This is a genomic window from Tenacibaculum sp. 190130A14a (assembly GCF_964048965.1).
GTDB classification, from domain to species: domain Bacteria; phylum Bacteroidota; class Bacteroidia; order Flavobacteriales; family Flavobacteriaceae; genus Polaribacter; species Polaribacter polynesiense.
The window spans coordinates 2,018,502-2,076,172 of the sequence record NZ_OZ040189.1; the positions used below are offsets into that span (position 1 = coordinate 2,018,502).

General features: G+C 30.9%; 58 protein-coding genes (2 of these 58 cut by a window edge). 30 read left to right on the plus strand and 28 right to left on the minus strand.

What is annotated here, in order from left to right; all coding sequences use genetic code 11:
* The 9 genes from ABNT22_RS09645 to ABNT22_RS09685 all read right to left on the minus strand — a co-directional run.
* Positions 1 to 891, minus strand: partial view of an FdhF/YdeP family oxidoreductase gene (locus ABNT22_RS09645; RefSeq protein WP_348717176.1) — the 5' end (the start) only. It extends 1,404 nt beyond the left edge of the window; only the first 891 of its 2,295 coding nucleotides appear in the window; its start codon is at positions 889 to 891; its stop codon lies beyond the left edge, outside the window.
* Complete coding sequence (fdhD, locus tag ABNT22_RS09650) at positions 881 to 1,681, minus strand: formate dehydrogenase accessory sulfurtransferase FdhD (protein ID WP_348717174.1); 801 nt, start codon at positions 1,679 to 1,681, stop codon at positions 881 to 883. Before fdhD ends, ABNT22_RS09645 begins: the two co-directional genes overlap by 11 nt.
* A 174-nt stretch (positions 1,682 to 1,855) precedes the next feature.
* Positions 1,856 to 3,034 carry a THUMP-like domain-containing protein gene (locus tag ABNT22_RS09655; protein ID WP_348717172.1) on the minus strand — a complete coding sequence of 393 codons (1,179 nt, stop codon included), beginning with the start codon at positions 3,032 to 3,034 and terminating at the stop codon, positions 1,856 to 1,858.
* 3 nt (positions 3,035 to 3,037) lie between these two features.
* Positions 3,038 to 4,324 (minus strand): hypothetical protein, encoded by a 1,287-nt coding sequence (locus ABNT22_RS09660; protein WP_348717170.1) that lies wholly within the window; start codon positions 4,322 to 4,324, stop codon positions 3,038 to 3,040.
* A complete protein-coding gene (locus ABNT22_RS09665) occupies positions 4,325 to 5,227 on the minus strand; it encodes a hypothetical protein (RefSeq protein WP_348717168.1) in 903 nt (300 codons plus the stop codon). It abuts the gene before it with no gap.
* A gap of 28 nt (positions 5,228 to 5,255) precedes the next feature.
* Positions 5,256 to 5,915, minus strand: coding sequence for a pyridoxamine 5'-phosphate oxidase family protein (locus ABNT22_RS09670; protein WP_348717164.1), 660 nt, complete (start codon positions 5,913 to 5,915; stop codon positions 5,256 to 5,258).
* 16 nt (positions 5,916 to 5,931) lie between these two features.
* The gene (locus ABNT22_RS09675) at positions 5,932 to 6,447 is read right to left on the minus strand and encodes a GNAT family N-acetyltransferase (protein ID WP_348717162.1); all 516 of its coding nucleotides are present in this window, start codon (positions 6,445 to 6,447) and stop codon (positions 5,932 to 5,934) included.
* Positions 6,448 to 6,451: 4 nt separating this feature from the next.
* Complete coding sequence (locus tag ABNT22_RS09680) at positions 6,452 to 6,742, minus strand: DUF1272 domain-containing protein (protein WP_348717160.1); 291 nt, start codon at positions 6,740 to 6,742, stop codon at positions 6,452 to 6,454.
* Entirely contained in the window at positions 6,742 to 7,260 is a 519-nt protein-coding gene (locus ABNT22_RS09685) for a DinB family protein (protein WP_348717159.1), read from the minus strand. Before ABNT22_RS09685 ends, ABNT22_RS09680 begins: the two co-directional genes overlap by 1 nt.
* Positions 7,261 to 7,340: 80 nt before the next feature.
* On the opposite strand from ABNT22_RS09685, the gene ABNT22_RS09690 reads away from it, so the two are divergent.
* Complete coding sequence (locus ABNT22_RS09690; RefSeq protein WP_348717157.1) at positions 7,341 to 8,819, plus strand: PLP-dependent aminotransferase family protein; 1,479 nt, start codon at positions 7,341 to 7,343, stop codon at positions 8,817 to 8,819.
* Here ABNT22_RS09690 and prmC read toward each other — a convergent pair.
* From prmC to ABNT22_RS09705, 3 genes are read right to left on the minus strand one after another with little or no spacing between them, the layout of a single operon-like run.
* Positions 8,806 to 9,657 carry a peptide chain release factor N(5)-glutamine methyltransferase gene (gene prmC, locus ABNT22_RS09695; protein ID WP_348717155.1) on the minus strand — a complete coding sequence of 284 codons (852 nt, stop codon included), beginning with the start codon at positions 9,655 to 9,657 and terminating at the stop codon, positions 8,806 to 8,808. The genes ABNT22_RS09690 and prmC overlap by 14 nt on opposite strands.
* A gap of 11 nt (positions 9,658 to 9,668) precedes the next feature.
* Positions 9,669 to 10,241 carry a Yip1 family protein gene (locus tag ABNT22_RS09700; RefSeq protein WP_348717153.1) on the minus strand — a complete coding sequence of 191 codons (573 nt, stop codon included), beginning with the start codon at positions 10,239 to 10,241 and terminating at the stop codon, positions 9,669 to 9,671.
* A gap of 12 nt (positions 10,242 to 10,253) precedes the next feature.
* Positions 10,254 to 10,748, minus strand: coding sequence for a GNAT family N-acetyltransferase (locus ABNT22_RS09705; RefSeq protein ID WP_348717151.1), 495 nt, complete (start codon positions 10,746 to 10,748; stop codon positions 10,254 to 10,256).
* Between the two features lie 50 nt (positions 10,749 to 10,798).
* On the opposite strand from ABNT22_RS09705, the gene ABNT22_RS09710 reads away from it, so the two are divergent.
* From ABNT22_RS09710 to ABNT22_RS09745, 8 genes are all read left to right on the plus strand, one after another.
* Positions 10,799 to 11,260: an LEA type 2 family protein gene (locus ABNT22_RS09710; RefSeq protein WP_348717149.1), complete on the plus strand. Its 462-nt coding sequence runs from the start codon at positions 10,799 to 10,801 to the stop codon at positions 11,258 to 11,260.
* A 3-nt stretch (positions 11,261 to 11,263) separates the two neighbouring features.
* A complete protein-coding gene (gene ribD / locus ABNT22_RS09715) occupies positions 11,264 to 12,298 on the plus strand; it encodes a bifunctional diaminohydroxyphosphoribosylaminopyrimidine deaminase/5-amino-6-(5-phosphoribosylamino)uracil reductase RibD (protein WP_348717147.1) in 1,035 nt (344 codons plus the stop codon).
* Positions 12,291 to 12,902 (plus strand): HAD family phosphatase, encoded by a 612-nt coding sequence (locus ABNT22_RS09720; protein WP_348717145.1) that lies wholly within the window; start codon positions 12,291 to 12,293, stop codon positions 12,900 to 12,902. Before ribD ends, ABNT22_RS09720 begins: the two co-directional genes overlap by 8 nt.
* 53 nt (positions 12,903 to 12,955) lie before the next feature.
* Positions 12,956 to 13,762: an EamA/RhaT family transporter gene (locus ABNT22_RS09725; protein ID WP_348717143.1), complete on the plus strand. Its 807-nt coding sequence runs from the start codon at positions 12,956 to 12,958 to the stop codon at positions 13,760 to 13,762.
* Positions 13,762 to 14,373 (plus strand): YigZ family protein, encoded by a 612-nt coding sequence (locus tag ABNT22_RS09730; protein ID WP_348717141.1) that lies wholly within the window; start codon positions 13,762 to 13,764, stop codon positions 14,371 to 14,373. Before ABNT22_RS09725 ends, ABNT22_RS09730 begins: the two co-directional genes overlap by 1 nt.
* Positions 14,374 to 14,450: 77 nt before the next feature.
* Positions 14,451 to 16,034 (plus strand): sensor histidine kinase, encoded by a 1,584-nt coding sequence (locus ABNT22_RS09735; protein WP_348717139.1) that lies wholly within the window; start codon positions 14,451 to 14,453, stop codon positions 16,032 to 16,034.
* 197 nt (positions 16,035 to 16,231) lie between these two features.
* Positions 16,232 to 18,001: a 30S ribosomal protein S1 gene (gene rpsA / locus ABNT22_RS09740; RefSeq protein WP_299104595.1), complete on the plus strand. Its 1,770-nt coding sequence runs from the start codon at positions 16,232 to 16,234 to the stop codon at positions 17,999 to 18,001.
* A 273-nt stretch (positions 18,002 to 18,274) separates the two neighbouring features.
* Positions 18,275 to 19,684, plus strand: coding sequence for a M43 family zinc metalloprotease (locus ABNT22_RS09745; RefSeq protein ID WP_348717137.1), 1,410 nt, complete (start codon positions 18,275 to 18,277; stop codon positions 19,682 to 19,684).
* Positions 19,685 to 19,750: 66 nt separating this feature from the next.
* On the opposite strand, the gene ABNT22_RS09750 is transcribed toward ABNT22_RS09745, so the two are convergent.
* Positions 19,751 to 20,488: a type II CAAX prenyl endopeptidase Rce1 family protein gene (locus ABNT22_RS09750; protein ID WP_348717135.1), complete on the minus strand. Its 738-nt coding sequence runs from the start codon at positions 20,486 to 20,488 to the stop codon at positions 19,751 to 19,753.
* Between the two features lie 11 nt (positions 20,489 to 20,499).
* Entirely contained in the window at positions 20,500 to 21,003 is a 504-nt protein-coding gene (locus ABNT22_RS09755; RefSeq protein ID WP_348717133.1) for a hypothetical protein, read from the minus strand.
* Positions 21,004 to 21,087: 84 nt separating this feature from the next.
* Between ABNT22_RS09755 and glmM the strand changes: the two genes are divergently transcribed.
* From glmM to ABNT22_RS09775, 4 genes are all read left to right on the plus strand, one after another.
* Positions 21,088 to 22,479, plus strand: coding sequence for a phosphoglucosamine mutase (gene glmM, locus ABNT22_RS09760; RefSeq protein ID WP_348717131.1), 1,392 nt, complete (start codon positions 21,088 to 21,090; stop codon positions 22,477 to 22,479).
* A gap of 128 nt (positions 22,480 to 22,607) precedes the next feature.
* On the plus strand, positions 22,608 to 24,074 hold the full coding sequence (locus ABNT22_RS09765; RefSeq protein ID WP_348717129.1) for an aminotransferase class V-fold PLP-dependent enzyme: 1,467 nt from the start codon (positions 22,608 to 22,610) through the stop codon (positions 24,072 to 24,074).
* A gap of 2 nt (positions 24,075 to 24,076) precedes the next feature.
* Entirely contained in the window at positions 24,077 to 25,126 is a 1,050-nt protein-coding gene (locus ABNT22_RS09770; protein WP_348717127.1) for a M14 family zinc carboxypeptidase, read from the plus strand.
* 81 nt (positions 25,127 to 25,207) lie between these two features.
* The gene (locus tag ABNT22_RS09775; RefSeq protein ID WP_299104588.1) at positions 25,208 to 25,687 is read left to right on the plus strand and encodes an Lrp/AsnC family transcriptional regulator; all 480 of its coding nucleotides are present in this window, start codon (positions 25,208 to 25,210) and stop codon (positions 25,685 to 25,687) included.
* 75 nt (positions 25,688 to 25,762) lie between these two features.
* Here ABNT22_RS09775 and ABNT22_RS09780 read toward each other — a convergent pair whose 3' ends face one another.
* The 3 genes from ABNT22_RS09780 to ABNT22_RS09790 all read right to left on the minus strand — a co-directional run bounded on the left by ABNT22_RS09780 (position 25,763) and on the right by ABNT22_RS09790 (position 28,059).
* Positions 25,763 to 26,461 (minus strand): RluA family pseudouridine synthase, encoded by a 699-nt coding sequence (locus ABNT22_RS09780; RefSeq protein WP_348717125.1) that lies wholly within the window; start codon positions 26,459 to 26,461, stop codon positions 25,763 to 25,765.
* A gap of 88 nt (positions 26,462 to 26,549) precedes the next feature.
* On the minus strand, positions 26,550 to 26,945 hold the full coding sequence (locus tag ABNT22_RS09785; RefSeq protein ID WP_348717124.1) for a DUF6438 domain-containing protein: 396 nt from the start codon (positions 26,943 to 26,945) through the stop codon (positions 26,550 to 26,552).
* A 100-nt stretch (positions 26,946 to 27,045) separates the two neighbouring features.
* A complete protein-coding gene (locus tag ABNT22_RS09790; protein ID WP_348717122.1) occupies positions 27,046 to 28,059 on the minus strand; it encodes a putative zinc-binding metallopeptidase in 1,014 nt (337 codons plus the stop codon).
* A gap of 112 nt (positions 28,060 to 28,171) precedes the next feature.
* On the opposite strand from ABNT22_RS09790, the gene ABNT22_RS09795 reads away from it, so the two are divergent.
* From ABNT22_RS09795 to ABNT22_RS09805, 3 genes are read left to right on the plus strand one after another with little or no spacing between them, the layout of a single operon-like run.
* The gene (locus ABNT22_RS09795; protein ID WP_348717120.1) at positions 28,172 to 28,681 is read left to right on the plus strand and encodes an RNA polymerase sigma factor; all 510 of its coding nucleotides are present in this window, start codon (positions 28,172 to 28,174) and stop codon (positions 28,679 to 28,681) included.
* Positions 28,682 to 28,729: 48 nt separating this feature from the next.
* Positions 28,730 to 29,653, plus strand: a complete 924-nt coding sequence (locus tag ABNT22_RS09800; RefSeq protein ID WP_348717119.1) for a FecR family protein — start codon at positions 28,730 to 28,732, stop codon at positions 29,651 to 29,653.
* Between the two features lie 3 nt (positions 29,654 to 29,656).
* Positions 29,657 to 32,230 carry a TonB-dependent receptor domain-containing protein gene (locus ABNT22_RS09805; RefSeq protein WP_348717117.1) on the plus strand — a complete coding sequence of 858 codons (2,574 nt, stop codon included), beginning with the start codon at positions 29,657 to 29,659 and terminating at the stop codon, positions 32,228 to 32,230.
* A gap of 52 nt (positions 32,231 to 32,282) precedes the next feature.
* On the opposite strand, the gene ABNT22_RS09810 is transcribed toward ABNT22_RS09805, so the two are convergent.
* Positions 32,283 to 33,611, minus strand: a complete 1,329-nt coding sequence (locus ABNT22_RS09810; protein WP_348717115.1) for a peptidoglycan DD-metalloendopeptidase family protein — start codon at positions 33,609 to 33,611, stop codon at positions 32,283 to 32,285.
* Positions 33,604 to 33,987, minus strand: a complete 384-nt coding sequence (locus ABNT22_RS09815; RefSeq protein WP_348717113.1) for a BlaI/MecI/CopY family transcriptional regulator — start codon at positions 33,985 to 33,987, stop codon at positions 33,604 to 33,606. The genes ABNT22_RS09810 and ABNT22_RS09815 overlap by 8 nt, the downstream gene beginning before the upstream one ends.
* Positions 33,988 to 34,162: 175 nt before the next feature.
* On the opposite strand from ABNT22_RS09815, the gene ABNT22_RS09820 reads away from it, so the two are divergent.
* From ABNT22_RS09820 to ABNT22_RS09870, 11 genes are all read left to right on the plus strand, one after another.
* Entirely contained in the window at positions 34,163 to 34,315 is a 153-nt protein-coding gene (locus ABNT22_RS09820; protein WP_348717112.1) for a hypothetical protein, read from the plus strand.
* A 179-nt stretch (positions 34,316 to 34,494) separates the two neighbouring features.
* The gene (locus ABNT22_RS09825; RefSeq protein ID WP_348717110.1) at positions 34,495 to 35,601 is read left to right on the plus strand and encodes a type 1 glutamine amidotransferase domain-containing protein; all 1,107 of its coding nucleotides are present in this window, start codon (positions 34,495 to 34,497) and stop codon (positions 35,599 to 35,601) included.
* A 161-nt stretch (positions 35,602 to 35,762) separates the two neighbouring features.
* Positions 35,763 to 36,680 (plus strand): helix-turn-helix domain-containing protein, encoded by a 918-nt coding sequence (locus ABNT22_RS09830; RefSeq protein WP_348717109.1) that lies wholly within the window; start codon positions 35,763 to 35,765, stop codon positions 36,678 to 36,680.
* A 144-nt stretch (positions 36,681 to 36,824) separates the two neighbouring features.
* Positions 36,825 to 37,331, plus strand: a complete 507-nt coding sequence (locus ABNT22_RS09835; RefSeq protein ID WP_348717107.1) for a sigma-70 family RNA polymerase sigma factor — start codon at positions 36,825 to 36,827, stop codon at positions 37,329 to 37,331.
* Between the two features lies 1 nt (position 37,332).
* Positions 37,333 to 37,677 carry a hypothetical protein gene (locus tag ABNT22_RS09840; RefSeq protein WP_348717105.1) on the plus strand — a complete coding sequence of 115 codons (345 nt, stop codon included), beginning with the start codon at positions 37,333 to 37,335 and terminating at the stop codon, positions 37,675 to 37,677.
* A 12-nt stretch (positions 37,678 to 37,689) separates the two neighbouring features.
* Positions 37,690 to 39,438, plus strand: coding sequence for a serine hydrolase (locus ABNT22_RS09845; protein WP_348717103.1), 1,749 nt, complete (start codon positions 37,690 to 37,692; stop codon positions 39,436 to 39,438).
* A gap of 38 nt (positions 39,439 to 39,476) precedes the next feature.
* Positions 39,477 to 40,478, plus strand: a complete 1,002-nt coding sequence (locus ABNT22_RS09850; RefSeq protein ID WP_348717101.1) for a metal-dependent hydrolase — start codon at positions 39,477 to 39,479, stop codon at positions 40,476 to 40,478.
* A gap of 49 nt (positions 40,479 to 40,527) precedes the next feature.
* Positions 40,528 to 41,655 (plus strand): methionine aminotransferase, encoded by a 1,128-nt coding sequence (locus tag ABNT22_RS09855; RefSeq protein ID WP_348717099.1) that lies wholly within the window; start codon positions 40,528 to 40,530, stop codon positions 41,653 to 41,655.
* A gap of 50 nt (positions 41,656 to 41,705) precedes the next feature.
* Positions 41,706 to 42,725, plus strand: coding sequence for an AraC family transcriptional regulator (locus ABNT22_RS09860; protein ID WP_348717098.1), 1,020 nt, complete (start codon positions 41,706 to 41,708; stop codon positions 42,723 to 42,725).
* 268 nt (positions 42,726 to 42,993) lie between these two features.
* The gene (locus ABNT22_RS09865; protein ID WP_348717096.1) at positions 42,994 to 43,563 is read left to right on the plus strand and encodes a phosphatase PAP2 family protein; all 570 of its coding nucleotides are present in this window, start codon (positions 42,994 to 42,996) and stop codon (positions 43,561 to 43,563) included.
* 121 nt (positions 43,564 to 43,684) lie between these two features.
* Positions 43,685 to 44,260 carry a hypothetical protein gene (locus tag ABNT22_RS09870; RefSeq protein WP_348717095.1) on the plus strand — a complete coding sequence of 192 codons (576 nt, stop codon included), beginning with the start codon at positions 43,685 to 43,687 and terminating at the stop codon, positions 44,258 to 44,260.
* A 389-nt stretch (positions 44,261 to 44,649) separates the two neighbouring features.
* Here ABNT22_RS09870 and ABNT22_RS09875 read toward each other — a convergent pair whose 3' ends face one another.
* From ABNT22_RS09875 to ABNT22_RS09895, 5 genes are all read right to left on the minus strand, one after another.
* Positions 44,650 to 45,561 (minus strand): metallophosphatase, encoded by a 912-nt coding sequence (locus tag ABNT22_RS09875; protein WP_348717093.1) that lies wholly within the window; start codon positions 45,559 to 45,561, stop codon positions 44,650 to 44,652.
* Complete coding sequence (locus tag ABNT22_RS09880) at positions 45,561 to 46,307, minus strand: 5'-nucleotidase (RefSeq protein ID WP_348717091.1); 747 nt, start codon at positions 46,305 to 46,307, stop codon at positions 45,561 to 45,563. The genes ABNT22_RS09875 and ABNT22_RS09880 overlap by 1 nt, the downstream gene beginning before the upstream one ends.
* Positions 46,308 to 46,390: 83 nt before the next feature.
* Positions 46,391 to 48,073, minus strand: a complete 1,683-nt coding sequence (locus tag ABNT22_RS09885; protein WP_348717089.1) for a PhoX family protein — start codon at positions 48,071 to 48,073, stop codon at positions 46,391 to 46,393.
* A 3-nt stretch (positions 48,074 to 48,076) separates the two neighbouring features.
* Positions 48,077 to 48,574 carry a hypothetical protein gene (locus ABNT22_RS09890; RefSeq protein ID WP_348717087.1) on the minus strand — a complete coding sequence of 166 codons (498 nt, stop codon included), beginning with the start codon at positions 48,572 to 48,574 and terminating at the stop codon, positions 48,077 to 48,079.
* The gene (locus tag ABNT22_RS09895; protein WP_348717085.1) at positions 48,574 to 49,050 is read right to left on the minus strand and encodes a hypothetical protein; all 477 of its coding nucleotides are present in this window, start codon (positions 49,048 to 49,050) and stop codon (positions 48,574 to 48,576) included. Before ABNT22_RS09895 ends, ABNT22_RS09890 begins: the two co-directional genes overlap by 1 nt.
* Positions 49,051 to 49,531: 481 nt before the next feature.
* On the opposite strand from ABNT22_RS09895, the gene ABNT22_RS09900 reads away from it, so the two are divergent.
* From ABNT22_RS09900 to ABNT22_RS09910, 3 genes are read left to right on the plus strand one after another with little or no spacing between them, the layout of a single operon-like run.
* Positions 49,532 to 50,131 carry an OPT/YSL family transporter gene (locus ABNT22_RS09900; protein ID WP_348717084.1) on the plus strand — a complete coding sequence of 200 codons (600 nt, stop codon included), beginning with the start codon at positions 49,532 to 49,534 and terminating at the stop codon, positions 50,129 to 50,131.
* Positions 50,124 to 51,989, plus strand: a complete 1,866-nt coding sequence (locus ABNT22_RS09905; protein ID WP_348717082.1) for a hypothetical protein — start codon at positions 50,124 to 50,126, stop codon at positions 51,987 to 51,989. Before ABNT22_RS09900 ends, ABNT22_RS09905 begins: the two co-directional genes overlap by 8 nt.
* Entirely contained in the window at positions 51,971 to 53,383 is a 1,413-nt protein-coding gene (locus ABNT22_RS09910) for an MBL fold metallo-hydrolase (protein WP_348717080.1), read from the plus strand. The genes ABNT22_RS09905 and ABNT22_RS09910 overlap by 19 nt, the downstream gene beginning before the upstream one ends.
* Positions 53,384 to 53,466: 83 nt before the next feature.
* Here ABNT22_RS09910 and ABNT22_RS09915 read toward each other — a convergent pair whose 3' ends face one another.
* The 4 genes in view from ABNT22_RS09915 to ABNT22_RS09930 are tightly spaced (at most 10 nt apart) and all read right to left on the minus strand, a layout consistent with a single transcriptional unit that may run on beyond the window.
* Positions 53,467 to 54,585 carry an aminotransferase class I/II-fold pyridoxal phosphate-dependent enzyme gene (locus ABNT22_RS09915; protein WP_348717078.1) on the minus strand — a complete coding sequence of 373 codons (1,119 nt, stop codon included), beginning with the start codon at positions 54,583 to 54,585 and terminating at the stop codon, positions 53,467 to 53,469.
* A 10-nt stretch (positions 54,586 to 54,595) separates the two neighbouring features.
* Positions 54,596 to 55,564, minus strand: a complete 969-nt coding sequence (locus ABNT22_RS09920; RefSeq protein ID WP_348717077.1) for a hypothetical protein — start codon at positions 55,562 to 55,564, stop codon at positions 54,596 to 54,598.
* Positions 55,545 to 56,516 carry a threonine/serine dehydratase gene (locus tag ABNT22_RS09925; RefSeq protein WP_348717075.1) on the minus strand — a complete coding sequence of 324 codons (972 nt, stop codon included), beginning with the start codon at positions 56,514 to 56,516 and terminating at the stop codon, positions 55,545 to 55,547. Before ABNT22_RS09925 ends, ABNT22_RS09920 begins: the two co-directional genes overlap by 20 nt.
* Positions 56,509 to 57,671: the 3' portion of a M28 family peptidase gene (locus tag ABNT22_RS09930; RefSeq protein WP_348717073.1), read on the minus strand. Its footprint extends 319 nt past the window's final position; only the last 1,163 of its 1,482 coding nucleotides appear in the window; its start codon lies off the right edge, out of view — the gene reads right to left on this strand; the stop codon is at positions 56,509 to 56,511. Before ABNT22_RS09930 ends, ABNT22_RS09925 begins: the two co-directional genes overlap by 8 nt.

Below are 57,671 nucleotides of genomic sequence, written 5' to 3' on the forward strand. Positions count from 1 at the left end.
ACCATTAATTTTAACTTGTAAGAAAATATCGGTTAGTTTTTGACCAGGTCCAATCCATTTTAATGGATTTTGTGGGTCATTATAGCGTAAAAGTCCAACTTCTGGTAATGGGTTTACCGTAATGATATTTCCACCGTGCTTTTTAGTATCTCCTAAAGCGGTAAGCATACGGGGGTGATTGGTTCCTGGGTTCTGTCCCATCACAATTACCAAATCAGCATGGTTAAAATCATCTAGAGTAACCGAACCTTTTCCAATACCTAATGTTTCAGATAAACCAGCACCGCTAGATTCATGACACATATTTGAACAATCGGGTAGGTTGTTAGTACCAAACTGACGCACAAATAACTGGTATAAATAAGCTGCTTCGTTACTAGTTCTTCCTGAGGTATAAAAAATAGCTTCGTCTGGAGAAGCTAGTGCGTTCAATTCTTTTCCTATAAGGTTAAAAGCATCTTGCCACGAAATTTCTTCATAGTGTGTTGCTCCTTCTTTTAAGATCATCGGATGCGTAATACGTCCACTTTTTCCTATTTCGTAATCAGACCATTCTGACATTTCTTGTACAGAGTGGGTAGTGAAAAACATAGGAGAAACTCTATTTTTTGTAGCTTCTTCAGCAATAGCTTTAGCACCATTTTCGCAATATTCTGCTAAAAAAGCACGTTTTTCATCTGGATCTGGCCATGCACAACCTGGACAATCAAAACCCTCTTTTTGATTGATTTTAGCTAATAATCCTATTCCTTTTCCAATTCCGACTTCATCAGAAACATGGCTTAAAGCAGATTTAATAGCTTTCACTCCCACAGCAGATTTAGGAATTTCGGTTAATTTAATTCCTGTTAATTTTTCAGGAGGTTGGGCATGTATTTTTTTATCGCTCATAAGATATATATTGAGGATTAGCGTATATGGTCATTTTATTATTTCTACTGAATCCGATTAAACAAATACCGAATTCTTTGGCAAAATCAACCGCCAAGGTTGAACAAGCGGATACTGCTACAATAATAGGAATTTTAGCGAGAAATGCTTTGCTAACTATTTCATAAGATACTCTTCCGCTTACTAAAAGTACGTTAGCCTCTGCAAGAATTTCATTTTTTAATAAACTTCCAATGCATTTATCTACGGCGTTATGTCTTCCAATATCTTCTCTTATAGTAAGTAGTTCTTGCTTTTTATTAAAAATAGCAGCAGCATGACTTCCCCCTGTAACTTTAAACGTTTCTTGATGATTGCTTAATAACTGAAACATCTGTTGAATCTGAGTTTGTGTAACTTTTTTCGAATTACTCAAGGCTTTTCCAGATACATGAAGATCATCTAATTCCTTTTTTCCGCAAATACCACAGGAAGAAACTGATAGTAGTGTTCTTTTGTTGAGATATCCTTTTCCTAATTTTTCTTTAGAAATAGTAACATTGATAATACTGGAAAAATCTTTCTTTTCTTCTTCAATATCAAAGTTTAAAGCTGTTTTTTCTTTATAAATATCTTCAGCATATAACAAACCTCTTATCAAATCAATATCATTCCCCGGAGTACGCATTACAACCGTATAGGATTGTGAATTAATATTAATTTGCAAAGGAGCTTCAATAACCAAATGATCTGATATTTTATCACTTAGATTATCTTTTACCTTAATGCTATCGTATTGGTTTGTTTGCATGAATGTTCTATATGTACAAACTTACAAAAAATAAGGAGGAGTATAACTTAAAAAGCCTTGGAATACCAAGGCTTTTTGTGTACGTTTTATTTTTCCCTTAAATAAATAAAACACAACAGATATAGGGACTTCTCAGTCATTGTTATAACGTGTGTTTTATTGAATTATTGCCAATTAAAAGCACTTTTCACATATAATTATGATATGTTTATTTTCTAAATTGGTGGTGAAAAAGAGATACAAATTACCACCTTCTTTTAATTTGGTTTTCTTTCTAATTTCTGCAACAGATATTGGAAAGTTTCTCGTGGTAATATTTGCTTTTAAATTTGGAATCTCTTTTTTTAATTGCTTTTTATCGAAAGGGATTACTTTTTTAATGCTAAAGCTTCTTCCAGGAAAATCTATATATTCATTAGAAGTGTATAAATGTGAATGCTGGTGAAGCTTAGCTATTTGGAGTTGTTGGGCTACTTGATTAAATCCACCTGATTTTAAAATAGCGGTATTCGGCTCGTATAAATACTGTAAGGGTAGGGAATAGGAGGCAGTTGCTTCTTCTTGAAAATCAAAATCAAATATTTGATCTTTTTCCTTTTGAAGGTTGATCGTTTTAATGTGTATCACTCCTTCATATCCCTTTTCTAATAAAAATAATAGCTCTTTTACTTCATTTTTAACTCCTACAATATGGATTTCTTTAACAAAACGAAGTTCGTCTATAGTGCCTTTTATGTCTAAAACAGGGGAGTTCTTGATAAGTATGGTATTTGATTTACTAAATAAAAAATCAATATTTTCTGGAACATTAGGTAAGCAATCTTTTAATAAAAAAACTTTCCCTTTTACATCATCTCTTCTAGAAGGATCAATATAAATACAATCGTATTGCTGTGAAGTTTCTTCTAAATATTCCAACCCATTTTTAGCAACTGTTGTAATATGATTAGCTTTTAGTTGCTCATAGTTATAAGTAACAATGGTAGAAAGTTCTTTATTAATTTCACAATGTGTTACTTCTTTAAACTGTTTAGAAAAATAGTAAGCATCAATACCGAAACCTCCAGTAATATCTATGATAGAATTCCCTGATACCAATTTTGCTTTATATGCTGCCGTCAATTCTGAAGAGGTTTGCTCTATACTTAATTTAGGAGGATAGTATATAGGTGCTGCTTCAAACCATGTAGGAAGCTTTTTCTCAGACTTTTGCTTGGCTATAATTTGGTTAGCCAATTCTTGAATAGAAATGTTCGTAAAAGGACTTCCTTTAAGGATGAGCTTATTTATATCTGATTTTAGGTTAGAATTGATGAACTCTTGTACCTCTCTATGTAGTATTTCTTTATTCAACGCTTAATTATATCCTTTTACAATTCCCATACTTAAGTTACCTCCATTTTCAAATACATGATTAGTAGGTAATAAAGTTCCACTTTCTGTGGTAATCCAATCTTGCCAAGTTGCTGGTACTCCTTCCATTTTCATACTTGGCACGTACATTTTATAACTTTTTGGAATATTGTTTTCATCTAATATCCATAAATAAGAATCACCTGGAGTGGTTCCTCCAACGGTATACTTCACCAATAATGCTTCTTTATTATCCACCATTTTAATAGATCGAAGAATACCTGGTTCAAATAGTTTATGCGGAGCAACTAGCCAAAAAGAATCATTATTAAACAATCTTTCTGCTCTATTTACTAAACTCGTATCTGCTTTTTCTAATGGTTGTTCATGAACAAAAACGGTACTTTTATTTAAGTTGTTTGGATGTAAGTTCACACGAATAGAATCCCAAGAAACATCTACAATATGCTTGGTTTTATCCCATTTATAAGAACGTCTTCCTCCAAAGCTCCATTCTAAAAAACGCGTGTTTTTATACGCCTCATGATTGATGGCTTTTAAAATACGATTGGCAACGATATCTGCTTTTGTGTTCATTGCTTTTACATCCCCCATGTCTATTGATAATCCAAACAAGGAAAGCGTATGTTGTGTTGGTAGTTCAATTCCAGCCTCTGTTTTGGTCCATTGATCCCATGTAGCTTCTATTCCGCCAATAGGAATAATTTGTGTCCACATTTTGTAAGAAACAGGTTTGAAATTATCATCTAGAATCCATAAATAAGAATCTCCAGGAGTTGTACCACCAGAAGTATAAGTGATTAATAAGGCGTCTTTACCATTGTGCTGTACAATTCTTCTTTCTGTACCTGGATCGAACACTTTAAAAGGTGCAACTAACCAAAAAGAATCATTGTTAAAGAAGTCTTGCGCTTTTTTAAATACGTTAGCGTCTGGATTTTTTACAAGTTGTTTGTCTGTAGTATACAGTTTATTGTTATCAGGTTGATTTAAGAATAAATGTACTTCTTTATCATCCCACTTTACAATAACCATATTTTCGCTTTTTACCCATTTATAATGGTGGGCTCCTCTAAAGGACCATTCTAAAACTTCGGTATTTTTATAGTTTTCAAAGTTTAATGCAGTAAGCATTTTAGTAGCAAGTGCATCTGCTTCAGCTCCCTGTTTTCCTTCAGGTAATTTTTCATTGTTGATAAAATAAACCGCTCCAATTACTATAATTATCAATAGCAATAAGATTCCTAAAAATTTAAATAGTTTTTTCATTTATATCTGAGTCAATTCTTTAATTCCGATAGCCAATTCATCTGCTGCTTTAGGGTAATTTCTAAACCACAATTCAGGTTCTACCAATTCTAGCTCTGCAAGCGCCAATTGGTTATTGTTGTCTATAAAAGCATCTACACGAGCGTAAATAGGGGACTCAAAGCATGCTTGTACTACTTTTTCGGCAAAGGTTATTTCTTGTTGAGTAGGAGTGTACTCATGAACAGAACCACCAAAATCGTCTTGTACTCTAAAATCACCAGATTTTGCTTTTTTCAATACCGCATGAGTAAATTTACCATTCATAACCATATAAGATACTTCTCCTTTTTCAACAATGTTGTATTGAAAGGGTTGCATAATCATGGCTTCTTGAGAAATTAACTCAGAAAATATAGCTTCATGTGCTGCTATATTTTCTGAATTGATTTTATAGGTATGTCTAGAACCTGCTGAGATGCATGGTTTGACTACAAATTCTTGTAAATTGTATTGAGTAGAAAGTTCTTCAAGGGTTTTTGAGGCTCCTTTTTCAATAAAATAAGATTCACATATATGTACTCCATTTTTTTGTAAATCGAGTAAGTAGTGTTTGTCAAGGTTCCATCGAATAATGGCTTCAGAGTTTAATAAAATGGCTTGTTGACTTACTTTTTCTAACCATTTAGAAAATTCTGAAAAGCGTTCGGAATAATCCCATGTAGTTCTAAATAATATGAATTTTGTACTGCTCCAATCGAAACTAGTATCGTCCCAAGACAAGCGAATAACTTTTAAACCTTGTTTTTCTAATGATTGAAGTACATAATTGTCTTCGTCTATTACATTCTGAATATAGTTATCACCCTCTTTTATAGTTAAATAACTTTTGCTAGTGAGTATAACAACATCGTATTTTTTCATAGCCCCAATTTACTACAAAAATTATTGATTATTGATTTGCTTGATAGTAATTCATTACATGTGTTGGAATAGCAATATTTTCAGGAAGTTTATCGTCAGAAATAGGGTGCTGTGCTACTTGTTTAAGAGGAACTAAACCTGCCCAAATAGGTAAGCTTTCATCTTCAGGCTCATCATTTACCCCAACATCTCTTACTTTGGCAGAAGCCGATTCAATAGTCATTTCTACTACTAAGGTTCTGTCCAATTCATGTGGATGCATAGGTCTAATTTCATTCCATCTTCCTTGCATCATATGTTCCATAAAGCATTCTAAAGCATCTGATTTTCCCTGGTCATTTTCTATTTTCTTTACAGTTCCAAATACGGTAGCAGAGCGGTAGTTAACAGAGTGATGTAACCCTGAACGAGCTAGAACTAGAGCATCTAAATGCATCACGGTCATACTCATTTCACCTGCTTCTAAAAGTGCTAAAAGCATTCTGTTTGCTTGTGAACTGTGTAAGTATATTTTGTTGTCTTTTCTTCCATAGGCCATAGGCAAAGAAATAGCTTTTCCTTCATAGGTATAGCTAACAAAGCCAATAAATCCAGCATCTAAGATAGTATTGATTCTTTCAATATCATAGGTAGCTCTATTTTGACCTCTTTTAATTCTGTTTAATTTTGATTTTGAGTATTCTTGCATTGTTTTTTTATTAAGGTTAGAGTTCCTTTGCGTAAATAAAGTTTTCGAAAGCTTTTCCGTTGACCCAAAAAGTATAATCACCTACTTTTTTGAAATCGAGTTTCTCATAAAACCTCATGGCTTTTTGATTTTTGATATATGTTGTAAGCCATAGCTGGTTAAACTCTAGTTCTTTGGCTTTGTTAAAGACTGTTTCATATAATTGAAATCCTACTTTTTTTCCTAAAAACTCTTCCAAAACATAGATTCTTTCTAGTCTACATACATTTTGATCGGTAATATGTTCATTAACTTGATTTAAAATCAATTTAGCATAACCAACAGGGAAGTTATTTACATAGGCAATCCAATAAATGTTTTCTTCACTTGCTATTTCCTTATGTGTCTTTTTTATGGAAAAGGCTTCATTGTTATAGTTAAATAAATCTTCGGCATTGTTTATATAATGCCCATGAGATTCTGAATAGGTAATTCTACCTAAGAGCGCAAGTGTTTCTGTATGGCTTGTAGAAGCTTGTTTTATGGTTATCATGTTGTTATCTCGTTTCTGGGGGAATATTTTTAAACCTATTAATTAATTCTCTTTTCTCTTCTAAATTTTTAGGATCATAGACCCTTTTCGTAGAAGCAGGGTATTTTTGAACATATTGCTGGGGTCTTATAGGCCTTGGAACAAAATTACCTGTACAACTCGGACATATATTTTCAAATACTTCTAAAGCACAGGTTTTGCAATAAGTACATTCAAAAGAGCATATCATTGCTTCGGTTGAAGTATTGGGTAAATCGATACCACAGTGTTCACAATTTGGTCTTAGCGCTAGCATTATAAATAGCGTTCGTTAATAATATTGATATGCCACATACTATGACCTAATAATATATATGCACAAGCTCTTGCTGATACTGCTGCATTACTTGCGGTTCCCATATTTATCAGATGTTCTTCTGGAATGCTGGCAATGAGGTTTAAAGAGTATTGGCGTGTTAATTTAAACTCCGTTAACAGCGCTTCTAATGATTTATTGTTAGCTTCTGAAGGCTCTATATAATCGTTTTGTTCAAACCCCATTAATGGAGACTGATCGTTTCTAGCAATTCTAAAGAAACGGTACATGAAAATACGTTCTGTATCTATAATATGCTGCAAAATTTCTTTGATTGTCCATTTTCCTTCTTGATATCGATGTAATAATTTGTTTTCTGGAACATTCGAAAAGAAGTCAATAACATATTTTTCATCTTTTTCAAATCCAGCAACTAGTTCGGTGTCGGCAGCTACTAGATTGATATAATTTCCATAGTACTCGTTGTATTCGCTTGCTTGTAGGTCTTTTTTGGTCATTTTTAGAAGTTTTATGTTTCAAATGTAGTATTTTTATGGACTATTCTATTCGTCCAGAATTAAAATAATAAATAGTCCAGATGTTTCCGTATAAAACTTCCATATCGTTAGATAAAAAGCTAAAAGAACCTTTGTATTTGCAGCTATCAAATCAGTTTATCAACTTAATACGAGATGGTAGATTGGCTACAGGAACCAAACTTATTGGTACACGACAATTAGCAGAAGTTCTAGAAATTCATAGAAAAACGGTAGTTGCAAGCTATGAAGAGCTTGCTCTACAGGGATGGGTAGAGAGTGTTCCTAAAAAAGGGACTTTTGTAAATACTGATCTGCCTGTAATTCAACGGCAAGACTTTGTAGATACTGCTTATGAATCTTCTCAGGTTACTTCTGGGTTTTCTTTTTATGCGAGTTCTGTTTTAGAACATAAATTAACTCAAAAGAAAGAGGGAGTTATGTACTTGAATGATGGAACTTCAGATGGTAGGTTAACTCCATTAGATGAAATTGCAAGGACATACAGAAGAATAACTTCTCGAAAAAGTACGTATCATCATTTAGATTATGGCTCTACCTATGGAAATGATACTTTGAGAGCAGTTTTAGCAAATTATCTTAATCAATCAAGAGGTTTAAAAACAGCCAAGGAAAATATATTAATTACGCGAGGAAGTCAGATGGGGATGTGGCTTTCTTCTCAATTGTTATTAAAACTAAAGGATGTTATTGTCGTAGGAGAAACTAATTATGCTTCTGCTGATTTAACCTTCATGAATACTGGAGCTATACTTAAAAGAGTTCGCGTAGATCAATGCGGACTGATAACGGATGATCTAGAACGTATATGTCAAAAAGAAACCATTAGAGCTGTTTATGTAACTTCTCATCATCATCATCCTACAACGGTTACCTTATCAGCTCAAAGACGAATTCATTTATTACAATTGTCAAGAACCTATAATTTCGCCATTATTGAAGACGATTATGATTACGATTTTAATTACAATCATGCACCTATATTGCCTTTAGCGAGCCATGATAGTGGAGGAAATGTTATTTATGTAGGATCTGTTTGTAAAACGGTGGCTCCTGTTTTTAGAATAGGATATTTAATTGCTTCTAAAGATTTTGTTGATGAAGCGGCAAAGCTAAGAGGTTATGTAGATAGGCAAGGAGATGCCTTGCTAGAATTGACTTTTGCCGATTTTGTTAAGTCTGGTGATTTAGATAGGCATATTAGAAAAGTAATGAAAGTATATCAACAGCGTCGTGATTTATTTTGTAAGCTGTTGAAAGATGAATTGGGTGATTACTTTAGTTTTGAGATTCCTAAAGGAGGAATGGCCATTTGGGTTACCTTAAATAACAAATACTCTTGGAAGAAAGTACAAGAGGTAGGAAAGGAGTATCAAATAGCTATTGGAGATTATATGCGTTATGATATGGCAGAAACACATCACAATGCCATGCGAATTGGCTTTGCAAGTTATAATGAAGAAGAAATTTATGAATTGATAAAAAGGTTAAAGCAAACTATGCTATCTATAACAAACTAGCTTTAATCATACGATCATTTCCAAAGATATCTTTGCGTAGCTCAATATTTGTAAACCCTTTGTTTTCTAACATTGCCACTGTTTCTTTTCCTAAATATTGATTAATTTCAAAGAATAACAATCCATCTTTTGTTAAATGCTTTTTTGCTAAATCTGCTATCTTTTTATAAAAAATTAAGGGATTATGATTGTCCACAAACAAAGCTAAATGAGGTTCATTCTCTAGAACATTGTTTTTAATTTCCTCTTTTTCTAAGTTTCTTACATAGGGCGGATTCGAAACAATGATGTCATATGTTTTAGGCAAAGAATTTGTTGTTAAAATATCATCGTGTAATAAGTCAATTACTACCTGATTCAGCAATGCGTTTTCTTTGGCAGTTTTTAAAGCTTCTTCTGAAACATCAATAGCGCTAACCTTGGCATTTGTTAAGTTTTTGCTGATACTAATTGGAATACACCCAGTACCTGTACCTATATCTAAAATTTTCAATCTACCATCTTGAGTAGTTTCGTTTAAAATCCAATCGACTAATTCTTCGGTTTCTGGTCTTGGAATTAAGGTGTTTCTATTAACCTTAAAAGGAAATCCGTAAAACTCTGTTTTTCCAATGATATATTGAATAGGTTCTTCTTTCTGAAGTCTACTTAAAGCCTCGTTTAAAATTATTTCTTTTTCAGAGGGGATTTCGAAATTTGGTTGCATGACCAAATCGATTCTTTGCAATCCTAAATATTCTTCAATTAAAAACAAGAAGAAGGTATCTATTTCTGTTTGTGGAAAAACAACAGATAATTGTTCTGTAAAGTAGGTTTTGTACGATTTAAGTGTGCTCAATTGATAATATCTTAAAAATATAATTCATGCAAATATATGGACATTGTAACTACTCCTAATAAAGGAATTAATATTGGCAGAATGGTAATAAATGCTTTTTTAAGGTTTAAATCATAAATCTTTTTAATTCCTATTAATAATGCTCTAATTGATAATAACCAACTTAGAATAAAAATAGAAGCTTTAAAAAGATTTGTATTGAATTCAAAATTGTATAAATAGGGGTTATTTAAAAAATCCAAAAATAATCCACAGCAAAATATAGGAAAATACGTGTACATTAATAAAGCAAACGTTTCCTTATAATTTGCGTTTCCCTTAAAGAATTGCCCTATTTTATAAATTATAAAACTTAACACCATAAATGTTAGTAGATATAAACAAATCTCCCAAATTTTTCCGAGTGCTCTTGGAAACATTAAATGATCTTGATTATTAAAAATTTCTAGTGGCCTCAAGGCATGTACTATTCCATAGAGAAAAGCCAAAAACATTCCTTCTTTATATAGATCATCTCTAAATCTATTCTGAAAATTTAAAGCGCCTTTTTTAGGGCTAAATATTAGTAATAAAAGTGTTTTCATAGCGATTTCTGCTTATTGTAGCTCTTTCAACATCCATACATTACAAGAATAATGTCCGGTATTTCCCATAGGTTTGTCAAGGTTTACAAAGCCGTTTTTCTTATATAAAGCTCTTGCTGCTTCCATATAAGGCATGGTTTCTAAATAGCATTGATCAAATCCATCTTTCTTTGCTTTTTCTAAACAAAAATCAATTAATTTACTTCCCAAGCCCTTTCCTCTAATGGTAGGAGAGAAGTACATTTTTTGAAATTCGCATACGTTCCCTTCGTAATTATCCAATTGAGAATATCCAGCTCCTCCTACAATTGTACCTTGATGTTCAATAACAAAGTAACCAGCTTTTTCTTTTTGATAGGTTTCAAACATTTCATCAGTTGCTTTGTCTTCATAGGCAGTTCCTACTTTAGGGACTCCCAATTCAACTAAAACTTCACGAATAAGCTTGGCAAGCTGTAAATTATCTTTTTGTTCTATTTCTCTGATTATAAAGTCGGATGTTGTCATAGGAATGTGCTACTTTTGCAGGAGCAAATTACCAAAAAACGAGAATTTAAATGAAGAAGTTATTGTATTTTTTTACGGCAGTGTTTTTATGGAATTGTTCTGTAAAACAAAAGCCTGTTTTTATAAAGGTAGATGATGTAAAGTTATTGTCTATCGTTTCTGATACTATTAAGCTATCGGCCAATGCTTTTTTCGAAAATCCAAATGACATTGGAGGTAAAATTTCAACAGATTTTATAAAAGTAATTGTAAATGGTGCAGAATTAGCGAGAGTTTCTTCGGAAGAATTTAAAGTGCCAGCCAGAAAAGAATTTGCAATTCCGTTGCAAGTAGTGATTCCAACTAAGGAAGTATTTCAGAATAATAAAAATGGGATCTTAGGTGGTTTGCTAAATTCCTTGATAAATCAAAGTATAAAAGTTCAGTTTAAAGGAGATTTGCGCTACAAAGTACTCGGATTTTCGCATGTATATCCTGTAGACAAAACAGAAGATATTAAAATTAAATTCTAGTTTTTGAAGCACGAAAAATACATACAACGTTGTTTAGAGCTTGCTAAGAAAGGAATTGGAACTACAAGACCAAATCCTTCTGTTGGTGCAGTGATTGTTCATAATGATGTCATTATAGGTGAAGGATATACAAATCCATATGGAGGACCACATGCAGAAGTAAATGCCATAAGTTCTGTAAAAAACGAATCCTTACTTAAGGAAGCAACTATATACGTAACTCTTGAACCTTGTTCTCATTTTGGAAAAACACCTCCTTGTGCAGATTTAATTGTTGAAAAACAACTCAAAAGAGTAGTGATTGGTTGTGTAGATACCAATAGTTTAGTAGCAGGAAAAGGGATCGAGCGATTAAAGAAGGCTGGATGTGAGGTAATTGTTGGGGTTTTGGAAGAAAAATGTTTTGAGCATCATAAGCGTTTTTTTACTGTTCAAAATAAAAAGCGTCCATATATTATACTAAAATGGGCAGAAACTAAAGATGGTTATGTAGCTCCTTTAGAAAAAGAAGCACAAAAACCGGTGTGGATATCTAATGAATATTCTCAACAATTAGTACATAAATGGAGAGCAGAAGAGCATGCGATTTTAGTAGGAACAAATACGGTTATAGCAGATAATCCGTCTTTAACTGTAAGAAGTTGGTCCGGTCTTAATCCTATACGAGTAGTAATTGATAAAAGTTTAAGAATACCAAATACGGCTACTGTTTTAGATGGTAAAGTGAAGACTATTGTTCTTACAGAAAAGAGTAAAGAGGATAGTGAAGGGATTTGTTATGAGCAAATTGATTTTGAAAAGGAGATAGTACAACAAATAATTGAAATGCTTCAAAAGCATAAAATTCAATCAGTTATTATTGAAGGAGGAGCACAAACACTACAAAGTTTTATCAATGCTAATTTGTGGGATGAAGCACGCGTGTTTGTAGGAAATAGTAAGTTTAAAAACGGAGTTAAAGCGCCATTATTAAATGTAGGAGCTACTTCCGAAGAAAAGATAGATAAGGATATTTTAAAAATATATAGGAATGATTAAGAATATCATTTTTGATTATGGTGATGTATTCATCAATTTAGACAAACAAGCAACTTATAAAGAACTTGCAAAATTAGGAGTGACAGAAGTTACAGATGAAATGATGCAACAGTATTATCAATATGAAATGGGATTAATCTCTACTGACGAGTTTGTTGGTTTCTTTCATGATAAATTTCAAATTTCGAAAGAGAATTTGATTGATGCTTGGAATGCAATTTTGTTAGACTTTCCTTTGAGAAGACTAGCTTTTATTAAAGAATTAGCAACAAGTAAGAAATACAGACTTTTCTTGTTAAGTAATACCAATGAATTGCATATTTCATGGATTCAAAATGATTGGGGAATGGAATTATATAATGAGTTTAAAAGTTGTTTCGAGCAATTTTATTTATCTCATGAAATAAAAATGCGTAAACCTAATGCAGATATATTTGAATTTGTTTTAAATGAAAATAACTTAGAAGCTTCTGAAACTATCTTTATTGACGATACAGCTGAAAATACGGCAGCAGCTAGTGAATTAGGTATTCATGTATGGAATAATGATCCAGAAAAGGAAGATGTAGTTAATTTATTAAGTAGAAAAGAGTTTGTAGGGTGATTTATTTAGTTTTAAGTATACTAGTTTCTAGTTTACTTTTTGTAATATTTAAATTGTTTGATGTATTTAAAATAAATACACTTCAAGCAATAGTGGTTAATTACGCCATTGCTTTATCCTTTGGTTTTTTCAATTCAGATATTTCACTTTCAATAAGCGAAGTACCAAATCAACCTTGGTTTTTTGGAGCATTTTGTTTAGGTATCCTGTTTATTTCTGTTTTTAATGTCATGGGGTTAACCGCTCAAAAGAACGGATTATCGGTAGCTTCTGTAGCAGGAAAAATGTCGGTGGTTATTCCAATTATTGTTGGAGTTATAGCCTATAATGAGGGTATTGGTATTGTTAAGTTGTTAGGGATTTTATTAGCACTTGTAGCCGTGTATTTATCATCTGCAAAGAGTGATACAAGTCCAGTAAAGTTTAAAAACTTATTATTACCATTGTTGTTATTTGTAGGTTCTGGTTGTATAGATGCAGGATTGAAATATGTAGAAACTACTTATGTGTCTGATGGTGCAGTGCCTATGTTTTTGGCAACTATTTTTGGTTGCGCATTTATTATAGGGTGTATGATTGTGTTAGTGCAAATTTTTAATAATAAGATTCAGTTTCATTGGAAAAATATAGTAGGAGGAATCGTTTTAGGAATTCCCAATTACTATTCAATGGAGCTTTTGATCAAAGCTTTACAAACTGAGGGAATGGAAAGCTCGACGCTTTTTACTATCAATAACGTTTCTATAGTTGTTTTAACTACGGTTTTTGCACTAGCTTTTTTTAAGGAAAGGTTAATCAAAAAGAATTGGGTAGGAATAGGATTGGCCATAATTAGTATTTTATTAGTAGCTTCGGCGTAATGAATGAGATTAAAGATACATACAAAACAATAACTAAACCTTCAGAAGAAACACTATTCAAAGATCGTAATAGTAAGTTTTTTGGATATGCTTTTCCTGTAAATTCTGAAGAAGATATAAAAGAACGATTAGAAGAATTACGAAAGTTACATCATACGGCAAGACATCATTGTTATGCATGGCAATTAGGTACGGAAGAAATTAGATTTAGAGCCAATGATGATGGAGAACCAAGTAATTCAGCTGGACAGCCAATCTATGGTCAAATACAAGCGTTTGATGTTACGAATGTTTTGATTGTTTCAGTTCGTTACTTTGGTGGAACGAAACTTGGAGTAGGAGGGCTGATAAATGCATATCGTAGTTCTGCGCAATTGGCTTTGGAAGCGTCTGATATTATTGAAAAAACAATTGACGTTCATTACAAGCTAAAGTTTGGTTATGATATGATGAACAAAGTACAGCGTATTATAAAAGAGCGAAGTATAACGATCTTAAATCAAAAATTAGAATTGGATTGTGAATACACAATTTCTGTTCGTAAAAAAGAAGCTGACCCAATTTTCGAGGTTTTTAACAATTTATATAAGGTTGAAATAAAATCTATTTAGTTACTTTGTACTCTTAACAAACTTACGTTTATTCCTATACTACTATTACCGAAGTTTATTACTAAAAATTTTTAGTGTTGAGGGTTTTAAAATACTACATCACAACGTTTATAATTTTACTCGTTGGAGCATTTTTGTTGTTTCTTTTATTAAATGATTATAACGAATTAGAAAAACAAAAGGTTAACAGACAGCTAAATAAAGCTCATACAAATGCTATTATACGAGCAAAAGCAGGAATTGAAGTTTACGCTTCTTTGGTATCTTCATTTAAAAGTTTTACGAAAAATACACGAGAGTTTCCTTCTGAAAAACAATTGCAAAATTATTTGAGTGATTTTCTTAAAGAAATACGATTTAATGATTCATTATTAATCAATTATATTGATACAGCACATGTTTTTAAATACGTAATCACACCTCAAGGGATAGATCCTTCTAACCTGAAAGGTATTTCTGTTAAAAATATTAGAGATGAAAAAAGAATCAAAGAGTTGAATGATTTAATGAATTCAAAAGAAATTAAATTGTTTACTCCAATAAATTTGAGAGAAGGTTGGGCTGGATTTCCATTCAATTTTTCAGCAAGAAATAATAAAAATGAAGTTTTAGGATATGTAACTCCTATTATAAATGTAAAATATTTACTGGATTATTTTTATGAAAATCATAATGAGGATTTATATGTACATAAGTTTTTAGTCAATGGAGCAAATGATTTAACCAGAGAGGCTTATTATAACGGATCTCCAATTTACAATAAAATAAAGGATAAAGAATATTATAAGAATTTTGAAGTTGAAGATAAGGCTTTCATATATTCAACAATTGATCTTTTCGGACTGAAACTAAAAATAGGTAGTGCTTATAAAGTACAACCAGTTGTAAATCATACTCTTTATCAAATATCTTATTTATGGTATGGTATTCTATGTATATTGATTTTCTTAGCATTGTATCAATATTTAAAAAATGAATCATTGAATAAAAAGCTTCAAGAAGTAAATGTTATAGTGGTATCTAAGAATGATGAGCTAGAACAAAACCTGTTTAAAATTAAGTCTCTTATCAAAGAGATACATCATCGAATTAGAAATAATATGCAAATGATTTCTGGAGTTTTGGCAATGCAAAAAAGAGAGTATGATGATGAAAATATTATCAATGCTTTATCAGATAGTCAAAGTAGAATACAATCTATGTCACTAGTTCATGAGAAATTATATGGTAATGAATCGTTAAAGGATGTTAGAATAAAAGAATATATCAGTCAATTAATTGAGTTTGTAGAAGAGACGATTAGAGAAAAAGAATTGATTGTAGAGAAATTAGTTGATATTCCCAATGATTTAATTTTTGATGCGGAAACTACCTTTAATCTAGGGTTAATAATAAATGAGTTAATCACTAATTCATACAAATATGCCTTTAGTAGAACCGAAGTAAATAAACTCTCTTTAAATATTGTGAAAGAAGAAGAAGTATTTAAGTTGATTTATAAAGATAGTGGAGAAGGGTTACCAGAAGGTTTTAACTTAAAAGCATCTAAATCTTTAGGATTGCAATTAATTTATATTTTAACAGATCAATTAAAAGGAGTTTTAGAGTATGAAAAATCACCTCAAAGTACCTTCGTTATCCATTTTACTCCGAAAGTGTAAATAAGTTAACTTCTTGTTACCTAGTTTTTTGATGTTATTTTTTAGGTTAACTCATTAATAATCCGTAAATTTGCACGCCTTTTTACGAGAACAGATTTAAAAAGGTTTAGAATTATATTTATTTTAAGTTTAATTTCTCTTTGCGTTAATATCGTTAAAAATCTGATTAACAAAAAGATACAAAATTATTTTCAGACATGTCTGAAGAAACAAAAAACACAGCAGAAGCTGTAAATCCAGCAGAATTTTTAGCAACATTTAATTGGCACAAATACGAAGAAGGTATTGATGAAGTTGATGAAGCTAAATTAAAAGAATTCGAAAAAGCGTTAGAAGGAACTGTAGGTTTCGTAAACGAGCGTGATGTTATCGAAGGTTTAGTAACAAGAATTACTGATAGAGATGCGATTATTGATATCAACTCTAAGTCAGAAGGAGTTATTTCTTTAAACGAATTCCGTTACAATCCTAACTTAGCTGTTGGAGATACTGTAGAGGTATTAGTTGACAAAAGAGAAGATAGCACTGGTCAATTAGTATTATCTCACAAAAAAGCACGTGTAATCAAAGCTTGGGATCGTGTGAACAACGCTCACGAAACTGGAGAAATCGTTAATGGTTTTGTTAAGTGTAGAACTCGTGGAGGTATGATCGTTGATGTATTTGGTATTGAAGCATTCTTACCAGGTTCTCAAATTGATGTGAAGCCTATCCGTGATTACGATCAATACGTAGAGAAGACTATGGAATTCAAGGTTGTTAAGATTAACCACGAATTTAAGAACGTAGTAGTATCTCATAAAGCATTAATCGAAGCTGATTTAGAAGATCAAAAACGTGAAATTATCGGTCAATTAGAAAAAGGACAAGTATTAGAAGGAGTTGTTAAGAATGTAACTTCTTATGGTGTATTTGTTGACTTAGGAGGTGTTGACGGATTAATTCACATTACTGATTTATCTTGGTCTCGTATCAACCACCCGAACGAAGTTGTTGAATTAGATCAAAAATTAAACGTTGTAATCTTAGACTTTGATGATAACAAATCAAGAATCCAATTAGGATTAAAGCAATTATCTGCTCACCCATGGGAAGCGTTAAGCTCAGACTTAAAAGTAGGAGATAACGTAAAAGGTAAAGTAGTTGTTTTAGCTGATTACGGTGCATTTGTAGAAGTTGCTGAAGGTGTTGAAGGATTAATCCACGTATCTGAAATGTCTTGGTCTACTCACTTACGTTCTGCTCAAGATTTCGTAAAAGTAGGAGACGAAGTAGAAGCTCAAATCTTAACATTAGATCGCGAAGAGCGAAAGATGTCTTTAGGTATGAAGCAATTACATCCAGATCCATGGACTGATATTACTACTAAATACCCAGTAGGTTCTAAGCACGAAGGTACTGTACGTAACTACACTAACTTTGGTGTATTCGTAGAGTTAGAAGAAGGTATCGACGGATTAGTTTATATTTCTGATTTATCTTGGACTAAGAAAATTAAGCACCCATCAGATTTCGTAACTGTAGGTGATAAGTTAGAAGTTCAAGTATTAGAATTAGATGTTGAAAACCGTAAGTTAAACTTAGGTCACAAGCAAACTCAAGATAACCCTTGGGATGCTCATGAAGCTACATATGCTATCGGATCAACTCACGAAGGTACTATTAAAGAAAAGAACGATAAAGGAGCAACTGTTGCTTTTGCTGATGGAGTAGAAGCTTTTGCACCAACTCGTTTCTTAGAAAAAGAAGACGGAGGTAAATTAGCTAAAGGAGATACTGTACAATTCGTTGTAACAGAGTTTAGCAAAGAATACCGTAGAATCGTTGTTTCTCATACTTCTATCTTTAAAGAAGAAGAAAAGAGAAATGTACAAGCTGCTGCTAAGAAAGCTCAAGAAGTAGAGAAAACTACTTTAGGAGATATCGGTGGATTAGCTGAATTAAAAAGAAAAATGGAAGGAAAATAATTTTCCAACATTATAAATTTTGAACCGCTGCATTAATGTAGCGGTTTTTTTTGTGTCGTTTTTTTCGATGAACGTTTTTAAAACATAGTTAAAAATTAGTATATTTAATCGTTGCAACGAATTGAAATTCAATTGATAATACGATGTAATACGTTTTTATTACATCGATGTAAATTAATTTTAATGTAATTTTTGTTTAGAAGTCCCCCAGGCGTCCACAGAAATTAGATTGAGAATTATGTGTCTATAGCTTAATTTTTAACTTAATCTAAAATGAAAAAAATAACAAAGCTCGCAGCCTTGTTTTTTTCCCTTATCACACATGTTACAATTTCACAAACCAATCTTAACAACCTAGTTACTGGTCAAAAAATTGACTTAAGTGAAGTTGAGAGTTATCTTGAGGAACATAATGTAGTTCCTTTACAATGCATTAGGAATTCGCAAAATGATTTAAGCATTGATAGTTATAATGCTCGAGACTCTTCCTTTAGGAATACTGATAATATAGTAGTAAATATATATTTTCATGTTCTTGAAGAAGGAGAGAATAAAACCGAACATAAAGTAAGTGAAGAACATATTTTAGATGCTGTTGCTATTCTAAATAACGCATTTAATCAGCACAGAATCTATTTTAAACTTCAGGGATTTAACTATCTCTACAATGATAATTTTTTAAAAGTGTATTTGGGTGGAACAAGTACGTTTCAACATTTAATAACATATTCTAAAGAGAAAAAAGTTTTTGAAGAAAATAGTTTAAATGTTTTTATAGTAAAAGAACTAGCTACGCATCCAAGTGATGAGCAAAAGATATCTGGTGCTGCTACTAGGGTAGGTATAACAACTATTATGGATGATGATTACTTGCTAACTTCTAGTTTAGTTCATGAAATTGGTCACAATTTTTCGTTACAGCATACACATTACAAATGGAATTCCAGTATATGTGAAACAGTTCAAAGAAACGATGGAGTTGAAGATACTCCAGCTTCTGTACCTTTTACAGCAGATGAAGTATCCTCTGACTGTAGCACATATAGTGGTAAGAGTGGAAATAGTAAATGTGGAATGGGATTAACAAAAGTTCCAGCAAATAATTTCATGAGTTCAGCTACATTACCCTGTAGATCATTAGAGAATGCATATTTTACTGAAGGACAAGTACAACGAATGAGACTCCTATTAGGTACAAGTAAGGTGTTAAAAAGCACTTTAAATACGATAGAAAGCCTGTATTACCCCTATAAAGGAAGCTATGAACCCGACTTTTTGGGAGTCTCTATATCGAACAAAGCCAGTGAAGTAGTTTTTCAAAAAGGTTTTGATTATCAATTCGTTCCATGTAGTAATTCACAAGTAAACAATAGACAAAGCTTTTACTCTAAATATGAAACACCCAACAAGCATCCATTTTATACTGCGGTTAAAATTATGCAACTCTCGACTTCAGAAAAAAAGAATTGTAACATCCCCACAAAGGGAGATTACACAAAAGGTGTGATAGCAAAATTTAGAAATAGTTTTTCTGAAGGATATATGATCAAAACCCTTAATTCAGAAGAAATTAATGAAGAAGGTGTGATTAAACATTTATCTAAGGGATTAAATATTATTAAACTTCAAAACTCAAATGGGAAAATAACAAGGAAAAAAGTATATAAAGGTTTAGGAATTTAATCAAAATTATTACTCACTGAAAAACTATTTAAAGAGACCGCTATAGTATTATAGCGGTTTTGTTTTTTAAATAGGTGTATACGAATAATAATCAATCATTAGTACTGTAAAATTATGGATAAAATGAATCAACATAGGAATCCATAATGAATTATATTTCCATCTTAAATACCCTAAGAATATACCAAAAGGAAATATCCATAAAATGGATACTACTGATAAATGAATTAAAGCGAATAAAAATGAAGTTGCTATAATCGTAGTTTTTACTGAAGTAAGTTTGTTTAAAGCATTAAACAAAAATCCTCTAAAGGCGAGCTCTTCAAAAATAGGAGGTAAAATGGCTATAAAAAAAATAGACCATATTAATGGGTGATCAAGAAAAATATAATACTCATAATAGCTTTCTGATAAATTTTCTGGATCAACGACTCCATTAACTAAGGAGACAAAATAGTTAACCACAAAAGCATTTGCAAAGGTGAGGAGTACAAATACAATCATCCAAATATTAATTTTTGGAAGTTTGTATAATTTTACTAAATCTTTAAAATTAGAAGCACTAAATCCAAGTACCAAAAAAGCAAATAAACTTTCAGTTATAATCTCAGCACTAAAATTGTCTGGATAAGCATCAAGAATATAGTATGAAACACCTATATATACGAGGATAGAAACATAAAAAGCAATGATGACATCTAACGATACTCTCTTTTTATGATTAATTTCAATTTTTTTACCACAATTAGAGCAAAAATTAACATTAGATTGATAAACTTGGTTGCAATAATTACATGTTACCACTGAAAGTAAATTTAAGATTGTTTTTTCATTTCATATGCTGAGTATAATCCTTTTCCTAGGTAAGAAATTATAACTACTTTCCAAATAACACCCCTTATTAAAGTTAAAGGATCAATTATGGCAGAAACACCAACCAAAGTAATGTATAGAAATAAACCTATGAGTAATGCTATAAAAGGTTTTTTTTCCGACCAAAAAGCAAGTACTAGGTAAATAAAACCTACAAAAAAATTAAGTCCCAATTCCAGTAAACTACTATTACTTGAATATGAAAAGAGACCAAACAAAATTATTAAACCACAGAGAACAAATAAAGTATTTCGAGCAGATTTAATTTTTTCTCCAGCATCAATGTTTTTATTCTTTTGCATAGCTCTTTTAGCAAAAAACTGTGCTCTTTGTTTCTCTGTTCCATTTTCAGGGTGTCCGCAGTGCGAACAAAAAATTACTTCTTTTTCAATTTCTTTTTTACAAAAAGAGCATACCAATTGCTCTTCAATCAATACATTTTCCATAACATTTTTTATTTTCAGCAAATATAAGTTTTTGTTATTCTTATTTGCAAGAAGTTTTATCTTTGTAAAAATTGAAGAATTAATATGACATTAATAAAATCTATATCGGGAATTAGAGGAACTATTGGAGGTACTATTGGAGATAATCTTACACCAATAGACGCTGTAAAATTTGCAGCAGCCTATGGTACTTTTATAAAAAGTAAAAATTCAGAAAAAGAAAAAATAAAAATAATCATAGGTAGGGATGCCCGAATTTCAGGTAAAATGATTAGTAGTTTAGTTTCTAATACATTGATAGGTTTAGGAATTGATGTTGTAGATTTAGGTTTGTCAACAACCCCAACAGTAGAGGTTGCAGTTCCAATTGAGAAAGCTGATGGAGGAATTATTTTAACCGCTTCGCATAATCCAAAACAATGGAATGCTTTAAAGCTTTTAAATGAAAAAGGTGAGTTTATTGACGGTGAGGATGGAGCAGAAGTTTTAAAATTAGCTGAAAGCGATCGTTTAACTTTTGCAGAAGTAGATGATTTAGGGAGTTATAAAAAGAAGAAAAACTATATTAAAAAGCACATAAAAGAAGTATTAAAACTTGATTTAGTAGATAAAAAAGCCATTAAAAAAGCTAAATTCAAAGTAGTAGTAGATGGTGTAAACTCAACAGGAGGTATTGCTATTCCAATGCTTTTAAAAGAATTAGGTGTAAAATGTGTTGAGTTATACTGTGAGCCTAATGGTCACTTTCCGCACAATCCAGAACCTTTAAAAGAACATTTAACGGATATTTCTGAACTAGTTGTAAAAAAGAAAGCGGATTTAGGAATTGTAGTTGACCCAGATGTGGATCGTTTGGCTTTAATTTCTGAAGATGGATCTATGTTTGGAGAAGAATATACATTGGTTGCTTGTGCTGATTATGTTTTAGGAAAATTAGGTGGAGGTAATACCGTTTCTAATTTATCTTCATCAAGAGCTTTGAGAGATGTTACTGAGAAACATGGAGGAAGTTATACGGCAAGTGCAGTAGGGGAAGTGAATGTTGTAAAAATGATGAAAGCAACAAATACTGTTATTGGAGGAGAAGGTAATGGAGGAATTATTTATCCAGACTCACATTATGGTAGAGATTCTTTAGTAGGAGTAGCATTATTTTTATCTCATTTAGCTCATAAAAAAATATCATGTAAAGAACTACGTGATAGTTACCCAAGTTATTTTATGAGTAAGAACAAAATTCAATTAACGCCAAAAATTGATGTCGATAAAATTTTAGCAACGATGGCTGAAAAATATAAAGATGAAGAGGTAAATACAATAGATGGAGTTAAGATTGATTTTGCTGATGAATGGGTGCATTTAAGAAAATCTAACACAGAACCTATTATTAGAATTTATACTGAAGCTACATCACAAGAAAAAGCAGATGACTTGGCACAGAGATTTATAAAAGAAATAGAAGAAATAATTAAATAAAAAAAATCCCGCAACTTTGCGGGATTTTTTATAACCATACAAATTTACTAGGATTGTTAAATATCTAACAAAGTATTTTTCAATTCAATAATTTTACTGAAATTCGTATTACCAACAACTATTATCAAATGAATTTAGAACAATATTTTCAGAAGTTTAGAAAGCATATAATAGGTATAGATCAAACGTTTCAATCTCCATATGGACAACAAAAAATTGTATATGCAGATTGGACGGCTAGCGGTAGATTGTATCGACCAATAGAAGAAAAATTGATAAATGAGTTTGGACCTTTTGTAGCCAATACACATACAGAAACTTCTACAACTGGAGCTTCTATGACATTGGCTTATCATGAAGCTAGAAATATCATTAAAAGACATGTTAATGCCTCTAAAGATGATGTTTTAATTACAGAAGGGTCTGGAATGACCGGGGTAGTGAATAAGTTTCAACGTATCTTAGGTTTAAAAGTAACAGAAAGTTTAAAGGATCATACGAATATTCCAGAAGAGTTAAAACCTATTGTTTTTGTTTCTCATATGGAGCATCATTCTAATCAGACTTCTTGGTTAGAAACGATTGCTGATGTAGAGGTGGTACCTTGTAATGATGCAGGTTTGGTTTGTTTACATAAGTTTGAAGAAACTATTGAGAAATATAAAGATAGACCTATTAAAATAGCTTCTATAATAGCAGGGTCTAATGTAACTGGAATAAAAACTGAGTATCATAAAGTAGCGGCATTAATTCACAAATATGGAGGATTATGTTTTGTAGATTTTGCATGTTCAGCACCCTATGTAGATATAAATATGCATCCAGATAACGAGGATGAGTATTTAGATGCAATTTTCTTTTCTCCACATAAGTTTTTAGGAGGTCCAGCAACATCAGGAGTATTAATTTTCAATAAGAAGTTATATAAAAATATGGTTCCTGATAATCCAGGAGGCGGAACTGTTAGTTATACCAATCCTTGGGGAGATCATGATTATTTTGATGATGTAGAAACAAGAGAGGATGGAGGAACTCCAGCTTTTTTGCAAACCATTAAAATAGCCTTGTGCATCCAATTGAAAGATCAAATGGGTACATTGAATATGAAAAAAAGGGAAGATGAGATTAACCCTGTATTGTTTAATACGTTGGAAAGTCTAGAAGGAGTTCATATTCTAGCTCCTCAGCATAAAGATAGGTTGAGTATCTTTTCTTTTTATTTTGAAAAATACCATTTTAACCTGGTGGTTAAGTTGTTAAATGATCGTTTTGGAATTCAAACTAGAGGAGGTTGTTCTTGCGCTGGAACGTATGGACATTTTCTTTTAAATGTTGATAAAAAGACTTCTAAAGCTATTGAAAGTCAAATATTAGAGGGATGTAATACGGAAAAACCTGGTTGGGTACGTCTATCTATTCATCCAACAATAACTTCTGAAGAAGTAAGTTACATATGCACTTCATTAAAAGAATTACATGCTAATATCGAAGAATGGTCTAAAGACTATAAGTATGATATGATAAAGAACGACTATGTACATATTTCTCAAGAACCTGTAGAAAAGAGTATAGTAACAAACTGGTTTGCGCTTTAGGAATGAAATTGTCTTTAAAGTTTTTAGAAGAAAACTACCTATCAATTAAAGAGAGTAGTCTTTTTGGAAGGTGGATTCCTGCAGATAAAGTACACCCTTTGATAGAAAAATTTAAGGACTCTTTTGATATTGAAGAAATAGGTAGTTCTGAACAAGAAAGGTCTATTTATAAGTTAAACTTGGGTAAAGGAACCAAAAGAATTCTTGTTTGGAGTCAAATGCATGGAAATGAAAGTACTGGTACAAAGGCAGTATTTGACTTGTTAAATTTTATTATTCGTTTTAAAGATTCAGCTACGGTAAAATCAATAATTGAAGAATGTACAATACAGGTTATTCCATTATTAAATCCTGATGGAGCAGAGTTTTATACTCGTGTGAATGCAAATAATATTGACCTAAATAGAGATGCTGTAGATTTAAAGGCAAAAGAGAGTAAGATATTACGCAAAGTATTAGATGATTTTAATCCTCACTTTTGTTTTAACTTACATGATCAAAGAACAATTTTTGGTGTAGAGGGAACTGCTAATCCTGCAACCATTTCTTTTTTAGCTCCCTCAGAAGAAGAAACAAGAAAGTTAACTCCAGGTAGAATTCAAACTATGAATGTAATTGTAGCAATGAATAATTTGTTGCAAGAAATTATTCCTAACTATATAGGAAGATATACGGATGAGTTTTATCCTACAGCTACTGGTGATAATTTTCAAAAATTAGGACATAATACTATTTTAATTGAGGCGGGCCATTATAAAGAAGATTATGATCGAGAAGAGGTACGAAAATTTAACTTTTATGCTCTTTTACAAGGGATATTTCATATTTCAATAGAAAATAAGTTCGAGAATTATGAAGAATATTTTTCTATACCAAACAATATCAAGAACTTCTATGATGTAATTCATAGGAATGAAAATAAAGAAAAAGAAATAGCATTTATGTATGAAGAAAAAGTAGAAAATGGTACCTTTGCACTGAATTTAAAAGAGGTTAAAAAAGGTAATTTATCAAATTTCCACGGTCATAAAGAATTTAATAAATTTGACTAAATATTGAATTTTTAACAACAAAATTCTTTTTGTCTTACAAAAAAATTATACATTAGCAATATTACTTGAAGAAAACAAAAAATGAAAAAGTTTGTATTAGATGAGATTGATCATCAAATTTTAGACATTTTGATTGAAAACGCACGTACTCCATTTACCGATATCGCGAAGAAATTATTGGTATCTGCAGGAACAATTCATGTTCGTGTAAAGAAGATGGAGGACGAAGGAATAATTCAAGGGTCAACATTAACCCTTAATTATGAAAAGATGGGATATTCATTTATCGCGCATGTTGGGGTATTTTTAGAAAAAACTTCAATGACACAACATGTATTGGATAATCTGCGTTTAATACCAAATGTAACAGTAGCGTATGTAACCGCTGGAAAATATAATATTTTCTGTAAGGTTCGTGCGAAGAATACTGCACATGCTAAAGAGATTATTTATGCAATTGATGAAATTCACGGTGTTAGTAGAACTGAAACTATGATTTCATTAGAAGAAAGCATAAATGATAAGAAACGTATGATGCACGCTATTTTCAAAGAGATATAAGTTTTCGAATGATCATACAATAAAAAAAGGGAAATCTATTTTTAGATTTCCCTTTTTTGGTTTTGTTCTGCAGACCTAAAACATATGCCAGTTAAATTCATCAAATATTTTTACCCAATGTTTAGGAAATGGGGCTTTAAGTGTTATTTCTTTGTGAGTAAAAGGGTGTTGAAAGGTTATAGAGTAAGCATGTAAAAATAGGTTGGAGATCGTAAGTTTATCAGAAAACATTATATTATGATTGTTATCTCCATATTTAGGATCGCCTATTAATGGATGACTTATTTTATTCATGTGTATTCTTAATTGATGAAGTCTGCCGGTTTTAGGAGTAAGTCTTACCAAGCTGTATCTTGAAGTGTTATATGGTTTTACAGGAATATTTAATTCAAAACTTTCAATCGTTTCTAAAATTGTTTCAGCTTCTTTATATACATTACTGTCTCGTCCTTTAACAGGAGTGTCAATTTGCAAGTTATTCGGAGTATAGCCCCTTACAAGTCCATAATAAATCTTCTTAATTTTATAATCATAGAATAACTTTTGAAATTTAGAAACATGTTTAGTATCCTTGACTAAAATGAGTATGCCAGATGTTTTTCTATCTAACCTATGTAAAGGATATAATTTTTGATCCAATTGATTATAAAGAAGCTCTACCAAAGAAAGCTCATTTGATACATTTTTAGAATAATTAGCATGATGTATTAAAACATTGTTCGGTTTAGATACACAAACGAAATATTCATCTTCATAGAGTATTTCTATTTTCATAAATAAGAATAGTTAGGGCGTAAAAATACTGTGTTTGCACAAAAAAAGCTCTATCAAATAGAGCTTTTAGTAAAACTTAAAATTAAAATTATGGGGTAACTTTTTCTAGGAAGTCAAGCAATGTTTTTAATTTGTTTCTATCTTGAGTAATCATTTTTTTGCCGTTATATTTTAAAATGATATTGGGAAGATCTCTTTTTTGTTGGTTTTGTACGGTAAAACTTAATTTGTTTAACTCTTCTTTTAAAAAGGAAAGATCTTTAGAACTCAGTTTAAGTTCTTTCTTACCAATGACAGAGACATTTTCAAAACCTTCGTAAAATAGGGTTCCATCCTCATAAATATACATATCAAATACAGGACATTTACCTAAGCATCTTGTTTTACCATAGTATAAGAGAGTATTACTTTTAGCATCCTTATGAGCAGAACAGCTAAAAAATATTACTGTAAAAAAGAAAATGATATAACTATTTTTCCACATATAGGTATATTTTTTAAAGTTAAAAGAGCATTACTAAGGAATATAATAAGAGGTTGTTTGAGAGTGGGGTATATTCTTCTTAGTAATGCTTATAAATATTTTAATGTCTTCTGCATTTAGTTTTAAAAGGATTACCAATAGTATTGGCTTTTTTCCATTTCCCTGGTTCTGGTAATTCGAAAGCAGCACTATTACCTTTACCTCTAAGCTTTAAATTAGTTCTAATATGATTTCTGAAATCGATTAATTCCGATCTATCATACATTAATAAAATTTTCTTCTCAGCAATAGTAGTACCGTTAGGTTTATCTTTTCTTGTGACAAATGTTGCAAATACTTCAGCTATGTCTTCACCAGGATTTGTTGAAGCATACTGTGTAACATATCTATCTTTATATTTTTGATAAAACTGCTGTTGTGAATTTTGATCATTTTGAGCGGTTTGATATTCCGACCAAATATCTTTCCAGAACTTACTTTGCAGTTCATTAATATATGAGTTTTCTTTAGCGCAACCCTCTCCTGGAAAATAATTTTTACAATTAGCTTGAGTAATAGAAGCGTCAACTTGTGATTTTTCTAGGGTTAATATGTGTCCAAATTCATGAATAATTGTATAAGCTACTTCACCACCTGCATTAAATCCACCTTCATAAGCATAATTAATAGCAATTCCCATTACCCAACTAGATAAGTCCTTTTTAATTTCAGCAACAAAACCAGCACTACCAGTAACACTTCCGTTGTAAATTAAAAACTCACCCATTTTATCTCTTTGGTTTTTAGGAACTATTTTCTTTACTAAATCCCAAATTTCATTGTGCTTAGCAATATCATTTTGATATTCTAAATCTTTTCCTGAAACTTTGTAGTCTTTAATTTTTTCAATGTTATCACCATTTACTTTGTAAAGTGTAATTTCACCTTGTTGCCCTACTTCCTGGCCAGTAGAAGTATTTCCTCCATTATTTCCAGAAGAAGATCCGTTACCAGAATTTGAATTATCTGTGGCTGATGAAGAAGGTACAACTATTTGATCTTTACTACAACCATTAAACGCGGTAATAGAGATAGCTAACAGAGCTATTGCTATTATATTTTTTAAATTTTTCATAAGGGTTCTCTTGTGTTAAACGTTAAATATTTTTTACCGCGGCGTATATGCTAAAAAACAACTAGATAAAAAAATACCCTACTTTTTTATTTTTTTGGTATGTTTGCTCCATATGGAAAAAGGTGATAATGTATGTAATCCGAAAGTTTTTGAAGATGTCTTTAAAAAAAACGCAGAAACTTTACGAAATTTTATGTATTACAAGTGTGGAAATATGGATTTGGCAGAAGACTTTGTACAAGAATCTTTTGTTAAATTGTGGGATAATTGTAGCAAAGTAATTGAAGAAAAAGCAAAGTCTTTTCTTTTTACTGTTGCTAATAATTTATTCTTAAATAATGTTGCTCACAAAAAAGTAGTGTTAAAACACCAAAAAAATGCAAAGCCTAGTATAACTAATGAATCCCCTGAATTTATATTGGAAGAAAAAGAGTTTTTAGTTAAATTGGAAAAGGCCATACAAGATTTACCAGAAAAGCAACGCGAGGTATTTTTATTAAATAGAATTGATAAAAAGAAATATAAAGAGATAGCAGAACTTTTGGGAATCTCTACAAAAGCGGTTGAAAAGCGAATGTCACAGGCTTTAAAAACGTTGAGAGAAAAAATAGGTAAAATTTAGGTAGGGTAAATAACGAATAGGCTGTTTAAGTCATAAAAAGGGATAAAGATGAAATATAACTACGATGATACTTTCTTAGCTCGTTGGGTTAATAATGATTTAACTCAAGACGAATTATCGGAGTTCAAAAAATCTGAGGATTATGATCTTTATAAAAAGATTATTGAGAAATCTTCAGAGTTATCAGTTCAAAACTTTGATCAAGATAAATTATTACATAAAGTAAAAGGAAAGTTAGCAACTAATAATCAAGCTAAAAGTAAGGTTGTAAATTTACGAAACAGAATAATGTACGCAGTTGCTGCTTCAGTAGCTGTACTTTTAGGTGTTTTCTATTTCTTAAACACTGGAGATACTAATTATAGTACAGGATTTGGAGAGCAAATGGCTGTGTTATTGCCTGATAATTCTGAATTAACGCTTAACTCTAAGTCTACAGTTTCTTTTAATAAAAAGAATTGGAAAAATGATAGAAAAGTTCAATTAAAAGGAGAAGGGTATTTCAAAGTAGAGAAGGGACAAACTTTTACAGTGAACACAAAACAAGGAGAAGTTAAAGTTTTAGGAACACAATTTAACGTAGTGAACAATGCTAGTTATTTCGAAGTTACTTGTTATGAAGGAAAAGTTAATGTAACAACCTCGAAAGATGATATTATTTTAACCAAAGGAATGGGGTATAGATTAATGAATTCATCAAAATCTGAACAGTGGAACTTTGATTTTTCGAGATCAAATTCATGGATGACAGGGGAGAGTTCGTTTGAAAGCACTCCTTTAAGTGAAGTGGTTAAATCTATTGAAAACCAATACAATATAAAAATAGAAAACACAGGTGAAATTGACCTGACCCAACGTTTTACAGGAAGTTTTACTCACAATAATTTACAAGTTGCTTTAAAAACAGTTTTTGTTCCTATGAAAATAGATATTACATTTACAAATGAAAAAACAATTTCATTGGTAAAGTAGTAAATGCATAAAAGACTATTCGGAATACTTTTTCTATTCTTTTGTAACTCAATAATTTTTTCGCAACAAAAGAACTTAAATAATGCGCCTTTAAAAGAGGTGCTTTTGTTGTTAGAGAAAAAACACCAAGTGAAATTTTCTTTTTCTGATGATCTTGTTTCATCCAAAAAAGTATCTATTCTCATGCGAGAATCAGATTCAATAACTTATGTTATTAAAAAGTTAGAGAAACAAGCACTCATTAGTTTTAATAAGGTAACTGAAAGATATTATACCATTACAGCCATTGAGAAAATAGACGTTTGCGGTTATATTAAAGACATTATTACGATGGAACCCTTGGTTGGTGCAACAATTTTTAATACCAAAAGAAATAAAGCAGCTATTACAGATGAAAATGGTTTTTTTGAATTAAAAGATGTTCAGATTAGTGATTATGTTAATATTTCTTATGTAGGGTATGCCTCAAAAAATGTTTCTGTAGTTAGAGCTTTTAAAGCTGATAAATGTTTACGTGTAAATCTTAGAACAAGCACCTCATTACTTTCAGAAGTTTTAGTGGAAAATTATTTGACAAGTGGAGTTAATAAAAAGAATGACGGAGCTTTGGTCATACAACCACAGAAATTAGGAATTCTACCAGGACTAGTTGAACCCGATATATTACAAAGTCTTCAGTTAATTCCAGGAATTCAAAGTCCAAATGAAACAGTTTCAGGCTTACATATTAGAGGAGGAACTCCAGATCATAATTTGATACTTTTTGATGGAATTAAAATATATAATTCTGCTCATTTCTTTGGAATGATTTCTGCCTTTAATCCATACATAACAAAGAGTATAAAGGTGTATAAAGGTGCTTCAAGAGCGCAGTATGGAAATCACACTTCTGGGGTCATTGATATAGAAACAGACAGCGATATACCAGAAAACTTAGAGGGAGGATTTGGAACAAATCTAACACATGCCGATGCTTATTTAAAAATTCCTATTAGTAAGAAATTAGGAGCAAACGTATCTATAAGAAGATCCTTTACTGATTTTATCAACACTCCAACCATTGACAAAATTACGAAGAAGGTTTTTCAAAACACTATTATAGAATCGAACAAAGAAAATCCTTCGAGTCTCGTAGAAAATGATGAGACTTTTTATTTTTTAGATCATAATATAAAACTGAATTATAAAGCTTCTGAAAAAGATTTTTTATCCATTAATCAATTAGAAACTAAAAATAAGCTTGATTATTTATTTAATTATGATCGAGGGAATTTCGTGACTAGAGATATTCTAAATATTCAGAATTATGGAGTCAATTTAAAATGGGTAAGAAATTGGTCGGATAAAATAGAGCAAAAAACAAATCTTTTTTATTCTAATTATGATTTAGATTATAACTACAACGGAGAAGTAAAAGTAGGAAGACCTTATACAGAATCTTCCGTTAAAAAGAACTCGATTAAAAGTGTTGGTTTTAATACAAGTATTGGTTTTCAGCTTAATAAAAAGAGTAGCCTTCATTTAGGATATAACTATGTAAATAATGAAGTTGGATATGAGTTGGGAAGAACTTATTCTACATTACCCCAATTAGATTATTTGATTAATCAGGTTGGTCATGATAATAACCATGCTTTTTATTTAGAATATTTATTTAGAAACGATATTTTCTCATTCAACTTTGGAAATAGAATTACCCATTTTTCTAGAGCGAATAAAGTTTTTTATTCACCAAGATTATATTGGGAAGCCATGTTGTCGGATGAACTGTATTTAAAATCATCATTTGAGCATAAACAACAGAATATAAGTCAATTATTAGAATTTACAACCTCTGATTTTGGATTAGAAAATCAAGTTTGGTTATTGTCTAATGAAAATTTTCCTATTCTGAAAAGTAGTCAATTCTCTTTAGGGTTTACCTACAGAGAGAATAGATGGACCATTGATTTTGACTACTATAATAAAACAATTACAGGGTTAACTTCTTTTGTAAGTGGGTTTAATAATGTACAAGAAGAATTCTCTAATGGAAGAAGTGATATTAGCGGAATTGATTTATTAATTAAAAAAAGCTGGAGACACTATAGTTCTTGGCTAAGTTATGGGTATCAAAGCAATGAATTTGTTTTTGAAAATATAGATAATGGAAGACCATTTCCAGGAAATTTTGATTCTACACATAATATTAATTGGACGCATAACCTCAAATTAGGAAACTTTGACTTTTCTTTAGGATGGAATTATAAAACAGGAATTCCTTTCACAGAAGCCTTAGGAATTAATCAAAACCTATCGATTAATTTTGATGCAAAAAATAGTAAAAGACTAGAAAGCTATGAACGTATTGATTTTTCATCTACTTATAGTTTCTATTTTAGTAAGAATCAAAAGTGGAAAGGTAAAATAGGAATCTCTTTATTAAATATTTTTGATCAGGAGAATGTGCTTAATAGAGATCATTCAGTATTGTTTAACTTCAACACATCTAACAATACTTTTTTCCCTTCTATCAACACCATCGATAATGTGTCGCAAGGTTTTACTCCTAATTTTGTTTTTAGAGTAGATTTTTAAAAAGAAAAACCACCTCTAAAGAGATGGTTTGTTTTATAAATTAAATATTATGTTACTCTTCAATAACATCCAAAGGATCTAAATGTTTATCGTTTAAACGTACTTCATAATGTAAGTGTGGACCGGTAGAAAAGCCAGTGTTTCCTACATAACCAATAATTTGTCCTCTTTTAACAGTTTGATTTTCCTTTGCGTTAAAACCATCCAAGTGAGCATACCAAGTTTGGTAGCCATCAGCATGGTTAATGACAATTAAGTTACCCCAAGCCTTTTGATTAGAAGCCTTCATAATAACTCCATCTGCAGTAGCAACTACAGGAGTGCCTATAGGAGCTTTGATGTCAATTCCTTGATGTAACTTCTTACCAGTTTTCTTAGAATACCTTCCTTTTTGACCGTAAATACTTGAAATGTCTTTTCGACTCTTGTTCTGCACAGGAAATAGAAAAGGAGGTGTTGTAAAATGTGTGGTAGTATAATGCAGCTTTGGATTTAATGCTGCCTTATTAGCCTTTGTAAAGGCAAAACATAATAATAAAGTAGAAACGCCTAGTATAGAATAACTGAGCTTGTACATCTTGTTTGTTGGATTTTTAGTGATCATATCTATTCGCTTTTTGATTACAGGTTGATTAAAATAATTATATAAATTATTCGAAGTGACAATTTGTATATTCTCTAACAAGGCATACAAATAAGTCGATTTTTTGACATCTTTATTCAATACATATGCATCTGCTTGATATTCATGTATGGCCTTTAATGATTTTCTATAACTATACACAAAAGGGTTAAACCAAAAAAAGAGAATGTATAGTTCAATAAAAAGAATGTCTATAGTATGTTTAAAAAGTATATGTGCTTTTTCATGCGTAATAATTAAAGTATTATCGATGGCTTGATGTTCTTTTGAAATGAATATCCAATTGAAAAAGGAAAATGTATCTTTTTTATCAGTCAATATAAATCTAACTTTTTCCTCAGTAAATGATGGAGATTCTTTTTTTAGTTTAACAATGACTAAAATAGATTGTACTAATTTTATTAGTAACAGAGCAAGACCGAGAAAATAAACTACCGAAAACAAAGCTTCAAAAGAAAAATAGACTGTTGTTTCCATGTCATCACTTTGAGTTAGTAATTCTTCACCTTTGTGTATGAATTCTTGAAAATCTGGAATCTTAATGAAAGAAGGAGTAGTAGATATTTTTGAGGTAAACGTATTAGCTAATGGTACAATAAATGAGACAATAGGTATAATTAGTAGAATCCATCGATTAAAACTATAAAAAGTAGTTTTACTGTAACCTATCTTATATATGCCATACAAGATTGAAAAAACAAAACTACTTTCAACTAGATATAGAAAAATGTTAGTCATTATTTTCTTTTAATGTTTCTATTTTTTCTTCAATAATACCTTTTATCTCCTCCAATTCTGATAAATCAAAATCTTCATTTTCTGTAAAGAATAATGCAAATTTACTTTTAGAACCACTAAAGAAGCTCCCTATGACATTACTAAAATGCTTTTTGAAATAAGATTCTTTTGAAATTGAAGGGTAATATTCACGCACCTTGCCATAGGTGTTAAAATTTAAAAAACCTTTTTTTACTAAAACACGTACTACGGTTGATATAGTTGTATATGCAGGTTTGGGTTCAGGAAATTGCTCTACAATATCTTTAAGAAATGCTTTATCTAATTTCCAGACGTATTGCATTATTTGTTTTTCGGCTTTTGTTAATTCATCCATAAGGCAAATATAACTATTTTTTATTTATTACTATTTTTGTAGTAATAAAACTATATTTATAGTAATAAAATAAAATCTTTTAAAAAAAATAAGGTAAAACCTTACTTATCTTACGGAATTTTATTCTTTAATTCCCTTATGAGCTATTAAATTTGACCAACTTAAAATTTTTATTATGCTAAAAGACATTTCAAATTTAGGAACAGTATTAAATAAAACTGAGCAAAAAACCGTAAATGGAGGATGGATTTACATTATCTGTCATACTTGTGAGCCATTGCCACCGGGATACATTTGTATGAATCAAGTTTTTTGTGGAGGAGTTTAATCTATTTCCATTATAAGATACTAAAGCGGGGAGATCCCGCTTTTTTTGTGCCATAAAAAGTTTTATGAACGAATTTTTAAATGAATTAGAAGATAATTCACTCTGACGAAATTATCATTTCAACAGTATAAAAGACTTTTAGTTAAGTACTTGCAAGCAATTTAAAATAATGTATTAAAATGTTTAAAAAGTATCGAGTTCTCAAATGGATAGGAGTTTTTATAATGCTATTATTAACAATTACCATTTGTTTTGTTTTATGGTTACGAAATGCGTTACCAGCAAGAGAAGCAAATTTAGAAAAGACAGAAGTAAAAGATTTACCATATCTATCACAAAATATTATTCCTAATAGAGGTAAAATTTTGACAGTAGTTACTAGTACTAACATTATGGGAAAGAGTGGGAAAAGTACGGGGTATGAATTGACTGAATTGGCACGTGCTTACTATGTTTTTGAAGCAAATGGCTTTGAAGTGGATATTGCTAGTCCTAAAGGAGGAAAAGCTCCAGTTATAATTGACGATGAAGATATGGGGAGATATGATTTTGCTTTTTTAAACGATAAAGTAGCACAGCAAAAAGCCAATAATACAATTCCTATAAAAGATATTGTCTCAGAAAATTATAAAGCTATTTATTTTGTAGGAGGGAAGGGGACTATGTTTGATTTTCCTAACAATGAAACAATACAAACTATTGTGAAAGAATATTATCAATCAAATAAAGTAATTGGGGCAGTTTGTCATGGTCCGTCAGCTTTGGTAAATGTTCAATTAGATAATGGTCGTTTATTATTAGAGAATAAAAAAGTAAGTAGTTTTACGAATAAAGAAGAGCTTCTTCTTATTTCAGATGCTAAGGAAATATTTCCCTTTTTACTCCAAGATAAGTTAACTATTCAAGGAGCCAAGTTTGAAGAAGGGGCAATGTATTTAGAAAAAGTGAGCCATGATAAGAATTTGATTACAGGGCAAAATCCTTGGTCTACATGGAGTTTGGCAGAGAAAATGATTGAACAGCTAGGGTATACTTTAAAACCAAGAGTTAAAACTGGAGAAGAAAATGCTGTCACGGTTTTAAATTCTTATTACAAGAATGATAAATCAAAAGCAAAAGAACAAATTGAAAGGTTTCTTTTGCAAGAACGAAAGGTTGTAGATAGGGTATTATTAGCAAAGCATGGAATTATTGCAGCAATGAGAGGAAATATAGGTGATTTTATTAATTTACTTAGTTTAGTAGATTTTGCTAAAAAATGTGAAGGTAAGAGTATTAAAATATAAGTACATTTGGAGAAATTAGTTAAATGAGTTTTTTAAATATACTTCTCGTTATTATTAGCAGTGCAGGACTCATTCATGGAGTCACATTCGCTATACACCTTATTTTTTTCAAAAAGAAAAAGCTAATAACGAACTATTTATTAGCTTTTATTTTAATTTTTATGGCTTTCAGAATAGGTAAATCTGTAATGCTCAATTTCGGTGATAATTTAGAACCAATCTTTATTTTTACGGGATTATCTTTTTTATTATTGATTGGTCCTATTTTACGATGGTATGTTGCTGGAATGACTCAGATAAATTTTAAGCTTCCTAGTTACTTTTTTTTAGAATTATTGCCATTCCTACTTGTAGTAATTGCCAGTTTTTTTGCACCAGAGGAAGGCTTCAATACTAATAAAAAACAAGTGATTTTTATTTTTGGTAGTATTTTAATCTTTATCTATTTGCATTTTGCTTTTTATATATTTCTATCATACAAAACATTAAGGGATAACCAAAAATTGAATGGGAATAAGACGCTTACAAAAGCTCATAAATCGATACGTAGTTGGCTTCAAATGTTATTGGTAGGATTTATACTAATTTGGATTTCTTATTTTTTAAATATAATAGAAGATTCAGTTCCATATATCATTGGTCCTATCATGTATTCTTTGGTAGTATATTATTTAAGTTATAAAGCATTCAAATTGAAGGTTACTGATTTAAATGGTAATATATTTAAGCCTAATGATGATAGAATTTTGTTTGATAAAATAGTTAGTTTGATTCACAAGGATAAACTTTACTTAGAAACTACCTTATCATTAGCTAGTTTAAGTAAACTTATAGGAAAAAGTACACAGAAAACTTCCGAAGTGATTAATCAATATGCTAAGCAAAATTTTAATGATTTTATTAATTATAAAAGAATACAGGAAGCCAAAGAACTTCTTAAAGATGAAAATAATAAGAACTTTACTATAGCATCTATTGCTTTTGATGTAGGATTTAGTAGTTTATCTTCATTTAATAGCGCTTTTAAGAAGTTTGAAGAGATAACTCCATCAACTTATAGAAAGAAAGTTTTTTCATAAGAAAACAGTAAATACTCTTATTTTCTGTCCTTAAGTTTTATCAAAATTTACTTCAATATCTTAAAAAACTAAAATTTAGTTTACTTTAATTGTCATATTTTAAAACTTGCTGTCACTAAAGTAGTAGAAAGAAGCAATTACAATATGCAAAATCAACCAAATCAAACTTTTGAAGAGCTTATTGAAATAAATAAAGGAAAGATTTATAGAATCTGTAAAATCTATGCAGTAAACCCTATAGAGCCAGAAGATTTATTTCAAGAAGTAGTTTATCAAATATGGAAATCATTTACCAACTTTAAAGGAAAATCTAGTATAAATACTTGGATTTATAAGGTTGCATTGAATGTTTGTATGCGTTCAAGAGAAAGGCTTAAGAGAAGAAACGATAAAACCGTTAGGCTAGATTCAATTCAATTTGTAACAAAACAAAATACAACTAACCCAGATCAGGATGAAAAGTACAAAGCCTTACAAAGTTGTATATCATTATTAAAACCAGTAGATAAATCGATCATAATACTTTCTTTAGAAGGTTTGCCTTATAAAGAAATTGCAAAGGTAACCGAACTATCAGAGAATCATATAGCAGTTAAAATGAAACGGATACGAAAACAGCTACTGAATTGTATAACTTCTAAAATAAAATAAGATGGAGCAAAGAGAACAACAAGAAGTTTGGGAAGACATTAAAAATATTTGGAATACTTCTGCCGATTCAAAAGAAATAAATATTCTAATGTCTGAATTGGTGATTGAATTAAAGAGTAAAACAAGTGAGTTTGAAAGAAACTCTATAAAAAAAGATGTAACATTTATGAAAGGAGCAGTAAGTGATTTTGAAAAGAAATCTATTCAAAGAGATTTAGCTATTTTGAAAAAAGGAATGGCTGAATTTGAAAAGAATATTGTACAACGTGGTGTATATCTTTTTAAGAATTTGGTCAAAGTATTTTTAAAAAGATTTAAAGGAACAAATAAGGACAACAAAAACTAAAACTTCCTTTTTATGATACGTATTGTTTTAATCTTAAACTTACTTTTCTTTTCATGTGTTTGTAACTCACAATCTTTGGTAGATAGAAAAGAATTGTATAAAAAAATAGATAAATATTTAACCAAAGGAACGGAGAATGGATTTTCTGGAGCAGTTTTAGTAGCTCAAGAAGGAAACATAATTTTAAACAAGGGGTATGGGTTAGCTAATAAGGAATTAGATCTTTTGAATAGCCCTCAAACGATTTTTTCAACAGGCTCTGTAACGAAGCAGTTTACAGCAACAGCGATTCTAAAATTAGTAGCGCTTGGTAAACTGAAATTAAATGATTCTTTGCAATTATTTTTTAAGGAATTACCAAAAGACAAAGAGAATATTACGATACACCAATTATTAACGCATTCGGCTGGATTTTTAGATGTAATAGGAAACGGTGATTTTGATCATATACCAACCTCTGAATTTTTTAAACAGCTGTTTGATACTGAACTGAGGTATACTCCAGGAACCAAGCACCAATATTCTAATGCTAGTTATAGTATTTTAGCTAGAATAATTGAAATTGTTTCTGAATTGCCCTATGAGCATTTTTTACAAGAATATCTGTTTAAACCAGCAGGTATGCTGCAAACCGGATATCTGATTCCTGCATGGAAATCTGCTAATTTAGCTCAAGGTTATCATAAAGGAATTACATATTGGAGGTCCATGGTTACACGTTTTAAGGAAGACGGAAAAGTATCTTGGGTTTTGAAGGGAAATGGAGGTATTCAATCTACGCAAGAAGATATGTTTAAATGGTACAAAGCCTTAAAATCAAATAAAATTCTTGATGTTAAACATACAAAACTTTTAATAACTCCTTATATACAAGAACAGGAGGGAAGTGATGAAAGTCACTATGCTTATGGCTGGGCGATTTTTAAATCAAAAAGGAACACAAAAATGATTACGCACAATGGATCCAATGGTATTTTCTTTCATGAGTTTATGTGGTTACCCAAGGAAGACGTTGTGATTATATTTTCTACTAATGCATATAGCCGAGAGGTAGAAATACTTTGGAAACTAAAAGAAATGCTTTTTAATAAGAGCTATACACCAAAACCAATACAAAATAGTCCATATACATTGGTAATGAAATTTATAAAAAGTAATAGTCCTAAACAAATTAAAGAACTGTTGACTCTCATAAGAGATGAATTTGGTACTCGTTTTAACAATGTTAATGTTTTGAACAAGATAGGGTATACGTTGTTAGCTGGAGAGCAGTATCGCGATTGGGTGGTGCCCTTATTTGAAATGAACACCCAAATGTTTCCTAAGAATGCCAATATTTGGGACTCTTTGGGAGATGGTTATACAGCAATGAGGGATACAGAGAATGCAATAAAAGCATATCAAAAAGCACTAGAAATTGATCCAACAATTTCAAGTTCCATAGAATCATTAGGAAAATTGGGCATAAATGTAAAGCAACAGACAAAGAGTCCAATTAAAATATCAAATATCATAATGGAGAGTTATTTAGGCATTTATCAATTATCTTCAGGACATTCTATAAATATTACAAGAAAAGAAGATAGTTTATTTATTGAGTTTCCAGGAAGAACAGCCATGAAGTTATCTCCAATAGTATCGAATAAGTTTAGTATTGGTAATAGAAATGCTACTTTGACTTTTAATAAAAATGAAACTGAAAAGATTATAAGCTTTACAATTAATGAAGGAGGAGAGGAAATGATTGCTTCAAAGAAATAATGAGTTAAAATAAAGTACATTTGTTGTAAAAAAAATTATTGGACTCATTAACACAAATTGTTTTAGGAGCCTCAGTTGGTGAAGCTGTTTTGGGGAAAAGAGCAGGAAATAAAGCTATGCTGTATGGTGCTATTGCTGGAACAATTCCTGATTTAGATGTTATTTTTGGTAAACTAACAGATACGGTTACAGCTATAGAATGGCATAGAGGTATAAGTCACTCTTTAGTGTTTTGTTTGTTTATGGCTCCATTATTGGGTTGGTTGGTACATAAATTAGAGCGGAGATTAGATATTGAGTGGAAGGCATGGAGTACATTGTTTTTTTGGAGTCTGGTTACACACCCTTTGTTAGATATGTTTACTTCTTGGGGTACGCAGTTTTTATGGCCTATTCAAACAAGAATTGCTTTCAATTCCATTTTTGTCATAGATCCAATGTATACGTTACCTTTCTTAATTTGTCTATTATCTGTCTTATTTTTTAAAAGGAATTCTAAAACAAGAAGACGTCTCAATTTTGTTGGATTATTTGTTTCTTCAACTTATTTAATTATTACGCTCCTTATCAAGTCCGTTGTTAACCTGAAATTTGAAAAAGCACTAGAAAAACAAGGGGTAGCGTATACTGAAATAAGTTCGCGTCCTTCTGCACTAAATATTATATTATGGAATGCAAATATTGATACTCCAGAGTATTATCTAATGGGAGAATATTCCTTTTTTGATACACAGCCTATTAGTTTTGAAAAATTTCCGAAGAAACGGGGAGTAACGTCAGAATTAGAGGTTTTTCCTAAAGTACAGCGATTAATAGGTATTAGTCAAGGATGGTACATTATTGAAGAAAAAGAGGACAAGTGGTATTTTAATGATTTACGGTTTGGTTTGATACCGAGGAAAGGCGGTAGCTCATTTTTTGTGTTTTCCTATCTCTTAGAATATAAAAATGGAGAGATTCATGTAAGTGAAGTTCCTAAAACTGATCGTGATGCTAAATTTTTAATGCAAAGATTGTGGAAAAGGATAAAAGGGAATTAGCAATTATTATTAAAACATTCTATATTTTCGTATAAATCTATTGTTTCTAATGTCAAAATTACCCAATACTACGACAAGTATATTTTCAGTAATGTCTCAGTTAGCGAATGAGCATAATGCAATTAACCTATCTCAAGGATTTCCTAACTTTTCTGTAGATAAACGGTTATTACAAATTTCTGAACGATTGTTAGTTGAAAATATTCATCAATATACTCCAATGATTGGATTACCGAGCTTATTGGAAAAGATAGCCGTATTAACAGAAAAACATTATAAGAGAAAACTAGATACAAATACAGAATTATTGGTTACATCAGGTGCAACACAAGGAATTTATACAGCCATAAATGCTTTGATAGGCAATGGAGATGAAGTATTGATATTAGATCCCAGCTATGATAGCTATGAGCCTTCAGTATTGGTTGCGGGAGGCACACCAGTAAGAATAGCACTGAATGATGATTATTCTCCAAATTTTAATCGAATAGAAGAAACAATTACATCAAAAACTAAGTTATTAATCATTAATAACCCTCATAATCCAACAGGTAAAATTTGGAGTGAGCAGGACATGGAAGCATTGGAAGTTATTTTAGATAAATATCCACAAGTAATATTACTTAGTGATGAAGTTTATGAATACATTTCTTTTAAACATGCTCATATTTCAATAAATACGCGTCCTAAGCTTATTCATAAAACCGTTATAGCAAGTTCTTTTGGGAAATCATTACATGTAACTGGGTGGAAAGTTGGTTATTTAGTAGCTCCAGAAATTTTGATGAAAGAAATTAAAAAAGTGCATCAGTTTCTTGTTTTTAGCGTAAATAGTACCGCACAGCATATTATTTCTCAGTATTTAGATGTAGTAGATTTTAATGAGGTTGCTACTATGTATAATCAAAAAAGGAATTTGTTCCAAAAGGCACTAAAAGAAAGTCGTTTTGAAGTATTACCTTCAGAAGGTACTTATTTTCAAGTAGTCAATTACAAAGATATTAGTGAGAAAAGTGATATCGAATTTGCAAAAGAATTAACCATAAAGCATGGAGTAGCAGCTATTCCCATTTCTGTATTTTATAGAGATGCTACAGATAAAAAAATGCTACGATTTTGTTTTGCTAAAACAGATGAAACTTTATTATCGGCAGTTGATAGACTTATTAGTATCTAAAGATTAAAATTAATTTTATATTTTTCATTTTAATTATTTAACGTTATTTCATGTTAAAAACCATACAGATTGTAGCATTGATACAAGGACTATTTTTATTAACTGTGCTTTTTATTAAAAAAGACATGTATAAACGTCTTAATTTTTGGCTGCTATTTGTAACTATTCTGTCATTGTTATTGCATATTGTTGGAGATGATGATTTCAACTTGTTTCAAACTGACGCTAATTGGTATGTCTTTCACTCACCATTAGTGGTTACACTGTTCTTTTTGTTGATAAAGTATCATAACACAGATGAAACAAATTTTAAAAGGAAAGACTTCTTATACTTTTTACCCTATATGGTTTTTGTGCTGTTGCAGGCCATGGAGAACCTTCCTAATGTAAATGAAACTTTCCCGTTTTTAATAGCTGAAGGTATTATTGGGGTTATCATGATGTACTTTCTTGGATCTATCATACAAGATATTCTTAAAAAGAAAAAAGATCAATGGATGTTGATTTTTATTGTGCCATATAGTATTGCATATGTTATAGACTCTTTTTCTTACTTTTTTACTGGAGAACATGATGCCATTCCCTTTTTAGAAAGTTATGGAGTTATAGGTATATCTGCATTATTGTTATATGTTATATTGTTTAAATTAGTAGTTACTCCTAAAGAAATTCTTCCTAAAGGAGAACTAAAAGAGTACAAAACTTCGAGCTTAAAAAAAGCTAATATTGAAGCCTATAAAATTGATTTCTTGAGGTTAATGGAAGAAGAAAAGCTGTTTAAAGACCCAAGTTTAACCGTAAATCAGGTAGCAAAAAGGATGAATATTCCTAGGCAACACCTTTCGGAAGTATTGAATGTACATATGAAAACTGGATTTCAAGATTTTATAAATAAAAAGAGATTGGAAGAGTTTGTAAAATATCTTAAGGACGATACATTTAATAATTATACAATACTAGGAATAGCTACTGAAGTAGGTTTTAAGTCGAAATCCTCATTTAATACTGCTTTTAAAAAGCACTATGGAATGACTCCAACTGAGTTTAAAAAGAATATGATAAATCAATAGATTGTACTTTACAAAAGTTAAATTAAATTTTCATTGTATAACATAAGAGTACTAAAAACGTATTTAATACTTTTTTACAATCCTTTATAAAAGGAAGAATAACGCTTTTCACCTCCTTATTTATCTGCGTTTTTAAGAGAAATGGGTTTACAATACGCTTAACGAACCTATATAAATTTGATACATATCTTCTAGTAATTAGTTTTACTCAATAATTGATTAAAAAGAGCGATTGAACTCTTTAAAAAATCGAGAATAAAACTTATGTATGAGAAGATATAATAAAATGATGTTTCTAATATCATTATTACTACATACCATAACAAGTAGTTTCGCGCAGGTTTCGACTTTAAGTTCTACTCAAAGAAATCATAAAATTATGGGAGATATTTTAGTTGGAGCAATGCCAGCTTTGTCTTTAGGATCTGCACTTATATGGAATGAAAATTCAAACGAAACGCTAGAGTTCTCAAAATCATTACTTGGAACTATTGGATTAACGTATGGATTAAAACTTATAATAGCTAAAGAACGTCCGAATGGTGAAAGTCAGAATAGTTTTCCATCCAGACATACATCTATTGCATTTGTTAGTGCAGCATCCATTCAAAAAAGATATGGTTGGAAGTTAGGAATCCCTGCGTATTTATTAGCAAGCTATGTTGGATACTCTCGTATAAAGTCTAAAAAACATGATGAATGGGATGTGCTTGGGGGTGCAGCTATAGGTATTGGCATGAATTACATTTTTCCTCAAAGTAAGCATAACAAAGGATTCAGGTTTTCCCCTGGACTCATTGAAAACATGCCCACTATTGGGTTCAGATATCGATTTTAAAGAGAATTAACCATTATGCAACGGTTTGATAAAGAACAATCTGAAGCTTGATCTAATTATAGCGTTAATTTTAAAACTCAAATAGATCAAATTTAAATTTAGAAAACAAAATATACTAATAATGAAAGGTTTAAAAGAAATAGCAACATGGAAAACAATAATATTTCTGTTTATTATAGATTCACTATTTACATTTCATGTTTTTAAAATAAAGAATGAAATATACAAGCTTTTAGGGGGCAAGGTAGTTTTTTTAGAAGAGAAATTCTCTTATGACTATTTTGACGTCTTAAAACAGTTTAAAATGTTGGGAAATGAAGGAATGTATATGTATTCTAAAGTTTTTTCAGGAGTATATACAATCTATCCTTTTATACATGGAGTACTTTATTTCTTATTATTAGTAATGCTTCTTAAAAAACTGTTTCCAAAAAACATACAAATTAGTTATTGGATAGTTATTCCAGTAGTTATTTTTCATTCCTTAGAAAACTTCTTGTTACTAAATTTATTACAAAGTCATCTAAATATATCTACAATTCAAGTATTTATATCATCATTAGTAACACAATTAAAATGGATAGGTACTATGATTATGTTTTTAACTACAACTGTCTTGTTTACTTTATTCTTAATACGCACGTATGCAAAAAATAGAGAAATAAACTTTTTAAGAATTTTGGAAATCAAAAGGTAGCCCCCTAGATTAGGCATAGAATAGTATTAGCAGTTTATGAAGTGTAGTATTATACTATAAAACATTACAGAACACGATTGTGTAATGTTTTGATTTTGAGTCATTAAGATTTGGAGGTAGTTATTTAGCTAAGAATATTTGGGAAATTTAACTTGTTGTAAAATAACTTAAGTCTTTGATAATCATTTGTTTGAAAATGTTTTTTGCAATTTTTGCAGAATGTTTTGTTTGCTCATTACCAATATTTTATGTAATTTACCTGCAATTAGTTTTAGTCCTGGGGGGCTGAGCGAATTAATCCTAGTGCAGGTTCATAGTAGCCTGTGCTTCTTTTTTTATCCCAATTCTAGTTTAAACTTAAATTTGTCCATTACACAGTAAACAAATTTTTACACTAAAATTGTGGTTCCTGATGAGGATTTATTATTAAACTCATCAAAATAAAAATCAATTCTTCCAAGATTTACGCCATAAGCTCCGACTTGATTAACTAGCATATTTTTTCCATCTATATTTTTGACAATAGTTGGTTTAGGTAAAAAAGTATGTGTGTGTCCTCCAATAATTAAATCAATATGTTTGGTAGCCTTAGCTAAGTTTAAATCAGAAATTTTATCTGGATTGTTTTTATAATAATAACCTAAATGTGATAAGCATATAATCAAATCACATTGTTGTTCATTTTTTAATTCTGTAGTGATGTCTTGGGTAATTTCAATTGGATCAAGATATCGAGTTTCTTTATACATTTTTTTACTTACCAATCCTTCCAGTTCAACACCTAATCCAAATATTCCAATTTTTACACCATCTTTAATAATAATTTTATAAGGCTTGACATGTGTATCTAAAACGGTATTTTTAAAATCGTAATTAGCGGAGACAAAATCAAACTTTGCATTAGGAAGTTGCTTGTATAAACCATCAATAGAATTGTCAAAATCATGATTTCCAATGGTAGCTACATCATATTTTAGCATGCTCATCAATTTAAATTCAAGTGCTCCACCAAAGAAATTAAAATAGGGAGTACCTTGAAAAATATCACCAGCATCTAATAATAAGGTGTTCGGGTTTTCATTTCTTATTTCTTCAATAAGACTAGCTCGTCTTGAAACTCCTCCCTGATTGGCATATCTATTATGATTTTTATTAAAAGGTTCTATATGGCTATGTGTATCATTGGTGTGTAAAATGGTAATGTGACGTTGATTATTTCCAATAAATGAAGGTAAGGTTAATCCCGTCGCAGCTAAAACTGAGGCTCCTCCAATCTGTTTTATAAATTTTCTTCTTTTCATTACTTAATAATTACACGGTTATCTATTCCTGCTTTCAAAGTATCGGTCTTTTCAAAATAATCAATGATTGCCGTTCTAGCTTTATAATCTAGTTTTACTAAACTTTCAGGGTTCTTAAAAAACACCATATTGTCTCCACCTCCTTGTAAATAATCAGATGTAAGAACTGTATAAGATTTATTTTTATCAAAATCCTTCCCATTAATTTTTAAGAAGTACTCGCTATTATTAACAATCAATTCTATATTTTTAGATATAGGATGTGCTCTTTTGTCATTGATAAAAAAATTAACCAGTTCTATAACTTTATTCCCTGTAAGGGTAACTACTACTAATTCATTTTCAAAAGGCATTAACTTAAATGCACGCTCAACCGTTACTTTTCCTTTCGGAATGGTTGCTCTTATACCTCCATAATTAAACAAGGCAAAATCTATAGATGTATCTGTTTTTTCTTTAAAAATAAAACTAGCCGAATCAAACCAAAGATCTGCCAGAAGATTTCCTACAGCACTTTGTCCAGAGTGCTGTTCTTTTAAAAAGTCTTTTGAAGCATAAGACAATACCTGTTGCATATCAGAAGTTAGTTTCTTTTTATAAGGTTGTATTAGACTATCAATTTTATGAGAAGAGTTAATTGTACTATCGATAGCAATGGTTTTTGCCGTAATTTTAGTAAGCTGTTGAGGATTTTTTTTACAAGATATAATTAATAATAATAGGTAAAGTAAATGGATTGGTTTCATTTATTTTTCTTCAAATTAATTGGTAAATTTTTCAAGAGAGTTTAAAATTACATTAATCTTTTGAGATTAAGAAACGAATACATCTATTGTAATGTTGATATTTTATGTAAGTTATTCATCTTTTCAATGAGATCTCCTTGAATAGCAACTACTGCAGACTTAGGAATTCCATCTTTATCGAAAGGCCAAGTGCTAGTAGGGTGTTTGAGATCATTAGTTTGTTCTCCTGGATGTTGGACACTTAAAAATAATGTTTTTCCATCTGGAGAAAACCATGGGCCAGTAAGTTCTGCATCTCGAGGAGCTGAAGCTACTCGAATTACTTTACCTGCATTTTCTCCATGCCTAGGTATCACAAATAAACTGTTATTTTTAAATGGCATATAGGGTTTATCACTTCTGTTCATAGAACTTCCAGACATATCTGAAGTCATCCATAAATTTCCAGATAAATCAAAAGCCAAATTGTCTGGGCAAGAGAATCCATTTTCTTTTCCACCTGCTAAATACGTACTTGCATTAAAGGTTAAAGCATCAAATTTGCCATTTGATTCTTCAATTTTTAAAATGGATCCATGAACATCATTTTTAGGTTTGTTGTTGGTTAAGGTGATTAAAATATTTCCGGTAATAGGGTCTATTTCAATATCTTCTGGACGATTTAATTCGGTAGCTCCTAATAATTTGGAAGCTTCTCGAGCTCTAATCAGTACTTCTGTTTGGTTTTTGAAATGTTCTTGTAAAATTGGTTGTGTTTTATAATCTAAAGCTAACCATTTTCCATTAATTGTATCTGCAACATATAACGTTCCTTCTTTTAAAGAATGTGGTTTAGAAGAAACGAATTTATATAAATGTTCATCGTTTTTATCGTCTCCAGTATAAGCAACAACACGTTTATCTTTTAACTCATATAAAGTACAACATTCATGAGCAAATCTACCTAAAGCAATGTGTTTTTGGGCGTTGCCAGTTTTAGGGTCAATTTCAACTACCCAACCGTAATGTTCTGGAGGATAATTATAAAAACGTTCCCAATCTAAGTTACTCTGTTTATGCATTGGATTATTATCTGAGTCGTACATCGTTTCTCCAAATACATCACTATAGTTTTCCTCACAAGTTAGAAAGGTTTTCCAAGGTGTAATACCACCAGAGCAATTACTATTTGTACCAATAGCAATGGTTTTACCTTTGATAGGAGTATCCCAGTTCAATTGCATAGGAGTATGTGCGGTAATACGTCGGTTGTAGGGATCATTTTTAACAACTTCCCACTTCCCATTAACTTCCTTAATTCTAATAATACTCCCACCAACATTATACATTTCTTTATTTACCTGCTCAATAGTACGATGTTCCATTGGGTTTCTGTAAGTTCTATAATCGAAATTAGAAACAAATAAAGGGTTTACATATTCATGGTTTACCCATAACAAACCATCTTTAGGATTGTTGTCATTCAATGGAATAAAACAAGTAAAATCGTTATTAAACCCAAAAGTATCGGTATTACTTATTTGGTCTCCCCATTTTACAATAACATGATGTTGTAGTCCTTCTGTAAGTATTAAATCATCTTGATCTGTGGGAGCTAAGTTTTTTAAAATAACCTTTTTCAATCGGTCTAAGTCCTCATTAGATATATTTTTAGAGGAAAGGGGAGTGGTAGTACTTCCACAACTTACTAAAAAAGGAGGTGTAGCCATTACTCCCAGGCTAGCTTTTCCTAAAAAGGAAAGAAATTTTCTTCTATTATATTCCATAGTTTAATTTAAGGAATGCTTCTCTAAACAAGTTAGACTCGAATATACATTTTTAAAACTATTTTCGAATCTATCATAGATTTTTCCGTTTATTTTAACTGAATGAAATGGAAAGTTACCTAAACTATCCTGAAGTTCTTTTATTTTATTGTTAAGAAAATGAGAAAGTATTGCATCCTTGCGATTATCCGAATTCCAAATGATTTCAGAGTGTCTTCTCTGATTACTTATTTTAGAATAAAAGTGTTTTAATCCACTAATTTTAGTGAAAAATTGTCCTTCCAACGCATCCAAAAAAATTGGATTATCATTGGAAAGGACAACACTAATCTCCCTAATGTTATGTTCAAGCATTAACGTTTTTAAACTATCTATAGTTTTATAATCTGTGGTAAATGAATTACCAAGAGATGTATAAAAATAGTTTTGATGTTTAAAAGTGCTATTAACATGGGTTTCTAAACAATCGGTTGGACATAGAAGATAAAGTACTGAATGCATTAAGCTACAATATCTGGATTGGTATATGGAAATGATGAGTGATGTACATCAATTTTTAAGTCATTCCCAATAAGCTTGTAGCCAAACGTGTATTCAACTTTAGCCTCATTTCCTTCTAAATCTGTGAAAAAATAGTTTCCCATGGCAATTGCACGGTTTTCTTCAAGAATAAAACCTGAATTCTCAAATCTAACCTTAGTCCATGGTTGAATTGCAAAACCTTTATCTTCTTTACAGGCTCTATTGTCGCCAGCAATAAAATAAGATAATGCCTCTATTTTTGTAGGTCTAAATTGCTCTAGTTCACATTTGGTTGGCTTAAATAAAACCGAACCTGACCCAAAACTATAACGTTCATCAAGAAAATTGTTCGCATAGGCTTCACATTCAACCCTATTTTCTTTCAATGCGCCTATTTTTACGACTCCGTTACCCCATTTTTCTTGTACTTCTAATACTTGTTCTTTTGTAATCATGTGTAGTTTAATTATATGTTCGTTAAAGTAGGTTAGTATGTGATTCTAGAGCAATTATAACATTCAATGTTAATTAATATCAAATCACACTAATGCAACCTAGTTGCAAATATAAATGATTATTTTATTATTGCAACTAAGTAGCGTTTAATAAAGTGTTAAATAATTGTAGTGTATAATTTTTTAAGTAGTCATCTTAATACTTACCGTAAAAAGATAATTATCTTCTATGTGTTGTAACTTTTAGATATTGAGTGTTTTAAAAATATTCCATAAAAGAAATTTATGTGTTTTTTACAGTTAAAAAGAAGATAATAAATGAATATTTTTTTATAATTTTATCTAATCACTATGATAAAAGTGATTTTTCCAACCTTATTTTCCTACTAATAATACCGTTATGGTGTTGTAATTACTTATGGATAGGTATTTCCAATTCCATAGTACACATTTATATTAATAACTTAAAACCAAACTACATATGAAACATACAACTAAATTCAAGTGCTTAATGTTTGTGCTATTATTAGCCGTTTTTACGCTACCTGAACAAGCTATTTATTCTCAAGAAACCAAGACACAGACAACTGTAAAAACTCAAACTGACTCGATAAAAGAAAATAATGAGACAAAAAAGAAGAAGATAAGTAAAGGAAATGATGATAAAAGGAACGATAAGATAGTAATATCTGGAGAGATTATACAAAATATCAGTATTGCTTTTTTTGTGATTATGTTAACCTTAATCATTTTATTCTTTTATCACATACGTTATAAAAATCAGTATTTAGGATTTCAATCTATAAAATATATTGGTCTTGTATTGATGTTCCCAGGTATATGCATTTTAGCTTTGGTAGGAGGAGATAAGTTAATCTCGGGATCAACTTTGGCCGCTTTATTAGGTACTATAGCTGGGTATGTGCTTTCTAGAGAAAGAGATGACGATGGAATAGGTAACAATGAACAAACAGAAAATCTTAACAAACAAATTAAATCTTTAAAAGAGAAGGAAGCCGCATTATTAAAAGAAATAGAAACCCTAAAACAAAAATTACCTAAAACCAAGGCAAATGAGTAGATCTAAAAAAATATCCTTAACAAAGGAAGTTAGAATGAATGCTTATTCAGCGGCAAATTATCTTAATTTAGATGTTGAAAAAGCCTTACATATACAATTACCATTTGATGTATATCTTCAAGATCCATTGGTAGCTGAAAAAGATCCTAAAGCTGGTTTTGATGAGAATTTTTACGTGTCTTGGGAACCAGGAATTTCAGATGGGCCAACAAGTGCCCGCTTTGCAATTGTTGATTACAATGGAGATACAGATATGCTGTTACCAAAAGCAAAATGGAATGAAAAGGAGGGACAGTTTTATGACATAAATAAAAAAGTACTAGACAAATCAAATTTAAATAACTTACAATTTCACCAAGTGAATGTTTGGGCAATTTTACAGAGAGCTTTGGCCTTTTTTGAAAATGGTTTTGGTTTAGGACGCCCTATTCCTTTTGGGTTTGAAGGAAATCGTTTAATTGTAGTGCCTCATGCTGGTTATGGGCAAAATGCTTTTTATGATAGATCAAGTAAATCATTACAATTCTATTACTTTGATAATGATAACGACGATAGAATTTATACGTGTCTTTCTGCAGATATTATAAATCATGAATTTGGTCATGCTGTCTTAGACGGAATACGTCCTTATTTTATCAATAGCTTTCTAGTTGAAACGGGTGCTTTTCATGAATATATAGGTGATATTACAGCTATTTTAATTCTATTAAGAAACAATCAGTTCAGAAAAAGATTAGCAGACAAAACAGATGGTGATTTTGATAAAGAAAAGATCTTATCATCTTTGGCAGAGCAGTTTGGTGATTCGGTCATAGAAAAGCCATATTTAAGAACGGCTAGAAATTCACTAAAAATGAATCAACAAAAAGTTAAAGAAAGTCAGAGTCCACATTTTATTTCTCAAGTGATGACTGGTGCTATGTTTGATATTTTAAAAGGATTTGCAAATAGTTATGTGAAAAGGGCACAAGCAAGTTCTGGCGATACAGCTAAAGATGTGGCAAATAGAGCTTTTTATTGGGCGATACAACGAATGCAAAGTGTTGCAGTTCAACCGTTAGATTTGTTACCTCCGATAGATGTTACATTTAAAGACTATGCTAAAGCCGTATTAAAATCATTCATATTGGCGGACCCAAAAGATCCGAATAACTACTATGATATGATGATTGATGCATTTTATGATAGACAGATTCTTTCGAAGGGAGAAGCAAAGGAATTGAAAGAAATTAATCATATTTATGAAGAACTAAATCCACAAGTATATCATAGTATTGATAGTATTTCAAGGTCTAAAACAGCGGCATATAAATTTTTGAATGATAATAGACCACAATTAATGATTCCAGCAAATCAAGATATTATTGTGGCTGATTTATATGATGCAAACAAATTTATAAGAAGAGGTATACGAATGCCAAGACAAATAATACTTCAATATTTATGGAGAGAAGATGTGGTTTTAAGAGGTCCACAGTTCGGTGAGTATAACGGAAAGGTAACCACAATGTTATGCGGAGGAACGTTGGTTTTTAATGAAAAAGGAACTCTGCTCTCATGGATGAGAAAACCTGGTACCGATTTAAAAGTAGGAAGTGTAAACAAGCCTAATAGAAGGAAGGAGATTGAAGCAGGAAAAAAAAGAAAAGAAGAATTTTTAGAAACATTAGCACAACGAATACAATCTGGGCAGGTAGGAGCATTGATTGGTAGTACCAAAGGGTTTTTAGGAACTAGAATTCCTAATGTTTTGGTAAAAGAGGAAAATAATTTACTATCATTTGAGCTAACACCTCATTTTAATTTAAAACATGAAGAACAATTAAACACTAATAAAAAATGGGAAATAAGCTCTTAATAAGAAGTTATAATGTTGGTTGTGGGGATTGTTTTTATGTAAGAATTCCAAATAACGATGATGGGTTTCACATTTTAATTGATTGTGGGTCTAAAGAAGGAATAAATAGTGGAGTATTAGATGGTTCTATTAAGCATTTAGAAGAGCATATGCTTCCAACGGTTTCTGGTTCGAACAAAAAACGACTTGATTTGATTGTTGTTACACATCGTCATGAAGATCATATCAAAGGATTTGATCCTAAATTCTTTAAAAATATAGAGATTGAGAATATTTGGATTACAGCGGCTATGAATGAGCAGCATCCGCAGGCAAAGAAAACGTTGGCTTTAAACGGCCTAGTAGAAGAAGAAATTATTAAGTTAAAAAAGGATAAGGTCAACTTTAGTCCAGAGTTAAGAAATTTAGTAGGATTATATGGAATTAGGAATAAAGGAGCTACAAAAGCATTAACTCAAGAGCTACCTAATAAAAATGGAATTTCAGTTGATTATGTTCATGCAGGATTAGTATTTGACCATCATAAATTGAATGTCGAAGATGATACTAAAATTACAGTTTTAGCTCCTGAAAAAGATATCGATCATTTTTATCTAGGAAAAGATATAGATAGAAGTTTGAAAGGCTTTACAGAGGTGGCCGATACAATTTCAAAACATCCTAAATCTAGTCAATCGGCAAAACCAACCAATATTAATGGGGCTGATTTTAGAACTTTAAAAGCAAGAATGGTGTCAAATGCGTTGGCATTTGCTGTTGATGATTCGAGTATTCAGAACAATGTTAGCACAGTATTATTGATAGAATGGTGTAATAACAGATTATTGTTTGTAGGTGATGCGGAATGGCATGGAGAATTCAAAGCAGGAAAAAAGAATGGTAGTTGGAATGTTATGTGGAAAGAAAGAAAAGATTTACTAAATAAGCCTATTGATTTTTTAAAGGCTGGACATCATGGTAGTTTTAATGCTACACCGTGGAATCGAGATGAAGATAGTAATCATGAAGTCAATCAAATTTTCGATGCTATATTACCAAAACCACTAGAAGGTGAAGAACCTACGGCATTATGTTTAGTCTCTACAAAAAGAAAACAGTACGTTACAATCCCTGATGCAGAATTGTTGGTTGAGTTAGGAAAGCGTGTTGGCAACACAAAAAATTATCACAAAAGTTTAAGGAAAGAAGATTCGACATTTAATCCAGAGACAGATATTTATAATTATTCCATAGAGGAAGAATATACGAAACCTCCGTCTCCTAGAGAAGTAGGTGAAAAAGAATGGTTTAATAATCCACAACCTTTAAGAACAGATATGGAATCTAAAGGAAGAGGAAGTAAAACTATGTTTAATGAAATAGAATTTGTTGATGTAGAAATAAGTCCGAAGTAATAACTTTCCTTTTAATAGAAATTCTTAAAATAAATAAAAGAGTGCAGAAATACATTATGATCACTGCACTCTTTATTTATTGTTTAAATATTAAATCGTTCTTTTAAAGCTTCTTTTATACGTTCCAGACCATTCAATATATATTCTTTTCGCTCTCCAATACCAATGCGAAAATGGTAATCCATACCATAAACATCACCCGCTAAAATGAAAACACTTTTTTCATTACGCAACCATTCTGCTAATTCGGTAGAATTAATATTGATATTGTATTTAATAAATAGCATACCACCACTTTGCGGTTCGGCATATTCAAAAATATCTCCGTATTCATCCAACCAATTTTTTACAACTATAAGGTTTTCATTCAACATCCTTCTATTTCTATCTAAAATTTGTTGTCTTCTTTCTGGTCTTAGCGCAATTTCTCCAATATAGTGACTCATTATTCCGGCTGTAATAGAGGTATAATCATGATAAGCCCAAGTATCGGCTACCAAATCCTTTGGCCCAATAAGCCATCCTAAGCGTAAACCAGGTAGGGCATATGCTTTTGATAAACCTCCATTTACCATTACTTTATCATACATTCCTATAAAGCTTTCAATGGTTTTACCATTTAATTCAGCCCCTCGGTATACTTCATCGCAATATATCCAAGCATTCACACTTTTAGCTATGTCAACAATTTCTTTCATTTCCTGTTTGGTAAATGTATATCCTGTAGGATTATTTGGATTGCACAGAGCTATCATTTTAGTTTTTGAACTAACCTTGGCTTTCAATTCTTCCAAATCTGGTTGCCAATTTTTCTCTGATCTTAACTGAAAACTTTTAAGCGTACAGCCCATTTCCTCTGCTATTCCCCATATCTGCATATAATTAGGAACCATCATCACAACTTCATCTCCTCTTTCTAAAAGGGTATGACAAGCTATAAAATTAGCTTCAGAAGATCCATTTGTAACCAAGACATTTTCCTCTGTTGTACTTTTATAAAGAGAACTGATTCGTTTTCTAAGAGGAATGGAACCATTCGTTTGTCCGTAACCTAATACGGTATTGGTTAATCCATCAATTTCATCTTTGGTTAGTAATTCGTTTAATGTATATGGATGAAATCCACTTTCCGTTAAATTATAATCTACGGTATTTTCAAAAAGAGATTGTACTCTTTCTAATTCAAAAATTGGAATGTTCATAGCATTATATTTAAAAGTTGTTTTTTAGTTTATTGTTTTTATATGTATCATATACCGCAGTGGCAATCATAATATCTTGCACAGCTACTCCGGTTAAATCGACAACAGATATTTGATTTTCATTGGTTCTGTGTAGCGATGGATTTTGAATTGCAGTTCCTAGCTCTAAAATATTTTCGGAAGAAATGGTTTTATTTTTTAGAGCATGGTAAATTTCACCTCTACTTTTGCATTGTGAGATACTATCTGCAACTACAATATCTGCTTTTTGAAGAATTGTACTATCTAATTCTTGTTTTTCTGGAGTATCTGATCCTACTGCTGTAATATGAGTGCCTTGTTGAATATCTTCAGCTTTCAATAAAGCATTTTCAGAAGGAGTTGTAGTTACAATTAAATTACAACTTTGAGCTAGCTCCGAGGTGTTCTTTGCTATTTGTATATTAAAATCATTTCCTAGTTCTTCTTTGAATTTTTGTGCTCCCTCAATGTTTTTATTCCATATCCATACTTGTTTGCATGAGGTATATTTTTGAAGATAACGTAATTGTAATCTTGCCTGAATACCGCTACCTATAATGCCTATACCTTTTATGCTCTTAGGTGCAAAATACTTGACAGCCAATGCTCCAGCTGCGGCAGTACGAATGTTTGTTAAATATCCTTCGTCTAAAAGAATTCCTTTAGTTTCTCCTGTCTTTTGACTTAATAAAATCATTAAACCTTGACTAGAAGAAATACCTAATTGAGTGTTTTCATAGAATCCAGAGGCTATTTTAACTATAGCATAGTCTTGTTCCTTAATATATCCATATTTAATATGTGTTTCCCCTTTGGGTTTCTCAAAAAGCAATTCAGCTACTGGTGGAACTACGGTAAGTCCAATACTATAGGCTATAAATCCATTTTCAATAGCTTTTACAACATCTAATGTATTGGTAATAGTTTCGATATCTTTTTTATGAATAATAATTGCCATACTTATTTAGTATTTCGGTTAGTAATTCCATATTTATTTTTTTTCCTGTAACTACCAATACAACATTCTTGTTTTTATAAGTTTTATTATTTAATAAAGCGGCTACTGGTAATGCTGCACTAGGTTCAATAAGAATTTGATGATGATTTGCAATAAAGGCAACGGCTCTTTTAATGTTAATTTCACTTATAATTTCAAACCCACTAATATGTTCTTTAATAATAGGAAAGGTTAATGAGTCATGCTCAATTCCACCAGCTACAGCATCTGCAATCGTTTTTTCTATACTTGGTTGTACAATAGAATTTAATTTTACCGACCTGTACATTTCAGAAGCATTTTCAGCTTGACATCCAATAACTTTAACATGTGAAGTATCTTTAAAGTAACAGCACAACCCAGATATTAATCCTCCGCCTCCAATTGGAGCAAGTATCACATCTACCTGAGGCAATTGATGTTTAATTTCAATTCCTATAGTTCCTTGTCCTTCAATAATTTTTAAATCATTATAAGGATGAATAAGAATTCCCTTGTTTTCATATGCATACTGAGTTGCTTTCATCTCAGCGTCGACACTATTTTTTCCAAAGAAGATCTTTTCTACATTTTTGTAGTGTGCAATAGCACTTACTTTAGATGATGCTGTATTTTCTGGTAAAAATAGTACTCCTTTAAAACCGAATTTTTCAGAAGCTTCACAAAAAGCTGCAGCATGATTACCAGTAGAAGAGGCAACAAACAATTTGTTAAAATCAAATTTGTTTAAACTATTAATCTTAGATAATACTCCTCGCATTTTAAAAGAACCTGTTTTTTGCTGATTTTCTAATTTGAAATAAACATTAGCTCCAGATATATGACTGAGTAAAGGTGAATGTATTAAAGGAGTTTCTATAATACCTGAAGAAATGATTTTATATGTTCTCTCTATATCTATTTTATTAATCATTATTTTCAATTAATAAATTAGAATCAAATACATGTATAGTATTCTTAATTAGAACAACTACATTTTTGTAAAATTCAGGATTGGTATTATCAATATCATCGGTATGTTTATGATAATCGGGATGATCTTCTTCACTAAAGGTTATGTTAGGAATGTTATTTTTAAAGAAAGGAGCATTGTCGGAGGATTCCATCCAATAATCTTTTTGTTTATCATTTGGATCATCATGTCCGAAAGAAATAGTTAATTCTGGATGATATTGTATAATATTTTCAATTCCTGATTTAAATTGCGGATAATAATGTGTACCGACTACATATATTTCATTGTTTGGATTACGACTTATCATATCAAAATTAAAATTGATTTTGATTTGTTTTAACGGAATGGGTGGTTCTTTCACAAAATTTCTAGATCCCCAAAGTCCTAATTCTTCTGCATCAAAAGCAGCAAATATTATAGAGTAGTTAGGTTTGTTTTTACTAAAATAGCTTGCTAAAGTTAGTAAAGCGGAGGTTCCTGAAGCATTATCATCAGCTCCATTGTATACAGTTCTATTTATGATACCTAAATGGTCGTAATGAGCTCCAATAACGATATATTGATTTGGATATTTTTTCCCTTTAATATATCCAATAATATTAGTTCCATTATCTATTTTATGAGTGTTTTCATTTTTGAAAGAGAAAGAATGATTGTAATTATTTGAAAAAGTAAGAAGCTTATTCTTTTTAAAATGATTTCGAATTAAATCTTGTGCTTTTAGGTTATTACCCGTTCCTCGACCAGCATACTCATCTGAAGCTAATACTTTTTGATTTTCTAAAAGTTGGTTAAGATTTAACGATGGGGTAACTACTTTAAATGTATTAATTTCTATTGGTGTCATCCAATGTATTCCATCTGCAGGAGCCGCTTGCAAAGTATACCAATAAAAATCAGTAGGAATGTCCATTTCTTTATAGTACTCTAAATATTTAGTATGAGAACTATCCTCTTTAGGATAATCAGTAGCTGTTTTTTCCATATCTGCCCAAGAGTGTACACCTAACTTTGCAGATATGGCAATTTGTCTTTTTTTACCGGCCAGAAACATGTCTGTTCCTCCCGAAGCAACCCATCCATTTTTTGGTATATAGGTATTGATATTGTTAG

Bases quoted from the DNA above. Each gene is read 5' to 3' on its own strand.
- ABNT22_RS09800 (WP_348717119.1), top strand. From the start codon at position 28,730: ATGAAATATAACTACGATGATACTTTCTTAGCTCGTTGGGTTAATAAT.
- fdhD (WP_348717174.1), bottom strand. From the start codon at position 1,681: ATGCAAACAAACCAATACGATAGCATTAAGGTAAAAGATAATCTAAGT.
- ABNT22_RS09680 (WP_348717160.1), bottom strand. From the start codon at position 6,742: ATGCTAGCGCTAAGACCAAATTGTGAACACTGTGGTATCGATTTACCC.
- ABNT22_RS09685 (WP_348717159.1), bottom strand. From the start codon at position 7,260: ATGACCAAAAAAGACCTACAAGCAAGCGAATACAACGAGTACTATGGA.
- ABNT22_RS09875 (WP_348717093.1), bottom strand. From the start codon at position 45,561: ATGAAAAGAAGAAAATTTATAAAACAGATTGGAGGAGCCTCAGTTTTA.
- ABNT22_RS09785 (WP_348717124.1), bottom strand. From the start codon at position 26,945: ATGTGGAAAAATAGTTATATCATTTTCTTTTTTACAGTAATATTTTTT.
- ABNT22_RS09675 (WP_348717162.1), bottom strand. From the start codon at position 6,447: ATGATAACCATAAAACAAGCTTCTACAAGCCATACAGAAACACTTGCG.
- ABNT22_RS09770 (WP_348717127.1), top strand. From the start codon at position 24,077: ATGAAATTGTCTTTAAAGTTTTTAGAAGAAAACTACCTATCAATTAAA.
- ABNT22_RS09910 (WP_348717080.1), top strand. From the start codon at position 51,971: ATGGGAAATAAGCTCTTAATAAGAAGTTATAATGTTGGTTGTGGGGAT.
- ABNT22_RS09845 (WP_348717103.1), top strand. From the start codon at position 37,690: ATGATACGTATTGTTTTAATCTTAAACTTACTTTTCTTTTCATGTGTT.
- ABNT22_RS09790 (WP_348717122.1), bottom strand. From the start codon at position 28,059: ATGAAAAATTTAAAAAATATAATAGCAATAGCTCTGTTAGCTATCTCT.
- ABNT22_RS09815 (WP_348717113.1), bottom strand. From the start codon at position 33,987: ATGGATGAATTAACAAAAGCCGAAAAACAAATAATGCAATACGTCTGG.
- ABNT22_RS09865 (WP_348717096.1), top strand. From the start codon at position 42,994: ATGAGAAGATATAATAAAATGATGTTTCTAATATCATTATTACTACAT.
- ABNT22_RS09905 (WP_348717082.1), top strand. From the start codon at position 50,124: ATGAGTAGATCTAAAAAAATATCCTTAACAAAGGAAGTTAGAATGAAT.
- ABNT22_RS09805 (WP_348717117.1), top strand. From the start codon at position 29,657: ATGCATAAAAGACTATTCGGAATACTTTTTCTATTCTTTTGTAACTCA.
- ABNT22_RS09775 (WP_299104588.1), top strand. From the start codon at position 25,208: ATGAAAAAGTTTGTATTAGATGAGATTGATCATCAAATTTTAGACATT.
- ABNT22_RS09745 (WP_348717137.1), top strand. From the start codon at position 18,275: ATGAAAAAAATAACAAAGCTCGCAGCCTTGTTTTTTTCCCTTATCACA.
- ABNT22_RS09710 (WP_348717149.1), top strand. From the start codon at position 10,799: ATGAAGAAGTTATTGTATTTTTTTACGGCAGTGTTTTTATGGAATTGT.
- ABNT22_RS09720 (WP_348717145.1), top strand. From the start codon at position 12,291: ATGATTAAGAATATCATTTTTGATTATGGTGATGTATTCATCAATTTA.
- ABNT22_RS09920 (WP_348717077.1), bottom strand. From the start codon at position 55,564: ATGGCAATTATTATTCATAAAAAAGATATCGAAACTATTACCAATACA.
- ABNT22_RS09665 (WP_348717168.1), bottom strand. From the start codon at position 5,227: ATGAAAAAATACGATGTTGTTATACTCACTAGCAAAAGTTATTTAACT.
- ABNT22_RS09860 (WP_348717098.1), top strand. From the start codon at position 41,706: ATGTTAAAAACCATACAGATTGTAGCATTGATACAAGGACTATTTTTA.
- ABNT22_RS09855 (WP_348717099.1), top strand. From the start codon at position 40,528: ATGTCAAAATTACCCAATACTACGACAAGTATATTTTCAGTAATGTCT.
- ABNT22_RS09880 (WP_348717091.1), bottom strand. From the start codon at position 46,307: ATGAAACCAATCCATTTACTTTACCTATTATTATTAATTATATCTTGT.
- rpsA (WP_299104595.1), top strand. From the start codon at position 16,232: ATGTCTGAAGAAACAAAAAACACAGCAGAAGCTGTAAATCCAGCAGAA.
- ABNT22_RS09895 (WP_348717085.1), bottom strand. From the start codon at position 49,050: ATGATTACAAAAGAACAAGTATTAGAAGTACAAGAAAAATGGGGTAAC.
- ABNT22_RS09795 (WP_348717120.1), top strand. From the start codon at position 28,172: ATGGAAAAAGGTGATAATGTATGTAATCCGAAAGTTTTTGAAGATGTC.
- ABNT22_RS09900 (WP_348717084.1), top strand. From the start codon at position 49,532: ATGAAACATACAACTAAATTCAAGTGCTTAATGTTTGTGCTATTATTA.
- ABNT22_RS09755 (WP_348717133.1), bottom strand. From the start codon at position 21,003: ATGGAAAATGTATTGATTGAAGAGCAATTGGTATGCTCTTTTTGTAAA.
- ABNT22_RS09840 (WP_348717105.1), top strand. From the start codon at position 37,333: ATGGAGCAAAGAGAACAACAAGAAGTTTGGGAAGACATTAAAAATATT.
- ABNT22_RS09700 (WP_348717153.1), bottom strand. From the start codon at position 10,241: ATGAAAACACTTTTATTACTAATATTTAGCCCTAAAAAAGGCGCTTTA.
- ABNT22_RS09670 (WP_348717164.1), bottom strand. From the start codon at position 5,915: ATGCAAGAATACTCAAAATCAAAATTAAACAGAATTAAAAGAGGTCAA.
- ABNT22_RS09705 (WP_348717151.1), bottom strand. From the start codon at position 10,748: ATGACAACATCCGACTTTATAATCAGAGAAATAGAACAAAAAGATAAT.
- ABNT22_RS09925 (WP_348717075.1), bottom strand. From the start codon at position 56,516: ATGATTAATAAAATAGATATAGAGAGAACATATAAAATCATTTCTTCA.
- ABNT22_RS09810 (WP_348717115.1), bottom strand. From the start codon at position 33,611: ATGACTAACATTTTTCTATATCTAGTTGAAAGTAGTTTTGTTTTTTCA.
- ABNT22_RS09765 (WP_348717129.1), top strand. From the start codon at position 22,608: ATGAATTTAGAACAATATTTTCAGAAGTTTAGAAAGCATATAATAGGT.
- ABNT22_RS09835 (WP_348717107.1), top strand. From the start codon at position 36,825: ATGCAAAATCAACCAAATCAAACTTTTGAAGAGCTTATTGAAATAAAT.
- ABNT22_RS09730 (WP_348717141.1), top strand. From the start codon at position 13,762: ATGAATGAGATTAAAGATACATACAAAACAATAACTAAACCTTCAGAA.
- ABNT22_RS09820 (WP_348717112.1), top strand. From the start codon at position 34,163: ATGCTAAAAGACATTTCAAATTTAGGAACAGTATTAAATAAAACTGAG.
- glmM (WP_348717131.1), top strand. From the start codon at position 21,088: ATGACATTAATAAAATCTATATCGGGAATTAGAGGAACTATTGGAGGT.
- ABNT22_RS09780 (WP_348717125.1), bottom strand. From the start codon at position 26,461: ATGAAAATAGAAATACTCTATGAAGATGAATATTTCGTTTGTGTATCT.
- ABNT22_RS09890 (WP_348717087.1), bottom strand. From the start codon at position 48,574: ATGCATTCAGTACTTTATCTTCTATGTCCAACCGATTGTTTAGAAACC.
- ABNT22_RS09870 (WP_348717095.1), top strand. From the start codon at position 43,685: ATGAAAGGTTTAAAAGAAATAGCAACATGGAAAACAATAATATTTCTG.
- ABNT22_RS09825 (WP_348717110.1), top strand. From the start codon at position 34,495: ATGTTTAAAAAGTATCGAGTTCTCAAATGGATAGGAGTTTTTATAATG.
- ABNT22_RS09660 (WP_348717170.1), bottom strand. From the start codon at position 4,324: ATGAAAAAACTATTTAAATTTTTAGGAATCTTATTGCTATTGATAATT.
- ABNT22_RS09690 (WP_348717157.1), top strand. From the start codon at position 7,341: ATGTTTCCGTATAAAACTTCCATATCGTTAGATAAAAAGCTAAAAGAA.
- ABNT22_RS09885 (WP_348717089.1), bottom strand. From the start codon at position 48,073: ATGGAATATAATAGAAGAAAATTTCTTTCCTTTTTAGGAAAAGCTAGC.
- ABNT22_RS09830 (WP_348717109.1), top strand. From the start codon at position 35,763: ATGGCTTTCAGAATAGGTAAATCTGTAATGCTCAATTTCGGTGATAAT.
- ABNT22_RS09915 (WP_348717078.1), bottom strand. From the start codon at position 54,585: ATGAACATTCCAATTTTTGAATTAGAAAGAGTACAATCTCTTTTTGAA.